Origin of the sequence: Curtobacterium sp. USHLN213, from assembly GCF_037144815.1 — a bacterium.
GTDB lineage: Bacteria > Actinomycetota > Actinomycetes > Actinomycetales > Microbacteriaceae > Curtobacterium.
The window spans coordinates 113,358-154,326 of record NZ_JBBCYQ010000011.1; the positions used below are offsets into that span (position 1 = coordinate 113,358).

42 protein-coding genes and 2 pseudogenes (1 of these 44 running past the window's edge) are annotated in these 40,969 nt (G+C 71.2%); 14 read left to right on the forward strand and 30 right to left on the reverse strand.

Annotation, left to right across the window (positions count from 1 at the left end):
• Window positions 1–227, forward strand: the 3' end of a protein-coding gene (locus WFH25_RS15250) for a TetR/AcrR family transcriptional regulator (protein ID WP_070416852.1). 364 nt of this gene lie to the left of the window's left edge; only the last 227 of its 591 coding nucleotides appear in the window; the start codon falls outside the window, past its left edge; its stop codon occupies window positions 225–227.
• 312 nt (window positions 228–539) lie between these two features.
• On the opposite strand, the gene WFH25_RS15255 is transcribed toward WFH25_RS15250, so the two are convergent.
• On the reverse strand, window positions 540–1,391 hold the full coding sequence (locus WFH25_RS15255) for an SDR family NAD(P)-dependent oxidoreductase (RefSeq protein ID WP_336698430.1): 852 nt from the start codon (window positions 1,389–1,391) through the stop codon (window positions 540–542).
• A gap of 88 nt (window positions 1,392–1,479) precedes the next feature.
• Here WFH25_RS15255 and WFH25_RS15260 point away from each other — a divergent pair, with 88 nt between their 5' ends.
• Window positions 1,480–2,052, forward strand: a complete 573-nt coding sequence (locus WFH25_RS15260) for a TetR family transcriptional regulator (RefSeq protein ID WP_336698431.1) — start codon at window positions 1,480–1,482, stop codon at window positions 2,050–2,052.
• 72 nt (window positions 2,053–2,124) lie between these two features.
• Here the strand turns inward: WFH25_RS15260 and WFH25_RS15265 are convergent, their stop codons facing one another.
• From WFH25_RS15265 to WFH25_RS15315, 11 genes are all read right to left on the reverse strand, one after another.
• On the reverse strand, window positions 2,125–2,631 hold the full coding sequence (locus WFH25_RS15265; RefSeq protein WP_336698433.1) for a flavin reductase family protein: 507 nt from the start codon (window positions 2,629–2,631) through the stop codon (window positions 2,125–2,127).
• Between the two features lie 67 nt (window positions 2,632–2,698).
• Complete coding sequence (locus WFH25_RS15270; RefSeq protein ID WP_336698435.1) at window positions 2,699–4,420, reverse strand: MFS transporter; 1,722 nt, start codon at window positions 4,418–4,420, stop codon at window positions 2,699–2,701.
• Window position 4,421: 1 nt separating this feature from the next.
• Window positions 4,422–5,747 (reverse strand): NtaA/DmoA family FMN-dependent monooxygenase, encoded by a 1,326-nt coding sequence (locus WFH25_RS15275; protein WP_336698469.1) that lies wholly within the window; start codon window positions 5,745–5,747, stop codon window positions 4,422–4,424.
• Window positions 5,748–5,752: 5 nt separating this feature from the next.
• Complete coding sequence (locus tag WFH25_RS15280) at window positions 5,753–6,442, reverse strand: cysteine hydrolase family protein (protein ID WP_336698436.1); 690 nt, start codon at window positions 6,440–6,442, stop codon at window positions 5,753–5,755.
• Complete coding sequence (locus WFH25_RS15285) at window positions 6,439–7,503, reverse strand: LLM class flavin-dependent oxidoreductase (protein WP_071295311.1); 1,065 nt, start codon at window positions 7,501–7,503, stop codon at window positions 6,439–6,441. Before WFH25_RS15285 ends, WFH25_RS15280 begins: the two co-directional genes overlap by 4 nt.
• An 80-nt stretch (window positions 7,504–7,583) precedes the next feature.
• Window positions 7,584–8,726, reverse strand: coding sequence for an ABC transporter substrate-binding protein (locus WFH25_RS15290; protein ID WP_336698438.1), 1,143 nt, complete (start codon window positions 8,724–8,726; stop codon window positions 7,584–7,586).
• Window positions 8,727–8,946: 220 nt separating this feature from the next.
• Window positions 8,947–9,792, reverse strand: coding sequence for an ABC transporter permease (locus tag WFH25_RS15295; protein ID WP_336698440.1), 846 nt, complete (start codon window positions 9,790–9,792; stop codon window positions 8,947–8,949).
• Window positions 9,793–9,805: 13 nt separating this feature from the next.
• The gene (locus WFH25_RS15300) at window positions 9,806–10,633 is read right to left on the reverse strand and encodes an ABC transporter ATP-binding protein (protein ID WP_336698442.1); all 828 of its coding nucleotides are present in this window, start codon (window positions 10,631–10,633) and stop codon (window positions 9,806–9,808) included.
• A gap of 175 nt (window positions 10,634–10,808) precedes the next feature.
• Entirely contained in the window at window positions 10,809–11,222 is a 414-nt protein-coding gene (locus tag WFH25_RS15305) for a hypothetical protein (RefSeq protein WP_336698443.1), read from the reverse strand.
• A 21-nt stretch (window positions 11,223–11,243) separates the two neighbouring features.
• Entirely contained in the window at window positions 11,244–11,666 is a 423-nt protein-coding gene (locus tag WFH25_RS15310) for a hypothetical protein (protein WP_071303613.1), read from the reverse strand.
• A complete protein-coding gene (locus WFH25_RS15315) occupies window positions 11,663–12,268 on the reverse strand; it encodes a nucleotidyltransferase domain-containing protein (RefSeq protein ID WP_070416861.1) in 606 nt (201 codons plus the stop codon). The genes WFH25_RS15310 and WFH25_RS15315 overlap by 4 nt, the downstream gene beginning before the upstream one ends.
• Before the next feature lie 201 nt (window positions 12,269–12,469).
• Between WFH25_RS15315 and WFH25_RS15320 the strand changes: the two genes are divergently transcribed.
• Window positions 12,470–13,618, forward strand: coding sequence for an ATP-binding protein (locus WFH25_RS15320; protein WP_336698444.1), 1,149 nt, complete (start codon window positions 12,470–12,472; stop codon window positions 13,616–13,618).
• A 29-nt stretch (window positions 13,619–13,647) separates the two neighbouring features.
• On the opposite strand, the pseudogene WFH25_RS15325 reads toward WFH25_RS15320, so the two are convergent.
• Window positions 13,648–14,414: pseudogene (locus WFH25_RS15325) on the reverse strand (SDR family NAD(P)-dependent oxidoreductase).
• 68 nt (window positions 14,415–14,482) lie between these two features.
• On the opposite strand from WFH25_RS15325, the gene WFH25_RS15330 reads away from it, so the two are divergent.
• On the forward strand, window positions 14,483–15,061 hold the full coding sequence (locus tag WFH25_RS15330; protein WP_229087308.1) for an acyl-CoA-like ligand-binding transcription factor: 579 nt from the start codon (window positions 14,483–14,485) through the stop codon (window positions 15,059–15,061).
• 93 nt (window positions 15,062–15,154) lie between these two features.
• Here the strand turns inward: WFH25_RS15330 and WFH25_RS15335 are convergent, their stop codons facing one another.
• The gene (locus tag WFH25_RS15335; RefSeq protein ID WP_229087307.1) at window positions 15,155–16,102 is read right to left on the reverse strand and encodes an aldo/keto reductase; all 948 of its coding nucleotides are present in this window, start codon (window positions 16,100–16,102) and stop codon (window positions 15,155–15,157) included.
• 105 nt (window positions 16,103–16,207) lie between these two features.
• Between WFH25_RS15335 and WFH25_RS15340 the strand changes: the two genes are divergently transcribed.
• The 3 genes from WFH25_RS15340 to WFH25_RS15350 are packed head-to-tail and all read left to right on the forward strand — an operon-like array spanning window position 16,208 to window position 17,633.
• Window positions 16,208–16,807, forward strand: a complete 600-nt coding sequence (locus tag WFH25_RS15340; RefSeq protein ID WP_336698446.1) for a TetR family transcriptional regulator — start codon at window positions 16,208–16,210, stop codon at window positions 16,805–16,807.
• 17 nt (window positions 16,808–16,824) lie between these two features.
• The gene (locus tag WFH25_RS15345) at window positions 16,825–17,241 is read left to right on the forward strand and encodes a VOC family protein (RefSeq protein WP_175495971.1); all 417 of its coding nucleotides are present in this window, start codon (window positions 16,825–16,827) and stop codon (window positions 17,239–17,241) included.
• Complete coding sequence (locus WFH25_RS15350; RefSeq protein WP_336698448.1) at window positions 17,238–17,633, forward strand: arsenate reductase ArsC; 396 nt, start codon at window positions 17,238–17,240, stop codon at window positions 17,631–17,633. Before WFH25_RS15345 ends, WFH25_RS15350 begins: the two co-directional genes overlap by 4 nt.
• A 15-nt stretch (window positions 17,634–17,648) precedes the next feature.
• Here the strand turns inward: WFH25_RS15350 and WFH25_RS15355 are convergent, their stop codons facing one another.
• The 11 genes and pseudogenes from WFH25_RS15355 to WFH25_RS15405 all read right to left on the reverse strand — a co-directional run bounded on the left by WFH25_RS15355 (window position 17,649) and on the right by WFH25_RS15405 (window position 28,305).
• Window positions 17,649–17,918, reverse strand: coding sequence for a hypothetical protein (locus WFH25_RS15355; protein WP_070416867.1), 270 nt, complete (start codon window positions 17,916–17,918; stop codon window positions 17,649–17,651).
• 25 nt (window positions 17,919–17,943) lie between these two features.
• Complete coding sequence (locus WFH25_RS15360) at window positions 17,944–18,447, reverse strand: flavin reductase family protein (protein WP_071295318.1); 504 nt, start codon at window positions 18,445–18,447, stop codon at window positions 17,944–17,946.
• Window positions 18,444–18,962 carry an NADPH-dependent FMN reductase gene (locus WFH25_RS15365; RefSeq protein WP_092384449.1) on the reverse strand — a complete coding sequence of 173 codons (519 nt, stop codon included), beginning with the start codon at window positions 18,960–18,962 and terminating at the stop codon, window positions 18,444–18,446. The genes WFH25_RS15360 and WFH25_RS15365 overlap by 4 nt, the downstream gene beginning before the upstream one ends.
• 159 nt (window positions 18,963–19,121) lie before the next feature.
• Window positions 19,122–20,297: pseudogene (locus WFH25_RS15370) on the reverse strand (NtaA/DmoA family FMN-dependent monooxygenase); the annotation flags it as partial.
• On the reverse strand, window positions 20,276–21,544 hold the full coding sequence (locus WFH25_RS15375; protein WP_336698450.1) for an NADH:flavin oxidoreductase/NADH oxidase: 1,269 nt from the start codon (window positions 21,542–21,544) through the stop codon (window positions 20,276–20,278). The gene WFH25_RS15375 and the pseudogene WFH25_RS15370, both read right to left, overlap by 22 nt.
• The gene (locus WFH25_RS15380; protein ID WP_022907949.1) at window positions 21,544–22,878 is read right to left on the reverse strand and encodes an NtaA/DmoA family FMN-dependent monooxygenase; all 1,335 of its coding nucleotides are present in this window, start codon (window positions 22,876–22,878) and stop codon (window positions 21,544–21,546) included. Before WFH25_RS15380 ends, WFH25_RS15375 begins: the two co-directional genes overlap by 1 nt.
• 42 nt (window positions 22,879–22,920) lie before the next feature.
• A complete protein-coding gene (locus WFH25_RS15385; RefSeq protein WP_092384453.1) occupies window positions 22,921–23,697 on the reverse strand; it encodes an ABC transporter ATP-binding protein in 777 nt (258 codons plus the stop codon).
• Window positions 23,694–24,542, reverse strand: coding sequence for an ABC transporter ATP-binding protein (locus WFH25_RS15390; protein ID WP_092384455.1), 849 nt, complete (start codon window positions 24,540–24,542; stop codon window positions 23,694–23,696). The genes WFH25_RS15385 and WFH25_RS15390 overlap by 4 nt, the downstream gene beginning before the upstream one ends.
• A gap of 19 nt (window positions 24,543–24,561) precedes the next feature.
• Window positions 24,562–26,175: an ABC transporter substrate-binding protein gene (locus WFH25_RS15395; protein ID WP_336698453.1), complete on the reverse strand. Its 1,614-nt coding sequence runs from the start codon at window positions 26,173–26,175 to the stop codon at window positions 24,562–24,564.
• Window positions 26,176–26,269: 94 nt separating this feature from the next.
• Window positions 26,270–27,175 (reverse strand): ABC transporter permease, encoded by a 906-nt coding sequence (locus WFH25_RS15400; RefSeq protein WP_070416874.1) that lies wholly within the window; start codon window positions 27,173–27,175, stop codon window positions 26,270–26,272.
• Window positions 27,175–28,305: an ABC transporter permease gene (locus WFH25_RS15405; protein WP_336698454.1), complete on the reverse strand. Its 1,131-nt coding sequence runs from the start codon at window positions 28,303–28,305 to the stop codon at window positions 27,175–27,177. Before WFH25_RS15405 ends, WFH25_RS15400 begins: the two co-directional genes overlap by 1 nt.
• Window positions 28,306–28,559: 254 nt before the next feature.
• Between WFH25_RS15405 and WFH25_RS15410 the strand changes: the two genes are divergently transcribed.
• From WFH25_RS15410 to WFH25_RS15420, 3 genes are all read left to right on the forward strand, one after another.
• Window positions 28,560–29,288, forward strand: coding sequence for a GntR family transcriptional regulator (locus WFH25_RS15410; RefSeq protein WP_022907943.1), 729 nt, complete (start codon window positions 28,560–28,562; stop codon window positions 29,286–29,288).
• An 89-nt stretch (window positions 29,289–29,377) separates the two neighbouring features.
• A complete protein-coding gene (locus WFH25_RS15415; protein WP_336698456.1) occupies window positions 29,378–30,187 on the forward strand; it encodes an Ltp family lipoprotein in 810 nt (269 codons plus the stop codon).
• Between the two features lie 60 nt (window positions 30,188–30,247).
• Window positions 30,248–30,682: a VOC family protein gene (locus WFH25_RS15420; protein WP_336698457.1), complete on the forward strand. Its 435-nt coding sequence runs from the start codon at window positions 30,248–30,250 to the stop codon at window positions 30,680–30,682.
• A 6-nt stretch (window positions 30,683–30,688) separates the two neighbouring features.
• On the opposite strand, the gene WFH25_RS15425 is transcribed toward WFH25_RS15420, so the two are convergent.
• Complete coding sequence (locus tag WFH25_RS15425) at window positions 30,689–31,642, reverse strand: manganese catalase family protein (protein ID WP_336698458.1); 954 nt, start codon at window positions 31,640–31,642, stop codon at window positions 30,689–30,691.
• A gap of 166 nt (window positions 31,643–31,808) precedes the next feature.
• Between WFH25_RS15425 and WFH25_RS15430 the strand changes: the two genes are divergently transcribed.
• Complete coding sequence (locus WFH25_RS15430; RefSeq protein WP_070416877.1) at window positions 31,809–32,777, forward strand: helix-turn-helix transcriptional regulator; 969 nt, start codon at window positions 31,809–31,811, stop codon at window positions 32,775–32,777.
• Between the two features lie 9 nt (window positions 32,778–32,786).
• On the opposite strand, the gene WFH25_RS15435 is transcribed toward WFH25_RS15430, so the two are convergent.
• Complete coding sequence (locus tag WFH25_RS15435) at window positions 32,787–34,457, reverse strand: glycosyl hydrolase family 28-related protein (protein ID WP_336698460.1); 1,671 nt, start codon at window positions 34,455–34,457, stop codon at window positions 32,787–32,789.
• Between the two features lie 61 nt (window positions 34,458–34,518).
• Here WFH25_RS15435 and WFH25_RS15440 point away from each other — a divergent pair, with 61 nt between their 5' ends.
• Window positions 34,519–35,394, forward strand: a complete 876-nt coding sequence (locus tag WFH25_RS15440; protein ID WP_071295327.1) for a DUF808 family protein — start codon at window positions 34,519–34,521, stop codon at window positions 35,392–35,394.
• A 51-nt stretch (window positions 35,395–35,445) separates the two neighbouring features.
• Here WFH25_RS15440 and WFH25_RS15445 read toward each other — a convergent pair whose 3' ends face one another.
• A complete protein-coding gene (locus WFH25_RS15445; protein WP_070416879.1) occupies window positions 35,446–36,285 on the reverse strand; it encodes a glycoside hydrolase family 16 protein in 840 nt (279 codons plus the stop codon).
• Window positions 36,286–36,472: 187 nt separating this feature from the next.
• On the opposite strand from WFH25_RS15445, the gene cmtR reads away from it, so the two are divergent.
• Window positions 36,473–36,826, forward strand: a complete 354-nt coding sequence (gene cmtR / locus WFH25_RS15450) for a Cd(II)/Pb(II)-sensing metalloregulatory transcriptional regulator CmtR (protein ID WP_336698462.1) — start codon at window positions 36,473–36,475, stop codon at window positions 36,824–36,826.
• Window positions 36,823–37,506 (forward strand): cation diffusion facilitator family transporter, encoded by a 684-nt coding sequence (locus tag WFH25_RS15455; protein ID WP_336698463.1) that lies wholly within the window; start codon window positions 36,823–36,825, stop codon window positions 37,504–37,506. Before cmtR ends, WFH25_RS15455 begins: the two co-directional genes overlap by 4 nt.
• 15 nt (window positions 37,507–37,521) lie before the next feature.
• On the opposite strand, the gene WFH25_RS15460 is transcribed toward WFH25_RS15455, so the two are convergent.
• Window positions 37,522–39,474, reverse strand: a complete 1,953-nt coding sequence (locus WFH25_RS15460) for a potassium transporter Kup (protein ID WP_336698464.1) — start codon at window positions 39,472–39,474, stop codon at window positions 37,522–37,524.
• Between the two features lie 410 nt (window positions 39,475–39,884).
• On the reverse strand, window positions 39,885–40,772 hold the full coding sequence (locus WFH25_RS15465) for a serine hydrolase domain-containing protein (protein ID WP_336698466.1): 888 nt from the start codon (window positions 40,770–40,772) through the stop codon (window positions 39,885–39,887).
• Window positions 40,773–40,969: the final 197 nt, after the last annotated feature.

Sequence of the window (40,969 nt, forward strand, 5' to 3'; positions counted from 1 at the left end):
GCCCGGAGATGGCCCCGATGGTCATGCAGTGGATGGCCGAGTCCCGGCAGTCCCTGCTCGCCACGGTCGGCACGCGGACCGACGAGCAGACCGCCCGCACCGCGGTGGCCCTCGTCATGTCCGCGCTGTCCGAGGTGGCGCACCGCGAGACCGTCGGCGGGCCGGACGAGCTCGCGGTCCGACTGCGCGCCGTGGTCGGCGAGATGGGCGCGCTCGCGTCCGCCTGACCGGACGTCTGCCTGCGTGGACCCGCAGGCCGTTTCGGCATCCCGCAGGAGTCCTCCCACCGGGCGCGGAGGCTGCCTACGCTCCTCGCACCGGCCGCACCGGCCGCACCCGACGGCCGGCTACTCGCCCCGCGGCGCGCAACGGCGCGTGTCGCGGGGCGACCACGCAGGGTGTGTTCTTGCGCTCACCGACAGTTCACGCGCGCACCGGCCCGTGGACTGTCGCCCAGCGCGTGGAGACGGTACCGCTTGTCGGACGGGAGGGACGGTGCCGGCTCGCACCGCGCCTCCCGTCCGTCAGGTGGTCGCGTCTCAGGCGCGTGCCAGCGGGTCCAGCTGCTCCGGCGTCGCGTCGGCCGCCTGCGTCGACCGGCTGAGCGCCTCGTGCCGCTCGTCCTCGGCCAGGAGCGCGCGGCCGGCGGCCGTCCCGTGCTCGAACGCGTCCGGGCCGACGAGCAGGCGGAGCGGCGGCTCGTCCATCGCCACGACCTGCAGCACGAGCTCGGCGACCAGGTCCGGGTCGCTCGCACCGATGCTCGTGCCCCCGTGCATCCGTGCGGAGGCCCCGACGGTCGCCTCGTACTCCGGCCGGACCGGCGCGACCGTCATGGACGACCCCGCCCAGTCGGTGCGCATGCCGCCCGGCTCGAGGACGGTGACGCGGATGCCGAGGGGCCCGACCTCCTTCGCGAGCACCGAGGAGAACCCGCCGACGGCCCACTTCGCGGTCTGGTACGCGCCGAGCCCCGGCGTCGACATGCGCCCGCCGACGGACGAGACCTGCACGATGTGCCCGGAGCCCTGCTCGCGCATGACGTGCACGGCCTCCTGGCTGAGGGTCACCACACCGAACAGGTTCGTCTCCACCTGGGCGCGGAAGTCGGCGGGGTCGACGTCCTCGATGCTGGCGAGGTTCGCGTACCCGGCGTTGTTCACGAGGACGTCGAGTCGGCCGAAGCGCTCGACCGCGGTGCGGACTGCTGCACGGGCGGCGTCGGGGTCGGTGACGTCGAGCGCGACGGGGACGAGCTCCGCCCTGGTGAGGTCGTCGAGGGCGTGGAGGTCCCGGACCCCGGCGACCACCTGGTGACCGGCGGCGAGGGCTGCGGTGACGATCGAGCGGCCGAGGCCCCGCGAGGCACCGGTGACGAGGAAGACGGACATGATGTTCCTAACTGACTGGTTGGTTGACAGCACTCATGGAACACCTCTGTTCCTCGCCTGTCAACCGTCCGGTTGATAACCTGGACGGATGCCGATGCCCCGCGACGCCGACGCCACCCGCGCCCGACTCCTCGTCGCCGCCCGCGACGAGTTCGCCGCGGTCGGGATCGCCGGCGCGCGCGTGGACCGGATCGCCGCCGCCGCCGCGAGCAACAAGGCGCAGATCTACCACTACTTCGGCAGCAAGGACGGCCTGTTCGACGCGGTCTTCGACGCGATGGTCGCCGAGACGCTCGACGAGGTCACGATCGACGCCGACGACCTGCCCGAGTACGCCGGACGCCTGCACGACTCCTACGCACACCGACCCTGGGTGCAGCGCCTGGCGACCTGGTACCGGCTCGAGCGGGGCGACACCTCGCACCCGATCGACGCCGTCGTGCGGAGCAACGCCGCCAAGCTCCGGGCGATCGAGGACGCACAGCGGGACGGTCGGCTGCCGACGACGTTCTCGGCGGCGGAGCTCCTCGGGATCGTCATCCACACCGCTGCGCTGTGGAGCGGTGCGACGCCGGAGTACGCCCGGCTGACGGACGAGGTGGGGGCGGCGCGGCGGCGTGAGGTCGTCGTGGCGACGGTGGCGGCGGTCGTGCAGGGCTGACGGGGCCCTGCGGCGCTCAGCCGCCCGTCGCGGCGACGGCATCGCATGGCCTCCGCGGTGGAGCCGACGTGACTACGGCTGCGCGTCGACGGCGACCCTCGAGCGCGCCGGCCGGTGCCAGACGAGCGCCGACCGGGCTGCATCCCGCGCGACCCGGAGGACACGGAGCACCACGATGTCGTGGTCGCCCGCACGGTGGACACCCTCGACCGAGCACTCGAACCACGAGTGGGCACCGTCGAGGAAGACCGCGCCGGACCCGGCGGCGGCGTACTCGATGCCGTGCAGGCGCCGCGCACGGTCCCGGGACGCCAACTGCGCCGTGTGCGGCCCGTGTCCGTCGCCGAGCACCGAGATGCCGAGCGTCGGCGCTGCTGCGAGGTCGGGCCACGTCGTGGACGAGTGCTGCACGGCGATCGTCGCCAGCGGCGGGTCGTAGGAGACGCCGACGGTGAAGGACGTCGCCACCATGACCACGGGGGAACCGTCGACGCACGCGGCGATCGCTGCCACGACGGAGGGCACCTCGGCGATGGCCTCACGGATGTCGAGCGGGTCCTCGATGAAGTGGTCGTGCACGGGGTCCTCCTCGGGGAACGAGCGGTCGGGGACGAGTGGTCGGGGACGAACGGTCAGGGACGAACGGTCAGGAGCGGGCGAGCACCGCACGGGCCCGACGCTCGTCGGACCGCATCGCGGCGACGAGCGCGTCCGGCCCGCGGAACGTGCGCTGGCGTCGGATGCGCCGGCCGACGGTGAGCTCGACGACCGAGCCGTACAGGTCGCCGTCGAAGTCGAGCACGTGGATCTCGACCGTGCGCGGTCGGTCGGGGAAGGTGCTGTTGCTGCCGATCGACACGAGGGCCTGCCGTGGCGGAGCGCCGACGGGAGCCGCGAGCCATCCGACGTAGACCCCGTCGACGGGGACGGGAGCAGCAGACTCGTCCTCGGGCCGCAGGTTCGCGGTGGGGAACCCCAGGTCGTGCCCGACCCCGGCACCGTGGACGATCACGCCGGTCAGGACGACCGGGGCCCCCGGACGGCCGGACAGCGCACGCGCGGCGATCAGGGCACCGCAGGCCACGAGCGCGAGCGCACCGAGCGCGACCGCGTCACCCGCGGTGGCGAGCAGCACGGCCGTCGCGGTGCTGCCGAGCACCGCGCCGAGCTGCTTCACGGTGTTGAAGACGCTCGACGCCGCCCCGACCGTCGCGGGCCCCGCGCCGAGGACCGCGGCGAGGGAGAACGGCGACCAGACGAACGCGTTCGCGATCCCGAACCCGGTGAAGGCCGCGGCGATCGTCCAGAGGGGCGCCGCGGCACCGACGAGCACCGCGGTCAGTGCCACCGACACGACGAGCAGGACGGCACCGACCGTCGCGGTCGCCCGAGGCCCGGCGGTGTTCGTCATGCGGCCCACGAACGGCGCCGAGGCGAGGCACGCGACCCCCATCGGCACGAGCACGAGGGCCGCCGATCCCGCACTCAGCCCGCGGGTCTGCTGCAGGTCGAGCATGAGCGGGATCGGGGCGGACCCGACGCAGAAGGACGCGGCCGTGGCGCCCCACGCCCCGGTGACGAAACCGCGGTCGCGGAAGAGGGCGAGCGGCACGAGGGCGCGGTCGCCGGCTCGCCGCTGCCGGACGAGGACGACCGCCACCACCGCGGCGCCGAGCAGGACCGCACCGCCACGGGCGACCGGGTCGGCGAGCAGCCCGGTGTCCGTGCCCTGCACGCCGACGACCACGCCGAGGACCCCCACGGTCACGCCGACGACGGCGAACAGGGGCAGCGGGACCGCGATGCGCCGGGAGACGGGCACGAAGCGGAGGACAGCGATCGCCGTGACGATCCCGACGGGCACGTTCACGAGGAACACCGACGGCCACCCCCACGCCTCGACGAGCAGCCCGCCGACGATCGGCCCGGCGACCGTCGCCGCCCCGCCGCCGGCGCTCCAGACGGCGAGCGCGACGGCGAGCCTCGGCGGTTCGAACAGCGACCGGATCACGGTCAGGCACTGCGGCGTGAGCAGCGCAGCGCCGAGGCCCTGGACCGCACGCCAGGCGACGAGGGCGCCGATCCCGGGCGCGGCCGCGCACCCGACCGAGGCGATCGTGAAGACCGCGAGCCCGACGAGGTACACGCGCCGGTGTCCGAACCGGTCGCCGAGCCGGCCCGCCACGAGCAGCGGGACGGCGAACGCGAAGAGGTAGGCGCTGTTCACCCACACCGACGTCGACGCGTCCGCACCGAGGTCACGCCCGAGGTCGGGCAGGGCGACGGACACGATCGTGCTGTCGAGCAGCAGCATGAAGAAGCCGAGGCAGAGCCCGCCGAGCGCGAGCCACCGACGGGCCGGGGTCACCTCACACCGCCAGGTTCTCGCGGAGCGTGGCCCCCGGGTACCGCGGCGCGAGGGCCCCGCGGCAGCGGAGCTCCGGCACGAGCAGCTCGCTGAGGTCGGCGAACCCGGACGGCATCCCGAGCGGACTGGACAGCATGTAGCCGCCCCGCCCACCGGTCGCGGCGAAGTTCTCCTGGAGCGCGTCGGCCACCCCCGCGGCGTCGCCGACGAGCATGTGGTCGAGGCCGGTCGCGGCGCGCCACCCGTGCTCGAAGAAGTCGTCGCGGTCCATCGTGTGGTCCTCCCCGAACTCGGCGACCAGGCTGCCGACGAGTCCCGCCGGGCTCGCCTGGGCGGCGACGATCTCGTCGCGCAGGTCCCCGAGCCGGAAGGAGGCCGGCAGCGTCGAGAAGTCGTACCCGGCGTTGTGCGAGATGAAGGTCCCGACGGCCTCGCGGTTCCAGAACGACAGGAGCGAGTCCCGTCGGGCCTGGGCTTCGGCGAGCGTCGCGCCGACGATCACCTGGGTCGCCCAGAGGATCCCGACCGCGGCGGGGTCCCGTCCGGCGTCCGTCAGTGCCGCGTCGAGGGCGTTCCGGTGTCGGAGCTGCCCGGCGACGCTCGCCCCGAACCCGAACACGAGGTCGGCGAACGACGCGCTCGCGGCGATGCCCCGCGGCGAGTTGCCCGCCTGCACGACGACCGGGTGGCGCTGCGGACTCGGGACGCTGGCGAGCGGCCCCCGCACCTTGAAGAACCGGCCGTCGTGGTCGATGGGGTGCACGCGCGCAGGGTCGGCGAAGCGCCCGGTCGCCCGGTCTCGGACGATCGCGTCCGGCGCGACGGAGTCCCAGAGCGCACGGCAGACGCCGATGAACTCCTCCATCCGCTCGTACCGGAGGTCGTGGTCGATCAGGTGGTCGGAGCCGTAGTTCGCGGCGTCCGCACCCCGCGAGGACGCGACGACGTTGAACGCCATCCGGCCGCCCGTGACGTGGTCGAGCGAGTTGAGCAGCCGTGCGGTGGAGAACGGGTGCGTGAAGGTCGACGAGTAGGTGAGTCCGAACCCGATGTGCTCGGTCACCGTCGACATCGCCGCGATGACCGGCGACATGTCCTGCCGGGGCCACTGGATCCCCCACTCGACCGCCGGGTCGATGCTGCCGCGCCACGTGCTCGGGACGCCCGAGCCGTCACCGAAGAACAGCATGTCGACGCCGGCGCGCTCGGCCGTCCGGGCCACCTCCATGTACATGCGGACGTCGGGGAAGTCCTGGCCGACCCAGCTGCCGGGTGCCGCCCAGCGCCCCTCGGTGTGGGTGAAGGACAGGTCGTAGGCGATGTGCATGCCGCTCACGGGGCACCCACCGGCGACGCCGCCCACGCCTGCCACAGCGCGGTGGTCTCGGCAGCGTCCGTGACGACACCGACGTTGAGCTCGATCATCGTGAGCGCGGCGTCGTGCACGTCGATGTCGTAGGCGGCGGTGGCGTCTGCCGGCACCACGACGGGCCAGCCGAGCTGCATCGCGTCCTGCGCCGTCGCGAAGACGCAGCACTCGGACGTGAGTCCCACGACGGTCAGCCAGCCGATCCCGGCGGTGGTGAGCCGCGCCTCCAGGTCCGTGCCGAGGAACCCGCTGTAGCCGCGCTTGACGACGCGGGTCTCACCGGGCGCCGGCGCCGTGCGGTACCACTCGGCGCCGGCGGTGCCGATGCGGCAGGGCTCGTCCTCCGGCATCGGTCCGTCGAGCGCACCGCCGCGCAGCCACGTGCTGCTGTGCCACGGGGCGGACGGGTCGCTGCCGAGCTCGACCCAGACGACGGGGACGCCGGTGGCTCGCGCCTCGTCGACGAGGGCGCCGATCCGGACGATCGCGGCGTCCACCGCAGCGAACGCACGGTCGTCGAGCCCGTAGCCGGCGATGCGCGCGGGTTCACCGAAGTCGCGCTGCACGTCGACGACGACGAGCGCCGGCGTGCGGCTACCAGCGTCCAGCAACCGGGCGAGTCGCGGGTCGAGCCCGCCGCTGCCGCCGGTCACCGGACGACCGCCGCGTCGTGCTGGCGGAGTGCCGGCAGGACGGTCTCGCCGAAGCGCACCATGTCCTGGTCGTACTCGGGGAAGATCAGCATGAGGCCGTCGAGCTCGCCCCGGTCGACGATGTACTCGATGTGCTCCGTGACGGTCTCGGCGGAACCGGCGACGTACGCGGTCTGGAACGCGTCCTCACCCGCAGCACCGTCCGCCCACGCACGGGCCTGCTCGGCGGGGACGCCCCACGACGCCCGCATCGAGGCCAGTGCCTCGCGGTCGACGCCGGCACCCCACTCGCGCACCTTCCGCTGCGCGGCCTCGTCGGTCTCGTCCTGCACGACGGTGAGCATCGAGTAGGTCCGGCACACCCGACCCTCGTCGGCCGCGCGGTCGTGGACGTCGCGGGACAGGTCGCGCATCTCGTCGAGGCTGTCCGCCGCGAGGAACGCACCGTCGGCGTACTTCGCCTGGAACGCGCGAGCGGCCTCGGACTTGCCGGCGCTGATGATCGTCGGCCTGCTGGCCGGGTGCGGGCGGGACTCGCAGGCGTCGAGGTCGAAGTACGGCGTGTGCATCGTGACGCTGTCCTCGGTCCAGAGGCGGGTGACCGCTTCGGTCCAGAGCTCGGTCATCCGGTAGCGGTCGGCGTGGCTGAGGCCGGCGTCCCAGATCCCGAACTGCTCGAACTCGGCCGCGTAGGCCCCGTTGACGATGTTCATGCCCGCCCGACCCCCGGAGAGGTCCTGCAGCGTCGTGTACATCTTCGCCGCGACCGCCGGGTTGTGGACGTTCGCGTGCATGGTCGCCCAGATCTTCACGCGCTCGGTCGCCTCGGCGATCCCGGCCATCATCGTCATCGACTCGAGGGAACGTCCCCAGTGGTCGGTGCTCCCGCCGAAGCCGCGCCACTTCGCCATCGACATCACGAAGTCGAGGCCGATCGCTTCGGCGTGCAGGGCTGCGCGCTTGTTCCAGGCGTAGGTCGCCTCGGGGTGTGGGGCGGTGTCGGAGAGCATCCATCCGCCGTTGCCGATCGGGAGGAAGATCCCGTACTCCTTCGCGGGCATGGTGCGCCGCCTCTCTGGTCGTTGCTCGGTGCGTGTCACGTCGTGCCGGGTGGGTCGCGCGTCCGCGCGACCCACCGTGGTCACGGCGCGGGCCAGACGGTCTCGCCGTCCTTCGTGATCGCGTCGATGTACTCGTTCGTGAACCAGCTCTTCGCGTCGTCCGCGGTCACCGAGCTCTTCACGATGTCGAACTGGTGCAGCATGTCGACGAGCTTCGACACGTTCTCGGGGTCGATGCCCCCGAGCGGCTGGCCCGGCGTCGGGTTGTCCGCGATGACCTTCGTCTCGGTCGTCCAGATCTTCGCGTTCTGCGCCTCGTCGTAGGTCGCGCCGGAGAGCTTCGCGGCGTACCCGACGCACTGCTTCGTCTTCGCGGCGCTCGACGAGCAGAAGTCGTAGGCGTGCAGGGCGGCGCGCAGGACGTCCTCGACGGCGGTCGGGTGTGCCTTCGCGAACGCGGGGTTCACGGCCATCGCGCCGATCGACGAGGGGATCCCGTAGTCGACGGGCTGCCACACGGTGACGTCGTCGCCGGCGGCCTTGAGCAGGTTCGGCTCGTTCGACACGAAGCCGGTGAGGGCCTCGAGACCGTTCTGCTTGCGCGGCAGGACCGAGGGGTCGTAGCCCTCCTTCACGAGGGTGAGCGAGTCCCAGTCCACCCCGGCCTTCTCCATCATCGCCCGGACGGAGGCGGGGACGTAGCCCTTGTGGCCGACGACCTTCCCGTCGAGCTGCGGGAGCTTCGTGATGTCCTTGTTCGTCATCAGGATGTCGAGCCCGGCGTTCGAGTACGACGAGATGCCGGTGATGTCGATGCCGTTCGCCCGGGCCTGGATGAGGTCCTGCTCCGCGACGGCCGACACGGTCGCCTGGCCGCTCGCGAGGAGCTTGGTGTTCTGCGCGGTGTCGCCCGACCCGGGCTTGAGGGTGACGTCGAGGCAGAGGTCCTTGAAGTAGCCCAGTTCGTCGGCCGCGATGTACTCGAGGATCGACGCCGAGGACTGGTACTGGTAGCCGGACAGGTAGGTGATGGGGCCGGCGGCCTTGTTCTCCTTGCACCGTTCGGCGGAGATGGCGCTGCCCTCGGACGAGCCGGTGCCCGCGCTCGAGCCGGTGCTGCAGCCGGTGAGGGCGAGGGCCACGGCGGCGGTGGCGGCGAGGGCCGCGAGCGCGGCCGTGGTGCGGTGCGGGCGGGTGCGGTGCGGGTGGGTGCGGTGCTGCATGGTCACTCCTGTGGGAAGGGATGGGTGGTGCAGGGCGGGGGCGGGGCGGGGGGCGGGTCGAGTGGGTCGGGTCGTTGCCGGGTGTCGGCCTGGAGGCGCGGCTGGCGTCGCGCGGGCAGGCTCGCGCCGACGGGTGGTGCTGCTGGGCCGCGGGGCGGCGTGCGGTGGCCGGGTGGTGCGGCGGGTGGCGGGGCGGCGGGGCGGCGGGCGGCGGTCGCCGTCAGTCGTTCGCGGTGCGGTGCCAGCGGAGGACCCGCCGCTCGACGAGCGAGATGAGTCCGAGCAGGACCACACCCATCACCGCGAGGATCGCGATCGCGGCGTACACCACGGCGAGCTGGTTCATCGACGACGCCGTGCTGATCACCGTGCCGAGCCCGCCCGTCGACCCCGACGCGGAGAGTTCCGCCACGACCGCGCCGATGATCGACAGCGGGAACACGATGCGGAGCGCCGCGAAGACGAACGGCAGGGCGTTCGGGATCCGCAGGTGCACGAGCATCTCGAGGCGGGACGCGTCGATCGTCCGGTACACCTGCAGCACGGGCTGCGGGACGGACCGGAGCCCGGCCGCGGTGTTGATGAGGATCGGGAAGAAGCAGATGAGCGCCGTGATCACGAGCTTCGGCAGCGGGCCGAACCCGAACGCCACCACCAGTGCCGGGGCGATCGCCACGAGCGGCGTCACGTTGAGGACGATCGCGATCGGCATCACCGCGCGGCGGACGATCGGCAGCTCGCTCGTCAGCACGGCGAGGACGAACGCGGCCACGAACCCGATGCCGAGGCCGACGAGCGACTCGACGAGGGTGATCCCGGCGTTCTGCAGGTAGTAGGGCAGCTGCGTGGCGAGGGTCTCCCCCACCGCGGGCAGCGGCGGCAGCAGGTACGGCATCGTCGTCGCGCCGATCTGCCAGAGCACGGCGAGGACGGCGAGCATCACGACGAGGGGCGCCCAGACCGTCGGGCGCATCCAACCGGGGAGCGGCCGACGGGTCGCTGCGGCCTCGGATTCGGCGGTGGTGGTCGTGGCGGAGGCGGTGGAGGTCGTGCTGGTGGTGGTCATCGTGTCGTCTCCCTCAGGCCGCGTCCGTCGCACGCCACGCGCTGTGCAACCGCGTGCGGACGAGGTCCTCGTACTCGTGGAAGCGCCGTTCCTCGAACAGACGCTGGTTCCGCGGTCGCGGCAGGTCGATGTCGATGACGTCGACGATGCGCCCGGGACGCGGTGCCATCACGACCACGGTGTCCGACATCCGGACCGCCTCGGACACCGAGTGCGTGACGAAGAGCACCGTCGTCCGCAGCTCGTCCCAGAGGTCGAGCAGCTGGTCCTGCAGGGCCTCGCGGGTGAACTCGTCGAGGGCCGAGAACGGCTCGTCCATGAGCAGCACGTCGGGGCGCAGGCCGAACGCCCGGACGATCGCCGCACGCTGCTGCATGCCACCGGAGAGCTGGGCGGGCAGCTTGTCCTCCGCCTCGCCGAGCCCGGCCATCCGGAGCAGCTGTCGCATGTCCGGGCCACTGGCCGCACCGCGCTCCGCGAGGTCCTCGATGGCGGCGCGCCGACGCCCGGCACCGGGGTTGACCCGGCCGGCGAGGGAGACGTTCTGCAGCACGGTGAGCCACGGCAGCAGCGCCGGCGTCTGGGGCACGAGGCCGATGAGCTTCGCCGCGCACGCCTGCGCCGGGGTGACGCCGTGGACCTGCACGTCGCCGCGGTCGGCGGGCTCGAGGCCGGCGACGAGCCGCAGCAGCGTCGACTTCCCGCAGCCGCTCGGGCCGATGAGCGACACGAACTTCCCGGGCTCGATCGTCAGCTCGACGTCGTCGAGGGCCACCATGGCGCTCGGACCGCTGCCGTACACCTTGCGCACCGCGTCCACCCGGACCGCTGCTGTGGTCATCCGTTCCTCCATACCGTCGGCGAGCACGCAGGCTCGGTCTCGTATGGCGGAGAGCGTGCGTCGCGAGCTCGGGTTCGTCTGCGACGCGGAAATCCGCTGCTGGTGATGAGGTTAGGACGCTCGTGTTACGGAGTCTGGCCACATGTGTTGCGAACGTGTGAACGACTGCACGGGGTCAGCGCCGCGAGGGCGCCGCCGTCCGCCCGTCCCAGACGAGCACCTCGATCCCGAGGTCCTCGGCGGCCACCGAGACCCACCCGGCGAGCGCCCGCGCTGCCGGTTCGGCGACGACGAGGACGGCCCGCTCGGCCCCGGGGACGGACTGCCGCAACCACAGCAGCTTGAACAGGTCGGCCATCACCTTGTTGCGCCAGGCCGGCTTGTAGGCGCCCTGGTTCGCCACGAGCTGCACCACCACGCGGTCGTCGGCGTCGATGCCCTCGACCTCGACCCGGGCACGGTCGAGCACGACGGTGCGGGGACGGAGGACGAGCCCGAGTGCGGTCCCGGTGTCGTCGAGCATCCGCCGCTCGACGGAGTCGGGGGCGAACCGGCCCCAGTCGGAGCGGGCGTCGGGGACCTCGGTCATGTCGGCAGTGTAGGCGGCCGCTCAGTCCGAGCGCGCCGCCGACTCCAGTGCCTCCGCCGCCGCCCCCGCGCGCACGATGTCCGTGTCACTCACTGACTTCGCGTTGTACTCGGCCTTGTTCTTCACGGCGAGGAGTACCTCGAGGTGCTTCGCGACCGCCTGCCCGGCCGCCGCTCGGAGCACCGGAACGGCCTCGTCGTGGGCACCGGTCCGCGAGTACCTGCCGGTCCTCGCGACGCAGATCGCGTCCGCCGCGGCGATCCCGCTCAGCACGCACTGCACGACGAAGGCGTTCGCGAACGGCGACGTCGAGGTGAGCACCCCCGACTCTCCCCCGAGCTCGCGCAGCGTGTCGGCAGCGTCGAGGAACTCGGTGGCCTTCGCGAGTCGGCCCCGGCGGAACGACTCGTCGCCCTGCGCGGTGGTGCCGGTACGCGGTGTCACCCGGCCAGCGTACGGAGCTTCCGGGACAGCCAACGACCATCACCTGCGATGGGAACACCGTCCCTGGCGACGGACGCGAGGAGCGGATCCGCAGCGTCGATCTCGCTCTCGTCGAAGACCACGGGACGCACGACGTTCCCGGTCCACCTCTGCGCGCGTTCGCACAGCGCGTGGACGGCGTCCTCCGCCTCGGGACGACGCCCGGCGATGACGACGAAGCAGAGGTCGAGGTCACTGTCCGGCCGCATCTCACCCCGGGCACCGGAGCCGAACACGGCCGCGTACCGGAGTGGGAGGCCGTCGCACCCGACGGTGAGCCGCTCGAGGAGCTCGCGCCGCATGTCCGCCAGCGCTCGGACCGCACCAGCGGCGAGGTGGTCGGGGTTCAGCGCGAACGCCTTCGTCCGTCCGGTCCGGAACCCGTTGACGATGCCCTGTTCCGTCAGCCGGTCCGCGCTGTTCCGCACACCGGCGTACGAGCGATCGGGCACGAGCCGACTGATGTCCGCGATCGTCATCGGTCCGGCCGCTCGGGAGAGCACCATCAGCACGTCGCCGTCGACCGCAGTGGTCACGGAGGCGAACGGGCGTTGGAGCTGCATAGTGGTAGAAAACTACCGCAATCGGTAGTTTTCTACCACTCTGCCGCCTGTTGGTAGATCCCCTCAGCATCGGTCGTTCGCGGAGTCGAGAGCGAACCGGCCCAATCCGGGGCGGGCGTCGGGGACCTCGGTGTAGGCGGCGTCGCCCGCGCCGATACACCGTTATGAAAGAGCAGTTTCATAACAATCGATCGAGGATTGATGCAGCCGAGTCCGTACACGCCCGGAGAAGTCGCACGGATCGTGCCCGGTCGCGCCCGGCAGCTCGCCGAGGTCGACGAACGCCTCTCGACGCTCATCGACCTCGGGCGGCTCGTCGGACGGATCCGCGTCGACCACGCCGCCCGAGGATTCGGGAAGACGTCGCTGCTCCGCGAGTACCAGCGACGCGCGTCGGCCCGCGGCGCGGCGACGGTGTGGGTGACCGCGGGCGAGGAGCAAGGACTCATCGCGCAGATCGCAGCGAGTGTCCACACCATCACGGACGGCTTGGCCGAGCACGTCAGGACCGGGCTGCGGGAACGGATCGAGACACTGCAGCTCTCGGTCGGGGTCCCCGGCATCGCGACCGCGACCAGCACGTTCCGACCACCGACCGACGGTGACCGTCCGGACCAGTCCGGAGCGCGCGCTCTCGAGGCAGTGATCCGGGCGGCCGTCGCGGAACGACCACTGGTGATCCTGATCGACGAGATCCAGTCCGCAGATCCCTCGGGACTCCGGACACTGGTGTACGCCTGGCAGCATCTCCAAGCCGAAGGCGCGGACGTCCCGGCAGCCGTGTTCGCTGCAGGGCTCCCGAACGCACCCGAGACCATCGCCGGGATCGTCACGTTCAGCGAACGGCTTGCGTACCGCCCGCTCGGGCCGCTCCACCGCGAAGCCGAGGAGATCGCACTCATCGGACCCGCTCGCGCACTCGGGGTCCACTGGACGCAGCCCGCGGTCGACCGTGCTCTCGCGATCGCGCAGGGATACCCCTACTTCGTCCAGCTCATCGCGGATGCGGCCTGGACGGCTGCAGGACGGCCCGATCCGGGAAGCGCCATCGAGCTCAGCGCGGTCGAGCACGGACGCAACGCGATGCAGGCGGATCTCGATGCCTTGTTCCGAGCACGATGGTCTGCGTGCTCTCCGTCGGAACGACGCATGCTCGCAGCCATCGCTGAACACGGGGACGGGCCGGTGTCGCGCGCTGCGATCGCGGCGTCGCTGAACACGGGCAGCAACCAGCTCTCCACGCCCCGTGCACGACTGATCGACAAGGGACTCATCCAGCCCGCCGACCGCGGCACGCTCGAGTTCACGATCCCGGGGTTCGCAGCGTTCGTCCGCGACAGCGAGACGTAGGCACCACCCCTCGACGCCGACCGCCCCGCTCAGACCACCGACCACCCGCCGTCGCTCGGCAGCACCGCGCCGTTCACGTTGGCCGAGTCGTCGCTGAGCAACCACGTGATCGCCGCCGCGAGCTGCTCGGGCTGCGCCACCGGCGGGATCGTCGTCTGCATGATCGGCCCCACGCGTCCGGCCGCGTACTCGCTGCGCATCGGCGCCTCGATGTTCGTCGCCACCGCACCGGGCGCGACGGCGTTGGCGCGGATGCCCTGCGGCCCGTGGAAGAACGCGACGCTCTTCGTGAACCCGGCGATCGCGTGCTTCGACGCCGTGTACGCAGCACCCGCGGCCGACGCCCGGAGCGCCGCCTCGGACGCCACGTTCACGACCGCACCGCGTCCGGCGGCGATCATCAGCGGCAGGACCGCTCGGGTGAGCCGCATCGGCCCGGTGACGTTCACGCTGAAGACGCGGTCCCAGGTGGCGTCGTCGACCTCGCTCGGCGGGAGGAACGCGTCCATGATGCGGCGACGTTCGCGAGCCCGTCGACCCGGTCGCCCGCGGCGGCGAGGAGCGCGTCGATCGTCACCGGCGCGGCGACGTCGCCGATGACGGTCTCGACGTCGAGGCCGGCGGCGTCGACGAGTTCGGCGCGCAGCACATCGAGCCGTTCGGCGACGACGTCGGTGGCGATCACCCGCCCGCCCTCGTTCGCGATGCGCGTCGCCGTGGCGCGTCCGATGCCGGAACCCGCTCCGGTGACGATGATGGTCCTGCCGGTGAACCGTCCGGCGGTGGTGTCGGTCATGTCGTCTCCTCACTGAGAGGCGCTCGCTGCGCCACCACAGTTGTAGCACTCAGTGCCGAAAGGAATCCATGAGCTCGACGAGCGACCGGCCGACCGGACGCCCGCGGACGATCGACCCCGCCGCGGTGTCGCTCGTGGCCCTGCGGCTCTTCGACGAGCAGGGCTTCGACGCCGTCTCGATGGACGGCGTCGCGACGGCCGCCGGGGTCAGCCGCCGCTCGTTGTTCCGGCTCTTCCCGAGCAAGGCCTCGCTCGTGTGGGGCGGCCTCGACGAGTTCGCGGTGCGCTTCACCGACGAGCTCCGCCTCCGTCCGGCGTCCGAGTCCGCGTGGGTCGCGCTCCGCGCCGCGTACCGGGTCGGAGCCACGTTCCCGGACGACACGATCGAGATCACCCGCCACCGCCTGCGGGTCATCCGCGCGAACCCCTCCCTCGAGCGCGGTGGGGAGGCCGCGTCCACGGCCCTGACCGGGGTGATCGAGCGGTTCGTGGCCGAGCGGGACGGCGGCTCGGTCGACGACCTCGCGACGCGGGTCCGCGCACACGCCCTCGCGGCGGCGGCGAGCACGGCGCTCACGTGGTGGGCGACGCACGGCGAGGGCCGCCCCGAGGACGTCGTCGACGAGGCCCTCGCGCTGTTCGGCTGACGGACCGGGGATGCGACGGACGGGAGGCGCGTTACGGGCCCGCACCGCGCCTCCCGTCCGTCACCGGTCGCGCCCACTGCCCACCGACGCCCGTCAGACCCGGCTCTCGATGCGCTTGCCGCGCACGTCGCGCGAGAGCGCGTCGATGCGCGCCAGGTCGTCGGCCGTGAGGACGACACCGGCCGCCGCCACGTTCTGCGCGACCCGGTCGGGGTTCTTCGACCCCGGGATCGGGACGACGTCGCCCCGCTGCGCCAGGATCCACGCGAGGGACAGCTGCGAGAGCGAGACGCCGTGCTCGTCGGCGATCGCGGTCAGCGCCCGGACGACCGCGACGTTCTGGTCGAAGTGCTCCGGCGCCCACCACTCGAGCATGTGCCGGATGTCGTCCTCGGGGTAGGCAGACCGCGGCTGGACGGCCCCGCCGAGGAACCCGCGCGCGAGCGGCGAGTAGGCCACGAGCCCGATGCCGAGCTCGTCGACGAGCGGGAAGAGTTCCTCGGACTCCCGGGCGAACACGGAGTACTCGGTCTGGAACGCCGAGATCGGGTGCACGGCGTGGGCCCGACGGAGCTGGTCGCCGTCGGTGTTCGAGAGCCCGAGGTACTTGACCTTGCCGGCCTGCACGTACTCCGCCATCACGCCGACGACGTCCTCGATCGGCACCGCCGGGTCGTGGACGTGCTGGTAGAGGAGGTCGATCGAGTCGGTGCCGAGGTTCCGCAGGCTCTGGTCGACGACCTCGCGGATGTGCTCGGGGCGGGAGTCGGGCGCCCAGTCGTCCGCGGTGAAGCCGAACTTGGTGGCGATGGTGACCTCGTCGCGCACGGGCGCCAGGGCCGCACCGAGGAGTCGTTCCCCGGCACCCCACCCGTACATCTCGGCGGTGTCGAAGTGGGTGACGCCGAGGTCGTGCGCGCGACGGATCGCCGCGATGGACTCGGTGTCGTCGGCGGGACCGTACGCGAAGACCGTCCCCATCGCGCCGTAGCCGATGGATCCGACCGTGAGGCCCTGGGTCCCGAGAGTGCGCTGCTGCATGTGCCGTCCTTCCGTCGTGTCTGGCGATGCAGATGACACTGTACGCCCGTTCTGTCAGTCTCTGACAACTTGGTCATGTTCCGCCTACCTCGGTACGATGCCGTCGTGGGTGAGACGAGCGCGCGGACCGGTCTGCGGGACATCACGCGCGAAGCCGTGCGCGCGCGGATCGCAGCGGTCGCCGTCGCCCGGTTCGACCGCGACGGGTTCGACGCCGTCACCGTCGAGCAGATCGCGGCCGAGGTCGGCATCTCGGCGCGGAGCTTCCACCGGTACTTCCCGGCGAAGGAGGACGCCGTCATCGGCGATCCACTGCGACACCGGGGTGCGCTCGCGGAGGCGCTCCGGGAGCGTCCGGACGACGAACCGGCGTGGACCGCGCTGCGCGAGGCGTTCGTCGGCATGATGGTCCGCGCCGACGAGGACCCCGAGTCCGGTCGGCGGTCGGTCCGCGTCATGACGTCGACGCCCTCGCTCCGCGCCCGCAACCTCGAGAAGCACCTCGCCTGGGCGGACGTCCTGACGCCGATCCTGACCGAGCGGCTGCGCGCCGGGGACCCCGACGGCGCCGAGCTCGGTGCGGCTGTCCTCGTGCAGGCCGCGCTCGGGTGCTTCGACGTCGCGATCGCCACCTGGTCCGTCACCGACGAGGACGCTTCGGCCCTGCTGCGCCGGACGTTCGACACGCTCGCCGCGGCGGTCTGAGCGGTAGGGTCCGGGGCATGAACGTGAACGGGCCCTCGCCCTACTTCCAGTTCGACGGCACCGCGCTCCAGGCACTCGGGCGCTGGCAGGACGTCTTCGGCGGCGAACTCAGCATCGCCACCTTCGCAGACTTCTCGCGCACCGACGGCCCCGCCGACGCGGTCGCGCACGGGCAGCTCACCGGCGGCGGCATCACGCTGTTCGCCGCCGACGCCCCGACCGGCGAGACCTCGTTCTCGGCGACCGGGCTGCTCTTCTCACTGCTCGGCGCCGCCGAACCCGACGTGCTCCGCGGCTGGTTCGACGACCTCGCCTCGGACGGCACCGTCGTGGACCCACTGCAGGAACGTCCGTGGGGCGACTGGGACGGCACCGTGCGGGACGTCTTCGGCGTCACCTGGCTGATCGGCTTCGAGGCGGCGGCACTCGCGTGACCGACCGCCCCACCGTGCTCTTCGTGTGCGTGCACAACGCCGGCCGGTCCCAGATGGCCGCCGGCTACCTGCAGCACCTCGCGGGCGACCGCGTCCGCGTGTTCTCGGCCGGCAGCGAACCGGCCGACCGCGTCAACGCCGTCGCGGTCGCGGCCATGGCGGAGGAGGGCATCGACATCGCGACTGCCGTCCCCGCCGTGCTCGAGACCGACACCGTGCGGGAGTCCGACGTCGTCGTCACGATGGGCTGCGGCGACGCGTGCCCGGTGTTCCCCGGGAAGCGCTACGAGGACTGGGAGCTCGACGACCCGGCCGGGCAGCCGATCGACCGCGTCCGCCTCGTCCGGGATGCCGTCCGCGCGCGGGTCGAGCAGCTGATCGCGACCCTCTGAGCAGGGACCCCGACGCTACCGCTCGTCGAGCGCCAGCAGCGGTGCCCAGTACGCATCGGGCCCGTCGGCGACCACGGCGTCCGGTTCGAAACGGAAGCCGTAGCCGCGGACGAAGTCGAGGGCCGCTGCCTGCTCCCCCGCCGCGTCGTCGTCCGCCTCGTCGAAGAGGTACTCGCCGTGTCCCATCCGGACGCCCGAGTCGCTGATCACCGTGAGGTCCCAGCGGCCCTCCTCGGCACGTTCGATCCGCACGACGGCGGCCTGCTCAGCGGTGAAGTCAGCCATGCGGCGAGCATACGGATGTCACGCGTCAGGCGCTCAGCTTCGCGAACGACGACCGGTGCCAGACCAGCGGGCTGTGCGCGAAGTCGGACATCAGACCGTTCACGCGGAGCACGACGATGTCGTGGTCACCCGCCGGGTACGTGTGCTCCACCGAGCACTCCATCCAGATCGGCGCCCCCTCGAGGAACACCGCGCCCGTGTCGGACACCGTCGTGTCCACGCCGACGAAGCGCACGGACTTGTCGCGCGAGGCGAGCTGCCGCGTGACGTTCTCGTGCCGTTCGCCGAGCACCGAGACGCCGATCGACTCCGCTCCGGCGAGCGCCGGCCACGTGGACGACGAGTGCTGCACGGCGAACATCACGAGCGGTGGGTCCTGCGAGACGCCGACGGTGAAGGACGACGCGACGAGCACGGTGGGGGCGCCGTCGACGATCGCGGAGAGTGCGGCGACGCCGCAGGGGAACCCGGAGAACGCCTGCCGGAGGAGCGTCGGGTCCGCGGACTCGGCGGTGTAGGGCTTGATCATGCGCTGGTGCCTTCCTTGGTCGGTGCGGATGCGGCGGCGAGGACGACGTCCCGCCAGCGGGCGAGCCAGCCCTCGGTCGACGACTCGTCGGTGTAGTGCTTGTCGTTCAGGTACAGGCCCTGCACGGGCACGGTGGCGCCGAGCTCGACGAGCACGGGCTTGAGGAACACCTCGGGGGCCATGTGGTGCGCGGGACCGGCGCCGAGCATGAGCGGGACGGCGGTCACCCCGGCGAGCCCGTCGGCCGTCGCGAACTGGTCGAGGAACAGCTTCAGGACGCCCGTGTAGGTGGCCTTGAAGGTGGGCGAGGCGACCACGACGAGGTCGGACGCGGCGACGGTCGCGACCGCGGCCTGCACTCCGGGGTCGCCCCAGCCGAGGATCCCCGGACCGAGGGCGATGACGTCGACGACGTGGTCGGGCGCGGACCCGGTGAGTCGTTCGGCGACGATCGTCGCGGCCTCGAGCGTGTGCGAGCCGGGCTTGGGGTTGCCGGCGACGACGGTGGTGATCATGGCGACCGTTCCTCTCTCTCGGATCTCATCCAACGCCGTGGCGGTTACCCCGTCGTGAAGGTGCCGTTACCGTTCATTGCGCGAGCCGCCCTGGTGGTGACCACACGGAAACCGCAGGTCAGGGGCGGAGTCGAGCCGCGCCTCCCGGCAACTCGCGTGTCAGAACGCGAGCAGGTTCTCGCGGAACGTCTCGTGCTCGTAGCCGTCCCTGATCAGACCGCGGCGTCGGAGCACCGGCGCGAGTCCGTCGCAGACCTCGGTGAGGTTCTTCCGGGTCACCGGGAGTCCGACCAGGAAGCCGTCGGCGCCCGAGGCGGCGATCGCCTCCTCCATCTGGTCGGCGACCGTCTCGGGGCTGCCGACGAGCCGGACCGATCCCGTGGTGTCGCGCTGCGCGGGGAGGGCCTCGCGGAGCGTCTTGCCGTCGGCCTTCGCCAGGAACGCCTCGATGACGCTCTGGTGCCCGTTGCTCGTGCCCTTGAGGTCCGCCGGCAGCGGTTCGTCGAGGTCGAACTGCGCGAAGTCGAACCCGGACGTGTAGGACAGGTTCGCCAGCTGCGCGTCGATGTTCTCCCGGGTGGCGGCGAGCTGTCGGGCCTGTTTCGCCTCGGCCTCGTCGTCGGTGTCGGCGAGCACGGGCTCGACGAGGAACAGGATCTTCGCGTCCGTCTCCTCGCGGCCGAACCCGACCATCCGTCGGTGCATGTCGTCGACGTACTCGCGCATGGCGTCGACGCCCGGTGCCGAGGCGATGAGCGTGTCGGCGTTGCGCGCGCCGAGGTCGCGACCCGCCGGGGAGCCGCCGGCCTGGCAGACCACGGGGTGTCCCTGGGGGCTGGCGACCGTGTTGAGCGGCCCACGGGTGCGGTAGTACTTCCCCGCGAAGTCGGCGTACCGCACCTTCGTGTGGTCGGCGAAGACGCCGGTCGCCTCGTCGAGCACGAGGGCGTCGGCGTCCCACGTGTCCCAGAGCGCCCGGACCGCGTCGATCCACTCGTCGGCCATCGCGTACCGCTCGTCGTGCTCGAAGTGCTGGTCGTAGCCGTAGTTCTGCGCGGCCGCGTGCGGTGAGGCCGTGACGAGGTTGATGCCGACGCGGCCGTGCGTCAGGTGGTCGAGCGTGGACATCAGCCGGGCCGCGAGGAACGGCGGGTAGAAGGGCGTCGCGGCGGTCGCGATGATGCCGAGGTGCTTCGTCGCGGCGGCGAGCAGCGGGACCAGCGGCATGGGGTCGTGCCGCACGATCGCGGAGCGCAGCGAGTGCTCGAACGAGGAGCCGAACACGTCGGGGAGGACGGACGAGTCCTCGAGCATCATGAAGTCGAACCCGGCCCGCTCGAGCGAGGTGGCGGCGTCGACGAAGAGCTGCGGGTTGGCGACGTCGTGGCGGACGTTTCCGGACCACTGCCCGTTCCAGCCGTAGACGCCGAAGCCGTAGCCGAGGAACCAACCGAGGTGGAACATGGGTGTGCCTTCCGTGGGAGGTGGTGTGGTGCCGGACGGTGCTGCGCCCGGTGGTACGGCAGCGGGTGGTAGTCGATGGAGGCGCCGAGCTCGGCGGCGGCGCGGAGTCCGAAGCGCGGGTCGCGCAGGAACTCGCGGCCGACGAACACGACGTCCGCCCGCCCCTCGGCGACGACCGCCTCGGCCTGGTCGGCTGTGGTGACCAGCCCCACCGCGCCGACCGGTGCGCCGGTGGCGGCCCGCAGCCGTTCCGCGTGCCCGACCTGGTAGCCCGGGAACACCGGGATCTCGGCGTCCGGGACCATCCCGCCGGTGGACACGTCGAACAGGTCCGCTCCGGCCGCCACCGCCCAGGAGGCCGTGGTCGCCGTGTCCTGCTCGGTCCAGCCCCCGGGGACCCAGTCGGTCGCCGAGAAGCGCACCAGGATCGGGAACCCGTCGCCGAGGGCGGCGCGCAGGTCGCGGACGACGTCGAGCAGGAGGCGGGCCCGTCCGTGGAGCGAGCCGCCGTACTCGTCGTCGCGCGTGTTGGCGAGCGGCGACAGGAACTGGTGCAGCAGGAACCCGTGCGCGGCGTGCAGCTCGACGAACTCGAACCCCGCGTCGCGCGCCCGGACGCCCGCCGCGACGAACGCCCGGTGGATCCCGCGGACCTCGTCGGTGCTGAGTTCCCGCGGGGCCGTGTACCCGGTGTACGGCACGGTGGACGGTCCCACGACGGGCCACCCGCCGTCCGCCACGGGCACGGTGCCGCGGACCCGGTCCCAGCTCCGCCCGGTGGACGACTTGCGACCGCCGTGGCTCAGCTGGATGCCGATGCGGACGCCCTGGTCGCGGACGAACGCGGTGGTCGGGCGCCAGGCGTCGCGCTGCGCGTCGTCCCATAGCCCGAGGTCGTACGGCGTGACCCGGCCCTCCGGGGTGACGGCGGTGCACTCCGCCACGATCGCCCCGGCGCCGCCGAGCGCGAGCCCGCCGAGGTGCACGTGGTGGAACGGGGTGGGCATGCCGTCCCGCGCCTCCACCGTGAACATCGTCAGCGCGGGCACCCAGAGCCGGTTGCGGAACCGGGTGCCGCGCAGCTCGATCGCCTCGAACAGCGCCGGGGCGTCCGGCATCAGAACGCCCGCAGGTTCTCGCGGAGCGTCGTGCCGGTGTACTCGTCGCGGATGAGCCCCCGGCGGCGCAGGGCCGGGGAGAGGCCGTCGGCCACCATGGCCATGTTGAGGCGGGTCGTCGGCATGTAGACGAGGAAGCCGTCGCCGCCGACGTGCTCCATGAACTCGCCCATCTTCGCCGCGACGGTGTCCGGCGAGCCGACGAACCCGAGGTCGTTCACCTGGTGCGACGAGGCGACGACCTCGCGCAGCGTGCGGCCCTGCTGCCCCTCGAAGAGCTTCTCGATCGAGGTGTACTCGCCGTTCTGCTTCGAGATGTCGATGTCCTCGACCCGGGTGTCCGGGTCGATCGCCCCGAAGTCGATGCGACCACCGGACGTGTACGACATGTTCCAGAGGTTGTACTCGATCGCCTTGTCCGAGGACATCGCGAGCCGGGCGGCCTCCGAGGCGGCCTGCGCCTCGGCGTCGGTGGCGGCGATGGTCGGCGTGACGATGAACAGGAACTTCACGTCGTCCGGGTTCCGGCCGGCGGCGGCGACCCGGGCGCGCATGTCGTCGCGGTACGCCTTCGCGCTCTCGGGCGTCTTCGACAGGGCGATCATCGTGTCGTCGTGGAGCGCGGCGAGCTGCCGGCCCATCTCCGATCCACCGGCCGAGCAGATCGGGACGACGCCCTGCGGCCCCGGGATCGTGTTGAGCGGCCCGCGCGAGCGGAAGAACTCGCCGCGGTGGTCGATCGGGTGCACCTTCGTGTGGTCGGCGTAGACGCCCGCGACCGGGTCGGCGACCACGGCCCCCGGTTCCCAGGACCCCTGCAGGGCCTTGACGACGTCGGCCCACTCGATCGCCATCCGGTAGCGCTCGTCGTGGTCGAGGTGCTGCTCGTAGCCGTAGTTCTGGGCGACGCGATCGGTGACGCTCGTCACGACGTTCATGCCGATGCGCCCCTCGGTGAGGTGGTCGAGCGTCGTGCCGAGGCGTGCGGCGAGGTACGGCGGGTACTGGATCGTCGAGAACGTCGGGACGATGCCGATGTGCTTCGTGGCCTGCGTCATGAGCGGGACGAGCGGCATGGGGTCGTTCTTCGGCGCCATGAACCCGCGCCGCAGCGAGGTGTCGGCGGTGCCGCGGTACGAGTCCTCGACCATCGCGGTGTCCTCGATGAGGATGTAGTCGAAGCCGCCGCGCTCGAGGTTCTTCGCGAGGTCGATGTAGATGTCGGGCTTCATCCAGTCGGTCACGTTCGTGCCGGTCCAGGGACCGTCGCCGTTCGTGTCGGACCAGGCCTGGATGCCGAAGCCGTTGCCGAGGAACCATCCGAGGTGGAACATGTGGAGCCTTTCGTGTGGGAGGGCGGGCGCGTCCGGGAGGGACTACGCCACGGGCTCCTCGACGGCCAGGTGGGCGTCGACGAGCTTCTGCGTGTACGGGTGTCTGGGGTGTTCGAGGACTTCGAGCGTGCGGCCGGACTCGACCACCTCGCCCTGGTTCATGACGACGAGCTCGCCCGTGATGAACGCGGTCGCCGGCAGCCCGTGCGACACGAACATGAGGCCGGCGCCGTGGTCGTTCGAGTAGCGCTTGAGCAGGTTGAGGACGACGCCCTGCACCGAGACGTCGAGCGCCGAGACGGCCTCGTCGCACACGAGCAGGTCGGGTCGGACGACCAGCGCCCGGGCGATCGACATGCGCTGCCGCTGGCCGCCGGAGAGTTCGGACGGGTACCGGTCGACCCAGCTCGGGTCGATGCCGAGCTCCGTGGTGATCTCGCCGATCGCGGCGTCCGCACCGGCGACGTCGTGCCCGCCGAGGATCTGCGCCGGCGTCCGGAGCGACTCGCGGATGCGGTGTCGCGGGTCGAACGTCGAGGTGGTGTCCTGGGCGACGAGCTGCACCCGTCGTCGGTACTCGAGCCGACCGGCACGCGTCGACATGATCGACCGGAGGTCCCGGTCGTCCACGGTGATCGTGCCGGCGGAGGCCCGCTCGAGTCCGGTGACGATCTTCGCCATCGTGGACTTGCCCGAGCCGGACTCCCCCACGATGCCGACGCGCTGGCTCGCGCCGAGGACGAACGAGACGTCCCGGACGGCGGTCTTGCGGCCGTAGCGCCGGGCGACCCCGGTGGCCTCGATGCGGATGCCGGTCATGCCGCCGTTCCTTCCAGTCGGGCGCGGACCGACTCGAGCGTCGGCAGTTCGTCGAGCCGTGCGGACGCCAGGGTCGGCACGCACTCGAGCAGTCCACGGGTGTACGGGTGGGTGGCCTCGTCGAGTCGCGAGGACGGCAGCTGCTCGACGATCTCGCCCTGGTACATGACGACGACGAAGTCGGTGAAGCGCCGGCAGAGCTCGATGTCGTGCGTGATCACGAGCACCGCCGTCCCCTCCTGCTCGGCGAGGTCGACCATGAGCTGCATCGCACCGACGGCGAGCGATGCGTCGAGCGCGCTCGTGGGTTCGTCGGCGATGAGCAGTGCGGGCTTCGAGGCGAGCGCGATGGCCATCATCACGCGCTGCCGCATCCCCCCGGAGAGCTCGTGCGGCTCGGCACCCATGACACGGTCCGGGTCGGTGATGCCCACGGCACGGAGCCGTTCGAGGGCATCGGCGGTGGCGCGTCGCTTCGACACCCGCTCGGTGGCCCGGAGCACGGCGACCAGCTGGCTGCCGATCGTCCACACCGGGTCGAGCGACGACATCGCGTCCTGGAAGATCATCGACAGCCCGGGGGTCCGGACCGGGATCCGACCGGCCGGCCCGGTCCGCTCGATCGAGCTGCCGTCGAGCTCGAGGGTCTCGACCTCGACGGTCCCGGCGTCGAGGAACCCGGCGATGGCGCCCGCGAGACTCGTCTTGCCGGAGCCCGACTCACCCACGACCGCGACGCGTTCCCCGCGCCGGACCACGAGGTCGGCGTGGCGGACGGCGTGGTTCGTGCCGTAGGTGACGTTGAGGTCCGTGACCCGGAGGACCGGGGCCGACTGGTCGTTCATGGTGTCTCCCTGTCGTCGCTCAGCTCGCGGCGAGCTGCAGCTGCGAGTAGTCGATGACGTTGTCGGAGCGGAACACGTACCCGTCGACGTCCTTCGCGAAGGCGTTGAGCGGCTGCACGTAGTTGATGTAGATCGTCGGCATCTGGTCCTGCAGGACCTTCTGCGCGGCGTTCCAGTACTTGCCCGCCTCGGCCCCGGTCGGGTCGCCCGCGGCATTGCCGTCCGCGATGGCCTGGTTGAGCTCGGCGTTGTCGAAGTCCGGCCAGTTGATGGCGGAGCCCGGCGTGTAGAAGAGCGACAGGACGTAGGGCGGCGACTGCACGACCGCGTAGTCGCGACCGAGGGACGCCTCGAACGTCTTCGCGGCGAGTCCGGCCTGGAAGGTCGACGAGTTGACCGTGTCGATGGTCATGTCGAAGCCAGCGTCCTTCACCGCGGTCTGGATCTGGACGGCGGTCTCCTGCAGGTCCGGGACGGAGTTGTTCACGGTGAGGGTGAACTGCACCGGCTCGGTGTACCCGGCGTCGGCCAGGATCTTCTTCGCCTCGGCCGGGTCGGTCTCGTTGGCCCTGAGCCCGCTGCCGTCGAAGCCCGGGTCGGCGTCGGAGAGGATGCTCGAGATGGAGTCGGCCCGACCGTGGTAGACGTTCTCGTTGATCTTGTCGTAGGGGATCGCCGCGGCGAGTGCGCGGCGGACGGCGACGTCCTTGAACGTGCCCTTCGTGGTGAGGAGGGGCATGTACACGTACGCGTTCGTCGGCACGTCGAACACCTGCGCGGCGTCGGCGTCCTTGAGCTCGACCTGGTCGGCCGGACGGAGCTGGGCCGCGATCTGCGCGTCGCCGGACTTCACCAGGTTGGCGCGCTGGCCGGCGTCCGCGACCACGCGCTGGACGATCCGGGCGATCGACGGCTTGCCTTCGGCGTACCCGGCGTTCGCGGTGTAGATCGTCTGCTCACCGGGCGTGTAGGTGTCCACCTTGTAGGCCCCGAAGCCGAAGTTCGGGTGCGTGCCCGACCACTTCACGGCCCACGGGTCGCTCGACGTGGTGTGCTCCTTGAGCACCTTCGCGTCGTAGATGTTGTAGCCGACGTTCGCGAGCAGGGACAGCGCCGTGTAGCCGTAGCTCGCCTTGTCGAGCGTGAGGGTGACGGTCTCGTCGTCGACCTTCGCGAACTGGTCCGGCTTCGTGATGAACGGGGCGCTGATGAACGGCACGATGCTCGTCTCGACGGCGAACTTGCGCTGGATGCTCCAGATCACGTCGTCGGCGGTGAGTGCGTTGCCCGCCGTCGACTTCGCGTCCGTGTCGAGGTGGAACGTGTAGGTGAGGCCGTCGTCCGAGACGTCGTAGCTCTTCGCGAGGACCGGGGCGAACTTGTTGTAGTCCTCGTGCTCGGCCTGACCGCCGGTGCCGTCGACGTACTCGTTGCGGATGAGCGAGGCTCCGGTGTTCTTGAAGAACTCGGCGGCCTCGTACCCGGTGGCGCTGGTCTCGTACGAGAAGCTCTGCGGCTGGGCCGCGGTGACGATGACGAAGGCGCTGGAGGCGGCGTTCCCGCCGGCGCTGCAGGCCGCGAGACCGAGGGCGCCGACGACCGCGATCGCGGCGGCGGCGATGGTGCGTTTCATGTTCAGCATGGGCAGGGGTCTCCTGGGGAAGGGGATGGGACGGGAGGGACGGTGTGGGTGGGGAGGAGGGGGCGCGTGGGGCGGGTGGTCGCCGTCAGACCCGCGACCGGCCGACGAAGGCCGCGACCAGGACCGAGGCGGACCAGACGGAGAGGCCGAGGGCGGCTGCCGGGAAGAGCACCGGCCACCACCGCCCCACCGCGGCGTCCGGGGCACCGGCGGCGAGCATGGTGCCCCACTCCGCGGTCGGTGTCGGGATGCCGACGCCGAGGAAGCCGAGGGCGGCGCAGAAGATGATCGCCATCCCGAAGATCGTCGAGGTGTTCTCGATCGTCGTCCGGGCGGAGTTCGGCAGCACGTGGCCCAGGAGCAGGCGCAGTTCGGACTCGCCGGACATCCGGGCGGCGTCGACGTAGCCGTCCGACCGCGTGCGGAGGACCTCGGTGCGCATCAGCCGCGCCTGGAACGGGATGAGGACGATCGCGAGGGCGAGCGTGATCACCACGGCGTTGCGTCCGAAGAACGACACGATCACGAGTCCGGCGATCATCACCGGGATCGACTGCACGAGGTCGACGGCGCGGCCCAGCAGTCGGGCCACGAACCCGAGCACGGTGCGGTCGCCCTGGTACATGCCCGAGACCAGCCCGATCACGATGGCGACGACGGTGGCGATGACCGTGATGCAGATCGCGATCACGATGTCGAGGCGGAACGCGGTCATCACCCGGGAGTAGACGTCGAGGCCGTTCGCGTCCGTGCCGAACCAGAACTCCCCCGACGGGGCCTCCGACTGCCCGCCGACCACCGACGTGGCCGGGTGGTTCACCAGGTACGGCCCGACGACCGCGAGCACGACGAGCACGGCGAAGGGGACGAGCCGCAGGACGAAGCCGGTGCGCCCGGCCGGTCGACCGACGCGACCGTCCTGCGTCGAGCGGGGGCTCCCCGCTCCGGTGGTCGTCGGCTCGGGCAGCGCGGTGGGGGTGTCGAGCGCCATCAGGCGTCCTTCCCGGCGACGCCGGCGCGCCGCCTCGAGTCGAGGAGCATCGTGACGATGTCCGTGATGAGGTAGATGACGAGGCACATCGCCGCGGTGACGAGGAGGAACGACCGCAGCGCGAAGACGTCGGAGGCGTTCACCGCGTCCACGGCGTACTGCCCGAGTCCGCCGAGACCGAAGAGCGACTCGAGGACCACCGCGCCGCCGAGGAACAGGCCGAAGAGCATGCCGAGCGTGGCGACCGCCGAGGGGAGCGCCCGGCGGTAGATGCTCGCGAGGACCGTCCGGCGGGACGCTCCGGACGCCACACGGAACCGGGTGGCGGGGTCGTCGATCGCCTGGTCCAGGTTGACGATGAGCATCTTGATGAGCAGCGGGGAGTGCGCGACGACCATCACGACGACGGGCAGCACGAGGTGCTGCGCGTACGACGCGAACGCTGCCGGATCCCCGGCGATGAGCGCGTCCACCATAGGGAAGTTCGTGACGGTGGGCGGCGCGATGAGCAGCGGGTCGAGGCGGCCGCTCGGCGCCGGGGCCCAGTGCAGCTCGGCGTAGAAGACGAAGAGGAACGCGATGCCGATGACGTACTCGGGCAGCGCGCCCGCCGACCGGGCGTAGGCGGTGAGCAGCTTCGCGAAGCGGTTGCGGCGGTGCGTGACGATGAAGTGCGCGGTCACGAGCGACACCGCCGAGGCGAGGAGCAGCCCCCAGAACACGAGCTCGAGCGTCGCCGGGACCCGGGTCGCGAGGTCCTGCGCGACCGGTCGGCCGGTGGCGATCGACGTGCCGAAGTCGAGGTGGGCGAGCTGCGTCAGGTAGGTGCCGAGCTGCTGGATCCACGAGCCGGTCAGCCCGTAGGACTCCCGCGCCTGCTCGAGCTCGGCGCCGGACAAACGTCCGCCGGTGGCCGACACGACCGGGTCACCGGGGATGAGCTGCACGAGGAAGAACGAGACGAGGACGAACACCAGGACGTTGGCGACGGTCAGTCCGGCCGGGCGCAGGAACCAGAGACGCTCCCGGACGCTTCGTCGCCTCGTCGTCAACGAGGTGTCGAGGGCGGCGAGACGCTCGGCCTCCGCACGGGTCGCATCGTCGACGATGTCGGGCTCTCTCACGGTCATGTGCCGGCCTTCCGTCGCATCGGGTGGTGGTCAGCAATGCTCGCGATCGTTCGTTTCCGACGACCGCTCCGGGTGTAACCGGATCATTAAGCGACCAGCGGCGAAAGGAAAGCCCAGGTGAGAGGGACTTCGTCCGACCGTTCACGCCGTTCGCGCGGTTCGGAGGAATCCGTTGCCCTGCGCGACGAGCGTCGTATACTCACTGCACCCGAGCCGCATCGTGGCGGTGAGATCCTGCGACGATCGGAGTCACGATGAGCGACACGCTGTCCGACCACCCGCGCGCGAAGGGCGGGTCCTCACGCGGCCGACAGATCTCGGCGAGACGGGTCCGCGACCTCATCACCGCCTCGATCCGCGAGGGGCACATCGCACCCGACGCTCCCCTCGCCGAAGAGGACCTCGTCACGTTGTTCGACACGAGCCGCGGGTCCGTCCGCGCCGCACTCGCGCAGCTCCGGGACACCGGGTTCCTCGAGCGCCGGCCGCGCGTCGGGACGAAGGTCACGCACCGCGGGGTCGTCGTGCCCCTCACCGACATCGACGCCGACAGCGAGCACGTCTACGTCGAGCGCTTCGAGGACCGCATCGTGCCGAGCTTCCCGCTCGTGCGCGAACGGCTCCGCATCGACGAGGACCACGTCCGGATGATCGAGAACCTGCTCGTCACCGACGACGACGTGATCGGACTCCGCGCCGCCTACTTCTCGGTGCGCTACACGCACTCCCCCGAGAGCCTGTCCGGGCCGATCAACATGACGACGGTGCTCCGCGACTTCTTCGACGCGTCGCGCGGCGAGGTGCTCGTCACCATCGGCAGCGAGGCGGCCGACGCCCACACGGCGAAGATGCTCGGTACCGAGGTCGGCGCGCCGCTCATCGTGCGCGAGGTCACGTACCACGACCTCGACGGCGTGCCGGTCCAGACCGTCTTCGACCGGTACCGCGGCGACCGGGTGCGGCTCGAGGGTTCCACCCTCTGACCCGGGAGGCGCGGCGCGCCCCGAACTGGGGCCGGGTGATCTGGCTCAACGAACATGAACCATCTCTCACCTTTGCGATACTGATCGGTATGACAACACCCGAGCCGCAGGGGGGCGGCACGTCACCGACTCCTCCCCCGTACCAGCCGCAAGCCCCGGCGGGCCAGACCTTCGCTCCGTACCCCGGCGCCCCCACCCCGCAACAGCGCACTGCCGGACTCGCGATCGCCGCGTTGGTCGTCGGGATCGTGGCGTTCGTGTTCGGATGGGTCCCCGTGTTCGGCGCGATCGTCGGCGTGGTCGCCATCGTTCTCGGCGCGATCGCTCTCCGGAAGCGTCAGTCGAAGGGTCTCGCCATCACGGGCCTCGTCCTCGGCGCCGTGGCCACCATCACGTCGATCACCTTCGCGGCCGGACTCGGTGCGTTGGTCGGCACGGCATCCGACTCGGCGACGCAATCGTCCGTCGTCGCGGAGTCGGCCACCCCGGCGCCGGTCGCGGCCGAGGAGTCCGAGAGCGCCTCCCCCTCGGAGAGCTCCGAGTCCGAGCCGTCCGAGGCCCCCTCCGAGAGCACCGAGGCTGCGCCCGCGACGCCCGTGGAGTACACCTCCGCCCTCGTCAAGGCCGAGAGCTACTCCGAGATGATGCACATGAGCAAGGCGGGCATCTACGACCAGCTCACCTCGGAGTACGGCGAACAGTTCTCCGCCGAGGCAGCGCAGTACGCGATCGACCACGTGCAGGCGGACTGGAACGCGAACGCGCTCGAGAAGGCGAAGAGCTACCAGGAGGACATGTCGATGTCCCCCGCCGCGATCCGCGACCAGCTGGTCAGTGAGTACGGCGAGAAGTTCCTGCCGGCCGAGGCCGACTACGCGATCGCGCACCTCAACGACTGACACCGGAACGAGCAGCGGAGGCCCCGTCGAACGACGGGGCCTCCGCTGTATCGTCTGCCCATGGCGACGGTGCGGCAGGTGCAGGTGACGTTCGACTGCGCGGACCCCGAGCGGGTGGCGCGCTTCTGGTGCGAGGTCCTCGGCTACGTGGTGCCGCCGCCACCGGAGGGGTTCGACTCGTGGGACGCCTTCGAGCGGGCGCTGCCCCCGGAGCACCGCGGCTCGGCGTTCGCGTGCGTGGACCCGACCGGCGTCGGCCCGCGGCTGTTCTTCCAGCGCGTGCCGGAGGGCAAGGTCGTGAAGAACCGCGTGCACCTCGACGTCCGGGTCGGCAGCGGGCTCGTCGGCGCCGAACGGCTCGCCGCCCTCGACGCCGAGAGCGACCGGCTCGTCGCCCTCGGCGCCACGCAGTTCCGGCGCATGCTCGCCGACGAGGTCAACGAGTCGTGCATCGTCATGCAGGACGTCGAGGGCAACGAGTTCTGCCTCGACTGAGACCGGTCAGGCGACGGGGCCGTAAACCGGCGTCTCGGCCTGGTCGAGCTCGAGCTCCGCGGTCTGCTGGATGAGTGCGAGCAGATCGGCGTCGAGCCCCGGCGCGAACTCCTCGAGCCGCTCCGGCGCGATGAACGACGGCACCCCGGCGGGTGCCTGCTCGGACGCGTCGAGATCGGTGCCGTCGTTCGACGGGGAAGCGCCGCGGAAGATCTTCGCGGCCTCGGACGCACCGTCGAGGTCGAAGCTGTACTGCTTGTTCTGCAACCCCAGGTCGACGAGCGCCTTGACCTCGGGGAAGGCCTCGGCGTTGGTCTTCGGGATCGGCAGCAGCTTCCCCCAGTCGACGCCGAGGGCCTCGAGCGCCTTCGCGTAGGCGTTCTCGTGCGCCTGGTCACGCACGATCAGGTACGCGATGGTGCTGCGAGCGGTGGGGTTGTCGGTCATCTCGTAGATCCGGCACTTCTGCAGGCGGCCGGTCGACTCGAGCATGAGGTTGTACAGCAGGTCGAGCGGCAGGTTGCCGGAGTTGTACACGTAGCTGCCGCTCCACGGGTTCCCGGCGGCATCGACCGGCAGGGCTCCCTGGGCACCGACGAGGTAGTGGTGGATGTTGCCCGTGTCGAGCGCGATGTTCAGCGGGGTCGCCCCCTTCGCCCCGGGGGTGTCGAGCGGGTCGGTGGGCGTGCCGGAGTACTCGGGAGCACCGTCGAGCAGCCGTGAGATCGTGGTGCCGATGAGCTCGACGTGGCTGATCTCCTCGGTCCCGACGCCCTGGATGAGGTCGCGGAACGGCTTCGCGGCCGGACCCCGGAAGTTCATCGCCTGGAACAGGTACTGCATCATCGTGCGCATCTCGCCGAACTGCCCGCCGAGTCCTTCCTGCAGGGCGTTGGCGGCCGCGGGGTCCGGTTCGCCGTCGGCGATCTCGTTGATCCAGGTCTGTGCGTGGAAGTACATGTGGTCCTCCGTCCGAGCGACGGATCCGCCGCTGTCCTCACCGTCCTCGGCGGCGTCTGGCAGCCCGTACGGAACAGCCGCCGAACGCAGTCGCGTCCGTGGTCGGGTGCGCGAACTGCGTCGCGATGTGACCGATCGCGGACGACATGCGCGACACTGGTCGGACATGGTCCACGATGTCGCGCCGATCCACGTCGATCGCCGGGGGTCCTCCCTCGACGACGCCGTGGCGCTGTACGAGCGGGTGTACGACAGCCGTGACATCCACATCGGCGATGCTGCCCGCGACGGGTTCGCCTTCCGCTTCCGGGCCGTCGGCGACCAGGACGTGGTGGTGGGCACCTCGGACGTGGCGGCACGACGGTGGGGCACGATCGTCCCCGGTCACGACTACGTCCTGGCGTGGGCGACCGGCCCCGGCATGACGATCGACACCGGGACCCGCGACCCGGTGCAGCTGCTGCCCGGCATCCCGGTGATGTACCCGGTCGGTCGCGACTTCACGTTCGAGGGGCTCCCCTCGGGACAGCACTCGGTCCGGTTCGGTGGCGCGTTCCTCGAGTCGATCGCCGCTGCGCGCCGCGGCGACGACGAGCCGCGGCAGCTCGCGTTCCGCCGCACGCTGGGGGTGGACGCGCTGCGGCTGCTCCGCAGCCGGATCGGCGAGGCCGCACCGCGCCTCCTGGACCCGACGGCGCCGGAGACGGTCCGCGCACGCTGGAACCAGTCGATCGCGGACGCCGTGGCGGCGGCGTTCGACGCGACGCCGTCGTCGGCGCCCACGGTGGCGGTCGGGTCGTCGACGATCCGGTTCGCCAAGGAGTGGATGGTCGCGAACGCCCGCCGGCCGCTCACGGTCGCCCAGGTGAGCGCTGCGGCCGGGGTGAGCGCGCGGGGGCTGCAGGCCGCCTTCCAGCGGAACGTCGGCGTCCGGCCGATGCAGTTCCTGCGCGAGGCCCGGCTGCACGGGGTCCGCGCCGAACTGCTCGCGGGCGACCCCGAGCGCGTGACGGTCGCCGAGGTCGCGCTGTCGTGGGGGTTCAACCACCTCGGGCGGTTCTCCGGGTACTACGCCGAGGTGTACGGGGAGTCCCCCTCGCAGACCCTGCGCCGACGGGACGCGCCGAGGCCCTAGTACGCGGGATCACGCGGGCGGGGCACCGTTCCCGATCCCGATGACATGGTAGGCGAGGGTGAGGGAAGCACTCTTCTCGAGGTCGACCGCCGCGCGGACCGTGAAGCCTGAGCCGTCATCGACGCTCACGAAGAGACGCGCGTCGGCGGTCTCGCGATTCGTCGGAGCGAGCACGACGACGGGTGGGTTCGCGAACTCACGCTTGAAGGTGACCGAGCCGAGCGGACTGGACGCGGCTTTGCCCGTACCGAGCACGATCGTGATGTACCCCGCGATGTCGTTGCCCTGCGCGCCGCCCGATGCCCCTGCCCAGGTGACGGTCGTTCCTCCGTACCTGGTCAGCGCTGTCCATCGTCTCGAACCAGCGTCCGACGGGTCCCGGACACCGGTCTCCGATGCCAGGATCTGACTCTTCAGTACGACCTGCTCTCCGAAAACTGCTGGCATGGGCATGTCCAGCGGGTTGTACGCACGAACCCGATGAGCTCGGAGATCGACCACGGCGCTCGGGATCGATTCGATCGAGCGGTATCGGTTCGTCCAGTCGAGCATGGCGGCGCCGTACGCCTCGCCGATGGTGACAGCAGGGACGCGGAGATCGTCGAATCGCGTCCCGGAGGCGACGAAGTCCGTCCCACGCGTCAGTTTCACCAGGGTGCTCTGAGGAGTCTTGAAGTCGTCGGGAGTCCCGCGCTGGGTGATCTCGCCTCCGATGAACTGGACCGCCCCGGGCCGAGACAGACCGGATCGACTGTGGTCGTGCTCGATGAGCGGGGACGCCAACCCGAGCACGTACGCCGACAGGAACGTGAACTGGGTTCCGTTCCCGATACGGAGAAGCGGCCCGGCATTGAGAGTGTCCTGGTTCTTCTGATCGGCTGTCGATTCGAGGTGCAAGCCCAGGAAGGTCAGGTTCGTCGCGAAGTTGGAGTCACCGCCTCCCCAACCGATGTCGAGGGCGGCGTTCTTCGAGTGCTGGATCGTGAGCTGGTCGAACACGTTGAAGTTCGTCGTTCCGTCGGCCGAATCGATCGTCATCGCCGCTTCGGTCTCGGTTCCGCACGCATCGACGTAGACGTCGTGCCATCGCGCGTTGTTCAGCTGCCGGATCCGGATCCCTGGGCCTGCGAAGTTCAGAACGTGGACGAGGCCGATCCGGCTCTCGAAGCCGCCGACCACCTCGATGCCGAGCGTTCGCGACGGACGATCCTCGTTCCACCGCTGCCCTCGGACGGTGAGGCTCTCGAGCGATGCCCCAGCACGGAGCCGGATCATGGCGGCGAGGGAAGCGTCGAACGGCTCGAACTGGACGCCATCGAAACGAGCGAGGCTCGCGAACTGGTAGCCGGAGGACCCGATGCCGATCAGCCGGACTTGCTCGCGCACGTCAAGGGAAGTGATCAGGTAGCGCCCGGGCGGCATGATCACCGCTTTCCGCTCCCGAGCATCTGCGGCGTCGTCGATCGCTTGTTGGATCACCGCTGTGTCGTCCGTTCGGCCGTCGCCGAGCGCGCCCCGCTCGCGTACGTTGATCCAGTGTTCGGGTGACGCTGTGTCGATCTCGACTGCCGATGCCGTGTCAGGTGAGGAGAACGCCGCCGCGAGGCCGAGCGCCCCTGCTGAGGCACCAGCTGCCAGGAAGCGCCGCCGGTCAGTCGTCCGACGTGATAAATTCTGCATTTCACAATCTTAGCGAACCACGCATGTACGGCTCGAGGTGCCGAGGCCCTAGTCTGAGCGCATGTCAGTCGGTCTGCTCGCCATCGTCGACGACGTGCTCTCCGCGGCCCTCAAGGCCAGCGCCAAGACCGCTGGCGTCGTGATCGACGACGCCGCGGTGACTCCGCAGTACGTGCAGGGGCTCTCGCCCGCGCGCGAGCTGCCGGTCGTGGGGCGGATCGCGCTCGGCAGCCTCTTCAACAAGTTCGTCATCATCATCCCGCTCGCGCTGCTGCTCACCGCGTTCGCGCCGTGGGTGCTGCCGTGGTTGCTGCTGCTCGGCGGCACCTACCTGTGCTTCGAGGGGGCCGAGAAGGTCACCGAGTGGTTCGGCGCGCACCACGTCAGCGAGTCCGAGGAGACCGTCGCCGAGCCGAAGCTCGTGTTCGGGGCGATCCGCACGGACCTGATCCTCAGCACCGAGATCATGCTCATCGCCCTCGCCGGACTCGACCCCGACCTCGGACTCTGGCCGACGCTCGGCGCGCTCATCGTCATCGGGCTCGTCATGACCGGGGCGGTCTACGGCGCCGTGGCCCTGCTCGTGAAGATCGACGACATCGGGCTGCAGATGATGAAGAACAGCGTCCGTCGCACGAGGCGGACGGGCGCGCGGATCGTCCGCGCCATGCCGACCGTGTTCCGTGTGATCGGCATCGTCGGCACGGTGGCCATGCTCTGGGTGGGCGGACACCTCGTGATCGCGAACCTGGCGGAGACGTTCTGGCACGGCCCGTACGACCTGCTGCACGCGATCGAGCACGGCATCGAGGCGACCGGGCCGGTCGTCACGTGGATCGTGGACACCGCGGTGTCGGCGGTGGTCGGGCTCCTGCTCGGCCTGGTGGTCGTCGCCGTCGTGCTGGGCATCGGACGGCTGCGCGGCCGCACCCACTGAGCGGGCACGGCCGCCCCGGCTCCCGCGTCGGTCAGCGGGGCCGGCGCCCGGTCAGTTCCAGATCGCGATCCAGTCGACGCTGACGTGCCCGACCGCGCTCGCCGGGATCGCCCCGCCGTTCGTAGTGGTCTCCGCCTGCATGGTCACGCGGAAGGCCGTCGTCGGCACCGCCTTGGTGGTCGACGAGACGAGCTTGCCGTCCCAGTAGAACCGGACGATGCCCTTGTCCCACTCGGTCGTCGCGACGTGCCAGCCGGTGCTGTCCGAGGGCGCGAAGGTCTCCTTGCCCGGTTCGAACCGCATGCCGAGCGGCGTCCAGCTGCCCGGGACCGCCGAGGCCGGGCGGGGGCGGGCACCGAGGTCGGCCTCGGGCCAGTCGATCTCGCCCTCGTTCCAGTCGTCGCTCGACGGCCACAGGATCGTCGAGAACTTGTAGCCCTGGGTCTTCGTCGTCTTGTACCGGATCGACACCCGACCCGTCTTGTGCGGGGCGTACCCGTCGGGCATGATCGCCGCGACGAGGGGCTGGCCCTTCTCGGTGTGCAGCGCGAAGTCGAGCACGCCGCCCTTCACGCTCAAGACCTTCGACGGCGCGTACTTCCCCTTGCCGGTCGTGTCCGTGAAGCCGTCGTAGAGACCGATCCGCGGGTACGTCGCCGCGAACTTGCCGACCGGCGCGGCACTGTCGAACCCGGCGCGGAAGGTCTGCTTCCAGGTCCGGCCGTTCGTCGTGACGTTCGTCTTCGGGATCGTCCGGCCGTCCGGCACGGTCGAGGTCGCCTTCGACGAGGCGGGGAGGGCCGCTGCTCCGGCGGGCGCGCCGGCAGCGAGGCTGGTCGCGGCGACGAGTGCGATCGAGAGCGCGGCGACGAGGACGGACGGGGACCGCATGCTGACTGCCTCCTGCGTGGGGGTGTGCGTGTGTTGCGATGGCCGTGGTGCTTGTGCGATGGAGTATCGGGCGTCGCTGCTCGTCGGTTAGTCGATTCCCGGCCTGGATCCCCCGGCGTTCAGGTTCGCTGTACCCGACGTACCCGTCTACCCCCGATCGGTACAGTCCACGCTGTACTGTTGGTGCATGCTGCTCATCGCACCGCGCCTCGAGGTGATGAACCGCCTCGGCCGCGCCCTCGCCGATCCGACCCGCGCGCGGATCCTCCTCCGCCTGCTCGAGTCCCCCCGCTACCCCGCCGTCCTCGCCGACGACCTCGGGACCACCCGGGCGAACGTGTCGAACCACCTGGCGTGCCTCCGCGGGTGCGGGATCGTCGTGGCCGTCCCGGAAGGCCGTCGGACCCGCTACGAGATCGCGGACGCGCACCTCGCCCGTGCACTCGAGTCGCTCGTCGACGTCGTGCTGGCGGTCGACGACGGCGCGCCGTGCACCGACGACGCCTGTGCCGTGCCGCTCTGCTGCGGGCCGGGCGCATGAGTGCCGCGCTGCCCCTCGGGCCCCGTCCGACGGCCGTCCGGAGCGCGGTGCTGCGCCGCCGGATCCGATGGATCGTCGCCGCCACCATCACGTACAACGTCGTCGAGGCCGTCGTCGCGATCAGCGCCGGTTCGGTCGCGTCGTCCACCGCCCTGATCGGCTTCGGCCTGGACTCGATCGTCGAGGTGCTCTCCGCGGCCGCGGTCGCGTGGCAGTTCGCGGCGCCCGACCCCGAGCGGCGCGAACGGACGGCGCTCCGCGTGATCGCCGTCTCGTTCTTCGGGCTCGCCCTGTACGTCTCGGTCGACGCGGTGCTGACGCTGACCGGACTGCGCGAGCCGGAGCACAGCACGGTCGGCATCGTGCTCGCCGCGGTCAGCCTGGCCGTGATGCCGTTCCTCAGCCTGCTCGAACGGCGCACGGGCCGCGAGCTCGGTTCGGCGTCGGCCGTCGCGGACTCGAAGCAGACCCTGGTGTGCAGCTACCTCTCCGCCGCCGTCCTGGTCGGCCTGCTGCTGAACACCCTGTTCGGCTGGACCTGGGCGGACCCGGTGGCCGGGCTCGTCGTCGTGGTGTTCGCGGTCCGGGAAGGGCTCGAGGCATGGCGGGGCGACGCCTGCAAGCAGCCCGTCGCCGCGCTCACCGGCGAGCGCGAGATCGAGGCCTGCGACTGCTGCTGACGCGGGCGACGGTTGTCAGATCTCGACGTCGCTGCCCATCGTCACGGTACGGTGCGCCGGCAGCCCGAAGCGGGCAGCCGGGTCGGCGGCGTTGTGCGCCAGCCCGACGAAGAGCTTCTTGCGCCAGCCGACCATGCCCCGGTTCCCCGCCACCGGCCGGAGTGCGCCGCGCGAGATGAAGTACGACGCGTTCGCCATCTCCTCGGGGTCGACGTCGAGCACCTCGGCCAGGCAGGCCGCGTGCAGGGCCTTCGGCAGGTCCTGGTCGTCCGAGAAGCCGAACTTGATCGTGATGTGGTCGATGCCGTCGTCCTCGTAGCCGAGGTCGTCACGGAAGAAGGCCTTGGCGTGCGGCACGTGGGGCACGTTCGCGGTGATGACGGACACGATCACGACCGTCCGGTGCACCACGTGGTTGTGCTCGACGTTCGCCCGGAGCGCCAGCGGCGTCGTCTCCTTGTTGGGGTGCGGGAAGATCGCGACACCCTGCACGCGCGGGATGCCCTTCGTGTTGATCTTCTCGATGAAGTCGGCGAGGGACCCCTCGCGCTCCTTGCGCTCCTCCTGCACGAGCTGCCGGCCGCGACGCCACGTGGTCATGAGCGTGATCACCGCGAGCGCGATCAGCAGCGGGACCCATCCGCCGTGCAGGATCTTCGACAGGTTGCCGGCGAGGAACGTCAGCTCGAGCCCGCCGAACGCCACCGCGGCGACGACGAGCTTCCACGTCTTCCAGTGCCACAGCGGCTTCACCACGAGCAGCAGCAGGAGCGTGTCGACGACGAGCGCACCGGTCACGGAGACCCCGTACGCGGTGGCGAGGCTCGCCGAGGAACGGAACGCGAGCATGACGGCCATCACGCCGATGAACAGCAGGAGGTTGACGGCCGGCAGGTAGATCTGGCCGCCCTCCTGTCGGGAGGTCTGCCGGATGGTGAGCGGCGGCAGCAGCCCGAGCTGCACGGCCTGGCGGCTCAGCGAGAACGCCCCGGAGATGACCGCCTGGCTCGCGATGACGGTGGCCATCGTCGCGAGGATCACGACCGGGATCTGCAACGCGCTCGGGAAGAGCAGGAAGAAGGGGTCCTTCGCCGCCCCGGGCTGGTTGAGCACCAGCGACGCCTGGCCGAGGTAGTTCAGCACGAGGGCCGGGAAGACGACGAAGAACCAGGCGCGGAGGATCGGCGTCCGCCCGAAGTGGCCCATGTCGGCGTAGAGGGCCTCGGCGCCGGTGATGACCAGCACGACGGCCCCCATCGCCACGAACGTGATGTACGGGTGCGCGATGAGGAACGCGATGGCCCACGTGGGCGAGAGCCCCTGCAGGACGCCCGGGTGCGCCAGGATGTGCGGCACCCCGGCGGCGGCGATGACGACGAACCAGAGCAGCATCACGGGGCCGAACAGGTTGCCGACCTTGCCCGTGCCGACCCGCTGCACCGCGAACAGCACCACGAGGATGACCGCCGCGATCGGCACGATGAGGTGACCGACGCTCGGGGCGGCGGTCTGCAGCCCCTCGACGGCCGAGAGCACGGACACCGCCGGGGTGATGACGGAGTCGCCGTAGAACAGCGAGACGCCGACGATCCCGATGACCAGGAAGATCGTCGCTCCCCCGCGGCGCTTCGCGTAGAGGCGTCGGGCCAGTGCGGCGAGCGCCATCACCCCGCCCTCGCCGTTGTTGTCGGCGCGCATGAGCACGAGGACGTACTTGATCGAGACGATGATCGTGATGCTCCAGAACATCATCGAGATCACGCCGTAGACGTCCTCCTGGTTGGCCTGCACGATGCCGCCGTCGATCGTGAACACGGTGCGCAGCGCGTACAGCGGGCTCGTACCGATGTCGCCGAAGACGACGCCGAGGGCGGCCAGGGCGAGGGCGGCGATGCCCTTCGCGGGGCCGTGGGTGCCGGCCTCGTCGGAGGTCTCGGTCGTCGGGGTCTGAGAGCGGGTCTCGGTCACGCTCGTCACTTCCGTCTCTTCACCGTCCGTCCGACGGCTTCTTCGCCGTCGGGCGACGGCCGCGGATCATCATCGCACCCGTTCGGCCGGAGCGCTCGCAGCGGGCGCACATGCGCACTCCGGCGGGCTCGGGTGCGTTCCCCGGACGAACCCGCCTCCGCCGGAGGAACCTGTGCGGGCCGGAATGCCCGGGGGCGCCGGACACCGCGCTTGTCGAGGAACGCGGTCGTACCGTCGGGACAGGACTCCAGGAGGAACCATGAACTTCGACGGCTTCGACCCCGCGGGACTGATCGTCTTCTGCGTGGCGGTGGTGCTGGTCTTCGGCGGTCTGATCTCGAGCCGACGGCGCCACTGACGCCCGGCCCTCGGCCCGCGACCCGCGGCCCTCGACCCTCGGCCTGCGGCGTTCAGGCCCGGTCGGCCCGTTCCTCCGACTCCAGCTCCGTCGCGACGACCGCCGCGAAGGCGTCCGCTCCGAAGTGGTCGTCCGCCGTCACGGTGACGACCGTGTCGCCGTCGAAGAGCAGCATCTGCCCGTACGCGCCGTGCAGCCGCCAGAGTCGGCCGGGGCCGCCCCACCCCGCCATCGCGTACCGCTCGTAGCCGGGGCCCGTGCCGTCGCGCTCGACCCAGTCGGTGTGCATCGCGTCGCACCAGCGTGCGCTCACGATGCGTCGCCCAGCTGAGTCCCCGCGGTCGCGCACCAGCCGGCCGATCCGGGCGAGTTCGCCGGTGCGCAGCGCCAGGCCCTCGCCACCGGCGACGTACCCGTTCGGGCAGCGTGCCCACGGCACGTCCTCGATGCCGAGCGGGTCGAACAACCGCCGGGCGGCGAACGCGCCGACGTCGCCGACCCGGGTCTCGAGGACCCGCATCGCCGTGTACGTGCTCGCGTTCGCGTACTCGAACACCCGGCCGCGCGAGGGGCGCCCGAGGAACTCGGCCGCGAGGTCCGGCCAGTCGGTGAGCTCCGTCTCGGACCACGGCATGTCGACACCGCTCGTCATGGTGAGCAGGTGCCGGAGCGTGATCGCGTCCGTGCCCGCCCCGAAGCGGACGGCGGGCAGGAGGGCCGACACCGGGACGTCCACGTCGACGAGTCCGTCGTCGGCGGCGATCCCGGTGGCGAGGACCGCGATCCCCTTGGCGACGGAGTGGACCTCGCGGCGGATGTCGGGCGTCCATTGGTGCTCGGCGGCGTCGTCCCCGACGAGGACGTGGAGGCCGTGGGCGGCGAAGCCGGTGGCGTCGACGTGACGGACGAGGGCGTCGAGGAGGTCGGTCGCGGTGCGCACCCGGCCATCCTCTCGCGGACACGACCGCGAACGGACCGGACCGCAGACGGACGCCACCGCGAACGGACGCGACCGCGAACGGACCGGACCGCAGACGGACGGGAGGCGCGGGGGCCGCCCGCCCCCCGCCCCCCCGCCCGGAACGGGGGCCGTGGCGCCCCCCCCGCCCGGTGGGAGGGCCCGCGGGGGGTGCCCGT

Coding starts and splice junctions, on each gene's coding strand:
- WFH25_RS15255 (WP_336698430.1), bottom strand. CDS start 1,391: ATGTCCGTCTTCCTCGTCACCGGTGCCTCGCGGGGCCTCGGCCGCTCG.
- WFH25_RS15260 (WP_336698431.1), top strand. CDS start 1,480: ATGCCGATGCCCCGCGACGCCGACGCCACCCGCGCCCGACTCCTCGTC.
- WFH25_RS15275 (WP_336698469.1), bottom strand. CDS start 5,747: ATGCACATCGCCTACGACCTGTCCTTCACCCACACCGAGGGGCGCTGG.
- WFH25_RS15285 (WP_071295311.1), bottom strand. CDS start 7,503: ATGCCCGCGAAGGAGTACGGGATCTTCCTCCCGATCGGCAACGGCGGA.
- WFH25_RS15290 (WP_336698438.1), bottom strand. CDS start 8,726: ATGCAGCACCGCACCCACCCGCACCGCACCCGCCCGCACCGCACCACG.
- WFH25_RS15295 (WP_336698440.1), bottom strand. CDS start 9,792: ATGACCACCACCAGCACGACCTCCACCGCCTCCGCCACGACCACCACC.
- WFH25_RS15300 (WP_336698442.1), bottom strand. CDS start 10,633: ATGACCACAGCAGCGGTCCGGGTGGACGCGGTGCGCAAGGTGTACGGC.
- WFH25_RS15305 (WP_336698443.1), bottom strand. CDS start 11,222: ATGACCGAGGTCCCCGACGCCCGCTCCGACTGGGGCCGGTTCGCCCCC.
- WFH25_RS15315 (WP_070416861.1), bottom strand. CDS start 12,268: ATGCAGCTCCAACGCCCGTTCGCCTCCGTGACCACTGCGGTCGACGGC.
- WFH25_RS15320 (WP_336698444.1), top strand. CDS start 12,470: ATGCAGCCGAGTCCGTACACGCCCGGAGAAGTCGCACGGATCGTGCCC.
- WFH25_RS15330 (WP_229087308.1), top strand. CDS start 14,483: ATGAGCTCGACGAGCGACCGGCCGACCGGACGCCCGCGGACGATCGAC.
- WFH25_RS15335 (WP_229087307.1), bottom strand. CDS start 16,102: ATGCAGCAGCGCACTCTCGGGACCCAGGGCCTCACGGTCGGATCCATC.
- WFH25_RS15345 (WP_175495971.1), top strand. CDS start 16,825: ATGAACGTGAACGGGCCCTCGCCCTACTTCCAGTTCGACGGCACCGCG.
- WFH25_RS15355 (WP_070416867.1), bottom strand. CDS start 17,918: ATGGCTGACTTCACCGCTGAGCAGGCCGCCGTCGTGCGGATCGAACGT.
- WFH25_RS15360 (WP_071295318.1), bottom strand. CDS start 18,447: ATGATCAAGCCCTACACCGCCGAGTCCGCGGACCCGACGCTCCTCCGG.
- WFH25_RS15365 (WP_092384449.1), bottom strand. CDS start 18,962: ATGATCACCACCGTCGTCGCCGGCAACCCCAAGCCCGGCTCGCACACG.
- WFH25_RS15375 (WP_336698450.1), bottom strand. CDS start 21,544: ATGCCGGACGCCCCGGCGCTGTTCGAGGCGATCGAGCTGCGCGGCACC.
- WFH25_RS15380 (WP_022907949.1), bottom strand. CDS start 22,878: ATGTTCCACCTCGGATGGTTCCTCGGCAACGGCTTCGGCATCCAGGCC.
- WFH25_RS15385 (WP_092384453.1), bottom strand. CDS start 23,697: ATGACCGGCATCCGCATCGAGGCCACCGGGGTCGCCCGGCGCTACGGC.
- WFH25_RS15390 (WP_092384455.1), bottom strand. CDS start 24,542: ATGAACGACCAGTCGGCCCCGGTCCTCCGGGTCACGGACCTCAACGTC.
- WFH25_RS15395 (WP_336698453.1), bottom strand. CDS start 26,175: ATGAAACGCACCATCGCCGCCGCCGCGATCGCGGTCGTCGGCGCCCTC.
- WFH25_RS15400 (WP_070416874.1), bottom strand. CDS start 27,175: ATGGCGCTCGACACCCCCACCGCGCTGCCCGAGCCGACGACCACCGGA.
- WFH25_RS15405 (WP_336698454.1), bottom strand. CDS start 28,305: ATGACCGTGAGAGAGCCCGACATCGTCGACGATGCGACCCGTGCGGAG.
- WFH25_RS15410 (WP_022907943.1), top strand. CDS start 28,560: ATGAGCGACACGCTGTCCGACCACCCGCGCGCGAAGGGCGGGTCCTCA.
- WFH25_RS15415 (WP_336698456.1), top strand. CDS start 29,378: ATGACAACACCCGAGCCGCAGGGGGGCGGCACGTCACCGACTCCTCCC.
- WFH25_RS15420 (WP_336698457.1), top strand. CDS start 30,248: ATGGCGACGGTGCGGCAGGTGCAGGTGACGTTCGACTGCGCGGACCCC.
- WFH25_RS15425 (WP_336698458.1), bottom strand. CDS start 31,642: ATGTACTTCCACGCACAGACCTGGATCAACGAGATCGCCGACGGCGAA.
- WFH25_RS15430 (WP_070416877.1), top strand. CDS start 31,809: ATGGTCCACGATGTCGCGCCGATCCACGTCGATCGCCGGGGGTCCTCC.
- WFH25_RS15435 (WP_336698460.1), bottom strand. CDS start 34,457: ATGCAGAATTTATCACGTCGGACGACTGACCGGCGGCGCTTCCTGGCA.
- WFH25_RS15440 (WP_071295327.1), top strand. CDS start 34,519: ATGTCAGTCGGTCTGCTCGCCATCGTCGACGACGTGCTCTCCGCGGCC.
- WFH25_RS15445 (WP_070416879.1), bottom strand. CDS start 36,285: ATGCGGTCCCCGTCCGTCCTCGTCGCCGCGCTCTCGATCGCACTCGTC.
- cmtR (WP_336698462.1), top strand. CDS start 36,473: ATGCTGCTCATCGCACCGCGCCTCGAGGTGATGAACCGCCTCGGCCGC.
- WFH25_RS15455 (WP_336698463.1), top strand. CDS start 36,823: ATGAGTGCCGCGCTGCCCCTCGGGCCCCGTCCGACGGCCGTCCGGAGC.